Source organism: Pantoea sp. 1.19 (assembly GCF_001922585.1).
In the GTDB taxonomy this organism is placed as follows: domain Bacteria; phylum Pseudomonadota; class Gammaproteobacteria; order Enterobacterales; family Enterobacteriaceae; genus 1-19.
Genome location: NZ_MRBS01000001.1, coordinates 509,857 through 567,527 on the forward strand (window position 1 = coordinate 509,857; position 57,671 = coordinate 567,527).

Annotated in this window: 45 protein-coding genes and 1 riboswitch (2 of these 46 only partly in view); of the genes, 31 read left to right on the forward strand and 14 right to left on the reverse strand. The window is 60.3% G+C overall.

Going from position 1 to position 57,671, the window contains the following annotated elements; translation table 11 throughout:
* The 7 genes in view from BS626_RS18975 to BS626_RS02725 are tightly spaced (at most 53 nt apart) and all read left to right on the forward strand, a layout consistent with a single transcriptional unit that may run on beyond the window.
* Positions 1–498, forward strand: the 3' portion of a protein-coding gene (locus tag BS626_RS18975; protein ID WP_170870423.1) for a non-ribosomal peptide synthetase. 150 nt of this gene lie to the left of the window's left edge; 498 of the gene's 648 nt are visible here — the last part of the coding sequence; the start codon falls outside the window, past its left edge; the stop codon is at positions 496–498.
* Positions 498–2,114, forward strand: coding sequence for a GMC family oxidoreductase (locus tag BS626_RS02700; RefSeq protein WP_075180847.1), 1,617 nt, complete (start codon positions 498–500; stop codon positions 2,112–2,114). The genes BS626_RS18975 and BS626_RS02700 overlap by 1 nt, the downstream gene beginning before the upstream one ends.
* Entirely contained in the window at positions 2,111–2,887 is a 777-nt protein-coding gene (locus tag BS626_RS02705) for a thioesterase II family protein (protein WP_075180848.1), read from the forward strand. Before BS626_RS02700 ends, BS626_RS02705 begins: the two co-directional genes overlap by 4 nt.
* Positions 2,880–4,007, forward strand: coding sequence for an acyl-CoA dehydrogenase family protein (locus BS626_RS02710; protein ID WP_075180849.1), 1,128 nt, complete (start codon positions 2,880–2,882; stop codon positions 4,005–4,007). The genes BS626_RS02705 and BS626_RS02710 overlap by 8 nt, the downstream gene beginning before the upstream one ends.
* Positions 4,007–4,888, forward strand: a complete 882-nt coding sequence (locus BS626_RS02715; protein ID WP_083615873.1) for a GNAT family N-acetyltransferase — start codon at positions 4,007–4,009, stop codon at positions 4,886–4,888. Before BS626_RS02710 ends, BS626_RS02715 begins: the two co-directional genes overlap by 1 nt.
* A gap of 18 nt (positions 4,889–4,906) precedes the next feature.
* A complete protein-coding gene (locus BS626_RS02720; protein WP_075180850.1) occupies positions 4,907–5,368 on the forward strand; it encodes a group II truncated hemoglobin in 462 nt (153 codons plus the stop codon).
* Positions 5,369–5,421: 53 nt separating this feature from the next.
* Positions 5,422–5,985: a flavoprotein gene (locus tag BS626_RS02725; RefSeq protein ID WP_075180851.1), complete on the forward strand. Its 564-nt coding sequence runs from the start codon at positions 5,422–5,424 to the stop codon at positions 5,983–5,985.
* Between the two features lie 226 nt (positions 5,986–6,211).
* Here the strand turns inward: BS626_RS02725 and BS626_RS02730 are convergent, their stop codons facing one another.
* Entirely contained in the window at positions 6,212–7,303 is a 1,092-nt protein-coding gene (locus BS626_RS02730; protein ID WP_083615874.1) for a succinylglutamate desuccinylase/aspartoacylase family protein, read from the reverse strand.
* Between the two features lie 54 nt (positions 7,304–7,357).
* On the opposite strand from BS626_RS02730, the gene BS626_RS18545 reads away from it, so the two are divergent.
* The 11 genes from BS626_RS18545 to BS626_RS02785 all read left to right on the forward strand — a co-directional run bounded on the left by BS626_RS18545 (position 7,358) and on the right by BS626_RS02785 (position 19,025).
* Positions 7,358–7,573: a hypothetical protein gene (locus BS626_RS18545; protein WP_170870424.1), complete on the forward strand. Its 216-nt coding sequence runs from the start codon at positions 7,358–7,360 to the stop codon at positions 7,571–7,573.
* A 419-nt stretch (positions 7,574–7,992) separates the two neighbouring features.
* Positions 7,993–8,622 carry a common pilus major fimbrillin subunit EcpA gene (locus tag BS626_RS02740; RefSeq protein ID WP_075180853.1) on the forward strand — a complete coding sequence of 210 codons (630 nt, stop codon included), beginning with the start codon at positions 7,993–7,995 and terminating at the stop codon, positions 8,620–8,622.
* A gap of 54 nt (positions 8,623–8,676) precedes the next feature.
* Positions 8,677–9,342 (forward strand): hypothetical protein, encoded by a 666-nt coding sequence (locus BS626_RS02745; RefSeq protein ID WP_075180854.1) that lies wholly within the window; start codon positions 8,677–8,679, stop codon positions 9,340–9,342.
* A 22-nt stretch (positions 9,343–9,364) separates the two neighbouring features.
* Positions 9,365–11,971: a CS1-pili formation C-terminal domain-containing protein gene (locus BS626_RS02750; protein ID WP_139308743.1), complete on the forward strand. Its 2,607-nt coding sequence runs from the start codon at positions 9,365–9,367 to the stop codon at positions 11,969–11,971.
* The gene (locus BS626_RS02755; protein WP_075180855.1) at positions 11,940–13,577 is read left to right on the forward strand and encodes a hypothetical protein; all 1,638 of its coding nucleotides are present in this window, start codon (positions 11,940–11,942) and stop codon (positions 13,575–13,577) included. Before BS626_RS02750 ends, BS626_RS02755 begins: the two co-directional genes overlap by 32 nt.
* Entirely contained in the window at positions 13,568–14,236 is a 669-nt protein-coding gene (locus tag BS626_RS02760) for a hypothetical protein (protein ID WP_083615876.1), read from the forward strand. The genes BS626_RS02755 and BS626_RS02760 overlap by 10 nt, the downstream gene beginning before the upstream one ends.
* 42 nt (positions 14,237–14,278) lie before the next feature.
* Complete coding sequence (locus BS626_RS02765) at positions 14,279–14,479, forward strand: hypothetical protein (protein ID WP_075180856.1); 201 nt, start codon at positions 14,279–14,281, stop codon at positions 14,477–14,479.
* A gap of 195 nt (positions 14,480–14,674) precedes the next feature.
* On the forward strand, positions 14,675–14,860 hold the full coding sequence (locus BS626_RS02770) for a hypothetical protein (protein WP_075180857.1): 186 nt from the start codon (positions 14,675–14,677) through the stop codon (positions 14,858–14,860).
* Positions 14,861–14,966: 106 nt separating this feature from the next.
* Entirely contained in the window at positions 14,967–17,033 is a 2,067-nt protein-coding gene (locus BS626_RS02775; RefSeq protein ID WP_256374840.1) for a peptidase domain-containing ABC transporter, read from the forward strand.
* Entirely contained in the window at positions 17,033–17,767 is a 735-nt protein-coding gene (locus tag BS626_RS02780; protein WP_075180859.1) for a hypothetical protein, read from the forward strand. The genes BS626_RS02775 and BS626_RS02780 overlap by 1 nt, the downstream gene beginning before the upstream one ends.
* A gap of 4 nt (positions 17,768–17,771) precedes the next feature.
* Positions 17,772–19,025: an HlyD family secretion protein gene (locus tag BS626_RS02785; protein ID WP_139308744.1), complete on the forward strand. Its 1,254-nt coding sequence runs from the start codon at positions 17,772–17,774 to the stop codon at positions 19,023–19,025.
* Between the two features lie 151 nt (positions 19,026–19,176).
* Here BS626_RS02785 and BS626_RS02790 read toward each other — a convergent pair whose 3' ends face one another.
* Both BS626_RS02790 and BS626_RS02795 read right to left on the reverse strand, forming a co-directional pair.
* Positions 19,177–19,641 carry a hypothetical protein gene (locus BS626_RS02790; protein WP_075180860.1) on the reverse strand — a complete coding sequence of 155 codons (465 nt, stop codon included), beginning with the start codon at positions 19,639–19,641 and terminating at the stop codon, positions 19,177–19,179.
* 1 nt (position 19,642) lies between these two features.
* Positions 19,643–20,482 (reverse strand): transcriptional regulator, encoded by an 840-nt coding sequence (locus BS626_RS02795; protein WP_075180861.1) that lies wholly within the window; start codon positions 20,480–20,482, stop codon positions 19,643–19,645.
* Positions 20,483–21,360: 878 nt separating this feature from the next.
* Positions 21,361–21,457: riboswitch (TPP riboswitch) on the forward strand.
* Between the two features lie 33 nt (positions 21,458–21,490).
* Here BS626_RS02795 and thiM point away from each other — a divergent pair.
* Positions 21,491–22,282, forward strand: a complete 792-nt coding sequence (thiM, locus tag BS626_RS02800; protein ID WP_075180862.1) for a hydroxyethylthiazole kinase — start codon at positions 21,491–21,493, stop codon at positions 22,280–22,282.
* Positions 22,279–23,079 (forward strand): bifunctional hydroxymethylpyrimidine kinase/phosphomethylpyrimidine kinase, encoded by an 801-nt coding sequence (thiD, locus tag BS626_RS02805; protein ID WP_075180863.1) that lies wholly within the window; start codon positions 22,279–22,281, stop codon positions 23,077–23,079. The genes thiM and thiD overlap by 4 nt, the downstream gene beginning before the upstream one ends.
* Before the next feature lie 78 nt (positions 23,080–23,157).
* Here thiD and yegS read toward each other — a convergent pair whose 3' ends face one another.
* From yegS to BS626_RS02840, 7 genes are all read right to left on the reverse strand, one after another.
* Positions 23,158–24,060 (reverse strand): lipid kinase YegS, encoded by a 903-nt coding sequence (gene yegS, locus BS626_RS02810; RefSeq protein WP_075180864.1) that lies wholly within the window; start codon positions 24,058–24,060, stop codon positions 23,158–23,160.
* Positions 24,061–24,345: 285 nt separating this feature from the next.
* On the reverse strand, positions 24,346–25,647 hold the full coding sequence (gene yegQ, locus BS626_RS02815) for a tRNA 5-hydroxyuridine modification protein YegQ (RefSeq protein WP_075180865.1): 1,302 nt from the start codon (positions 25,645–25,647) through the stop codon (positions 24,346–24,348).
* A 111-nt stretch (positions 25,648–25,758) separates the two neighbouring features.
* Positions 25,759–26,463 carry a two-component system response regulator BaeR gene (gene baeR, locus BS626_RS02820; protein ID WP_075180866.1) on the reverse strand — a complete coding sequence of 235 codons (705 nt, stop codon included), beginning with the start codon at positions 26,461–26,463 and terminating at the stop codon, positions 25,759–25,761.
* A 15-nt stretch (positions 26,464–26,478) separates the two neighbouring features.
* Complete coding sequence (baeS, locus tag BS626_RS02825) at positions 26,479–27,867, reverse strand: two-component system sensor histidine kinase BaeS (protein ID WP_075180867.1); 1,389 nt, start codon at positions 27,865–27,867, stop codon at positions 26,479–26,481.
* A gap of 175 nt (positions 27,868–28,042) precedes the next feature.
* On the reverse strand, positions 28,043–31,117 hold the full coding sequence (gene mdtC / locus BS626_RS02830) for a multidrug efflux RND transporter permease subunit MdtC (RefSeq protein ID WP_075180868.1): 3,075 nt from the start codon (positions 31,115–31,117) through the stop codon (positions 28,043–28,045).
* Positions 31,114–34,230 (reverse strand): MdtB/MuxB family multidrug efflux RND transporter permease subunit, encoded by a 3,117-nt coding sequence (locus BS626_RS02835; RefSeq protein WP_075180869.1) that lies wholly within the window; start codon positions 34,228–34,230, stop codon positions 31,114–31,116. The genes mdtC and BS626_RS02835 overlap by 4 nt, the downstream gene beginning before the upstream one ends.
* Positions 34,230–35,441 carry an MdtA/MuxA family multidrug efflux RND transporter periplasmic adaptor subunit gene (locus BS626_RS02840; RefSeq protein ID WP_075180870.1) on the reverse strand — a complete coding sequence of 404 codons (1,212 nt, stop codon included), beginning with the start codon at positions 35,439–35,441 and terminating at the stop codon, positions 34,230–34,232. Before BS626_RS02840 ends, BS626_RS02835 begins: the two co-directional genes overlap by 1 nt.
* Before the next feature lie 230 nt (positions 35,442–35,671).
* Here BS626_RS02840 and BS626_RS02845 point away from each other — a divergent pair, with 230 nt between their 5' ends.
* Positions 35,672–36,634, forward strand: a complete 963-nt coding sequence (locus BS626_RS02845) for an aldo/keto reductase (RefSeq protein WP_075180871.1) — start codon at positions 35,672–35,674, stop codon at positions 36,632–36,634.
* 509 nt (positions 36,635–37,143) lie between these two features.
* Here the strand turns inward: BS626_RS02845 and yegD are convergent.
* The 3 genes from yegD to BS626_RS02860 form a co-directional block, all read right to left on the reverse strand.
* A complete protein-coding gene (gene yegD / locus BS626_RS02850; RefSeq protein ID WP_075180872.1) occupies positions 37,144–38,496 on the reverse strand; it encodes a molecular chaperone in 1,353 nt (450 codons plus the stop codon).
* 511 nt (positions 38,497–39,007) lie between these two features.
* Positions 39,008–42,349, reverse strand: a complete 3,342-nt coding sequence (locus BS626_RS02855) for a diguanylate cyclase (RefSeq protein WP_075180873.1) — start codon at positions 42,347–42,349, stop codon at positions 39,008–39,010.
* 146 nt (positions 42,350–42,495) lie between these two features.
* Positions 42,496–43,146 carry a phosphatase PAP2 family protein gene (locus tag BS626_RS02860; protein WP_075180874.1) on the reverse strand — a complete coding sequence of 217 codons (651 nt, stop codon included), beginning with the start codon at positions 43,144–43,146 and terminating at the stop codon, positions 42,496–42,498.
* Between the two features lie 340 nt (positions 43,147–43,486).
* Between BS626_RS02860 and udk the strand changes: the two genes are divergently transcribed.
* From udk to asmA, 3 genes are all read left to right on the forward strand, one after another.
* The gene (gene udk / locus BS626_RS02865) at positions 43,487–44,125 is read left to right on the forward strand and encodes a uridine kinase (RefSeq protein WP_075180875.1); all 639 of its coding nucleotides are present in this window, start codon (positions 43,487–43,489) and stop codon (positions 44,123–44,125) included.
* A gap of 122 nt (positions 44,126–44,247) precedes the next feature.
* Entirely contained in the window at positions 44,248–44,829 is a 582-nt protein-coding gene (dcd, locus tag BS626_RS02870) for a dCTP deaminase (protein WP_075180876.1), read from the forward strand.
* A gap of 30 nt (positions 44,830–44,859) precedes the next feature.
* Positions 44,860–46,707, forward strand: coding sequence for an outer membrane assembly protein AsmA (gene asmA, locus BS626_RS02875; protein ID WP_075180877.1), 1,848 nt, complete (start codon positions 44,860–44,862; stop codon positions 46,705–46,707).
* Between the two features lie 1,301 nt (positions 46,708–48,008).
* Here asmA and BS626_RS18260 read toward each other — a convergent pair.
* A complete protein-coding gene (locus BS626_RS18260; RefSeq protein WP_139308745.1) occupies positions 48,009–48,191 on the reverse strand; it encodes a hypothetical protein in 183 nt (60 codons plus the stop codon).
* Between the two features lie 977 nt (positions 48,192–49,168).
* Between BS626_RS18260 and BS626_RS02880 the strand changes: the two genes are divergently transcribed.
* The 7 genes from BS626_RS02880 to wcaJ all read left to right on the forward strand — a co-directional run.
* The gene (locus BS626_RS02880) at positions 49,169–50,302 is read left to right on the forward strand and encodes a polysaccharide export protein (protein WP_075180878.1); all 1,134 of its coding nucleotides are present in this window, start codon (positions 49,169–49,171) and stop codon (positions 50,300–50,302) included.
* A gap of 2 nt (positions 50,303–50,304) precedes the next feature.
* Positions 50,305–50,739: a protein tyrosine phosphatase gene (locus BS626_RS02885; RefSeq protein WP_075180879.1), complete on the forward strand. Its 435-nt coding sequence runs from the start codon at positions 50,305–50,307 to the stop codon at positions 50,737–50,739.
* A 12-nt stretch (positions 50,740–50,751) separates the two neighbouring features.
* Positions 50,752–52,929, forward strand: coding sequence for a tyrosine-protein kinase Wzc (wzc, locus tag BS626_RS02890; protein ID WP_075180880.1), 2,178 nt, complete (start codon positions 50,752–50,754; stop codon positions 52,927–52,929).
* A 100-nt stretch (positions 52,930–53,029) separates the two neighbouring features.
* Entirely contained in the window at positions 53,030–53,938 is a 909-nt protein-coding gene (locus BS626_RS02895) for a glycosyltransferase family 2 protein (RefSeq protein ID WP_075180881.1), read from the forward strand.
* Positions 53,939–54,016: 78 nt separating this feature from the next.
* Positions 54,017–55,114, forward strand: coding sequence for a hypothetical protein (locus BS626_RS02900; RefSeq protein ID WP_075180882.1), 1,098 nt, complete (start codon positions 54,017–54,019; stop codon positions 55,112–55,114).
* A complete protein-coding gene (locus BS626_RS02905) occupies positions 55,115–56,206 on the forward strand; it encodes a glycosyltransferase (protein ID WP_075180883.1) in 1,092 nt (363 codons plus the stop codon).
* A 65-nt stretch (positions 56,207–56,271) separates the two neighbouring features.
* Positions 56,272–57,671 carry the 5' portion of an undecaprenyl-phosphate glucose phosphotransferase gene (wcaJ, locus tag BS626_RS02910; protein ID WP_075180884.1) on the forward strand. Its footprint extends 7 nt past the window's final position, so the window shows 1,400 of its 1,407 coding nt (coding positions 1–1,400); the start codon lies at positions 56,272–56,274; the stop codon falls past the right edge of the window.

The following is a 57,671-nucleotide window of genomic DNA, read 5'->3' on the forward strand; positions in this document are numbered from 1 at the left end:
ACCCATCCGAAAACCGGCCACAAGCAATTGGCAGCATGGATTGTGGATTCCGGAGAGGCCGGTCGGGATCGTGAAACTGAATACCGGCAGCTGGCGCAGCAATTATTGCCCGCTTATATGCTGCCCAACTGGTACACCTTTGTGGAACGTATTCCACTGACAGCCAATGGCAAAGTGGACAGAAATGCCTTGCCATCGGTCTGGAGCGCCTGCGGCGATGAGACTGCCCAGCCAGGCAGTGAACGTGAGGCCTTTTTGCTGACCCTCTGGCAGGAAGAGATGGAGCACAGTGAGTTCAGCATCACCGACGGCTTTTTTGACATCGGCGGCGACTCCCTGCATGCGGTCAGCCTGCTCGCCACGCTGCGGGCGGCGTTCCAGGTCGATCCCTCCCGCGAGCAGGAGATGATAGAAAGCCTGTTTATGAATGCCTCCGTCCGGGATTTTGCCCGCATTCTGGCTGACACGCCGCGCGTTTGCGCATCGGGAGTGGCCTGATGACCGCTTATCGTGAGCACTATGATTTTATTGTGGTTGGCGGCGGAACCGCGGGCTGCGTCATGGCCTCGCGCCTGTCAGCGAACGAACATGCCACGGTCCTGTTAATTGAATCCGGTGAAGACTCGCAGGCGCGTGAGGCCCAAAGCCCGCTGAACGATGCCTCACGCCTGGTTCTGGAACACTACAACTGGTCATACGAAGCGAACGTCCACGGCGGCGATCGCTTCGCCCCGGCCATTGGGGAACAGGAAGCCCCCCTGATACCGGGAAGCCGCCGCAAGCCGTTTGCTTACCGACTCGGGAAGGTGTTGGGAGGATCCTCAGCCATTAATGGCGCGGTGGCACTGCGCGGTTTTCCCGGCGACTTTGCCTGCTGGGCGGCGGCAGGTGCTCCGCGCTGGGACTGGCCTGCGGTACTTCCCTGGTACAAAATGCTGGAAAATGACCGCGATTGCGGTGACAGCGCGCTGCACGGCGGGAGTGGACCGCTGACGATACGCCGCCCCGCTGACGCGGACATTTTGCCGGTAGAGCGGGCGTTCGCCACCGCCTGCCAGGCGCAGGGCACGCCCTGGGTGACGGATTTTAATGCGGGTGAACAGCCGGCAGTAGGAGCGGTTCCGGCCAATGTATTAGGCGGTAGCGAACGCTACGATTTCTGCCGTGCCTATCTGATGCCAACCCGTGGGCGGAAGAACTTAGATGTCATCACCCGGGCTACCGCGGAGCGCGTGCTGTTCCATGGGCAGCGCGCCAGCGGCATCGAAATACGCTGTGCAGGGAAACATCACCTTTTCCGCGGGACCCAGCTGGTGCTCTGTGCTGGAGCGGTCGGTTCGCCGGCGCTGCTGCAGCGCTCCGGCGTAGGCGATGCGCGCCTGCTGCAGCGGCATGCCATTCCGGTGCAGGCGGATAATCCTGCTATTGGCAATCATCTCTCCGATCATGCGTCAGTGGTGCTGTGGGCGCTACCGCGTGCTGAAAATAGTCGGGTCAAGACGCCCTGGCGGCAAACGGCCGCCCGACTGGCCAGCGGCGTGGACCACCAGGTCGATGTACAGCTGGGATTAATGAATAACATCGCCAGTGACACCGTACCGGGATTCCTTAACCGGACCGCCTATCCTTCGCTGGTGGGCGCCTCGGTGATGCTTATGCGACCGCAGGCGCGCGGGCGGGTCTTTATCCGCTCTCGTCACAGTAGCGATCTGCCAGCGATTGATTTGCCTCTGACCCGCCATCCGGAAGATATCCGGCGGCTGGCGGGCGGCGTGCGTAAAATGTGGCAGCTGCTACAGCATCCCGAACTCCACGCCTGTCTGGATGGCATCCAGTTTTGGAACGCCGGCATGATCGACAATGACGACGTGTTGCACAACGCGGTGAAAAATCTGGTCAGTCCCGGCTGGCACGCGTGCGGCACGGTGAGAATGGGCTCGGCGGGCACCGCGGATATTGCAGCGGATGAGCACGGGCGCGTGCTCGGTGTCTCGCACCTCACCGTGGCCGATGCCTCACTGTTTCCCTGCATTCCTTCTATGCCCACCAATCTGACTACGGCGATGGTCGCCGAGCGGCTGGCCGCCGATCTGCTCAAGGAGTATCGATTGTGAAATCGCAACCATTACGTACTGTCTTTGCCTTCCCGCACGCCGGTGCGGGGGAAGGCGTCTACCGCCCCTGGGCGCGGCAGTTAGCTGGCGATCCCGGCCTGCGCTTCTGTCCCCTGGCTATTCCCGGGCGCGATTCGCTATCGCAGGAGAAGCCGCCAACGGATCTGATGACGCTGGTGTGGCGGCTGGCTGAACAAATAGACGGCCTGCTGACGTCGTCTGAACAGTCCGGCGGCGATTTTATTACGTTCGGCCACAGCTTTGGCGGTGTGATCAGTCTGCTGGTGACCGACGTGCTGGCCACGACGTTTCAGCGCCAGCCCAGCTTTTCAATTCTCTCGGGATCGGTTGCTCCGTCAATACAGACGGAAGACGATCGCCATCAGTGGTCCGATGCGCAAATCCTGGCGCGGATTCGGGAAGATAAAGGCACGCCGGAAGCCATTTTAAATGAAGCGGCGATGGCCCGCCGGCTGGTGACCGCGATGCGGACAGATTACCTGCTGCGGCAGCAGTTTTTACGCTATCGCCATCTGCAGGTCGCGCAACCGCTGGTGCTTATCTCGGCCCGTGAAGATGTGCACGTCCCACTCGCTGCCCAGTCTGCCTGGCAGCAGCACACCCGCGCGCTAACGGAGATAACTGAGATTCCCGGCGGCCACTTTGCCGTCTATCAACATCTCAATACCGTCAACGCGCTGTTCCACCGTGCCGGTCTGCGTAGCGGCCTCCCCCGAGCAGCAGAGACCGGGGAGGCGTGCCGCTATGTTTGATTCACTGGAGGCATTTCGCCAGCACTGCCGGGCGTTTCTGGCCCGGGAAGCGGTCCCTTTTATTGCCGACTGGGAGCGTGATGGATGCGTCAGCCGCACGTTCTGGCTGCGGGCTGGGGAGGCAGGTTTGCTGGGACTGGGGGAAGACCCCCGCTGGGGCGGCGGGCAGCAGCCTGATTTTCACTACGCCGCCGTGCTGACTGACGAGCTGATCCGAGCGGACATGACCGCGCCCGTTGTGATTGCCCACAACGACGTGATTGCCAGCTATATCAGCCAGCTCGGCAGCGAAGAGCAAAAGCAGCGCTGGCTGCCGGGGCTGCTGCGCGGTGAGCTGATCGCCGCCATTGCCGTGACGGAACCGCAGGGCGGCTCGGATGCGGCAGCGCTGACAACCGCGGCGGTCAGAGAAGGCGATCACTATGTGGTCAACGGACAGAAAGCCTTTATCACTAATGGAGTACAGGCGGATCTGGTGCTGACCGCGGTGCGGACCTCCGCCGCGGATCGCGGACAGGGCATCAGTCTGCTGGTGATAGAACGCCATCATGATGGATTTAGCCGCAGTGCGCCGCTGGAAAAACTGGGCTGGCATGCCAGCGATACCGCAAACCTGACGTTTCAACAGTGTCGCGTTCCCTGCGGTAATCTGCTGGGCAAAGAAAATCTGGGCAATCTCTATTTCATGGGGGGGATGCCGCGCGAGCGCCTGAGCATCGCGACGGTGGCGGTATCCACGGCAGAGCGTCTGCTGGCGCACACGCTGGAATACGTGAAACAGCGCCGCGCGTTTGGTCAGTCAGTGGGGTCCTTCCAGAGTAACCGTTTCCGCCTGGCCGAGTTGGATACCGAAGTCAAAATAGCCCGCATTTATCTCAATGACGCGATCGCGTCATTTAACGCGCGCGCGCTGAGCGTGACCGATGCGGCACGGGTCAAGCTGTGGACCACCGAGCTGCAGTGGAAAGTCGCCGATGCCTGTTTACAGCTTCACGGCGGCAGCGGCTATTTACGCCACGGCCTGGTCGGTAAGACTTGGGTAAACAGCCGGGTACAAACCCTGTACGGCGGAACCAGCGAAGTCATGAAAGAATTGATCAGCAAATCCATGGGGCTTTAATGATGAAAGATACCGTGATTGACCATCCGGGCGAACAACGGATGTCGTGTCAGATTACCGTTGCCAGCCAGGACGACTGGCGGGAAGTGGAAGCGATGGCGCGATCGGAGCGCTGGAATTTGGGCCAGGGCGATAGCCAGCGCTTTCAACAAACGGACAGTGAGGGCTTTTTTGTCCATCGCTGTAACGATCGCGTGGTGGCCTCCGTCTCCGTTGCCAATCTCGCCGACGACTACGCGCATTTAGGGCACTACATCGTGCATCCCGCTTTTCGCGGCCGCGGATGGGGACTGAAATTGTGGAGCCATGCGATCGATCATGCGGGAGCGCGCTGCATCGGACTGGATGGCATGCCAGAGCAGGAAAAAAACTATGCCCGATGGGGGTTCAAAACCCATTACCACACCTGGCGCCTCTGTGGTAAGGCTTTTGCTTCCCCCCACAGCCCGCAGATTGCCCCCGTTGCGCCGTCAGACGATGCGGCCGTGGCCCGACTCGATGCCGAAAAAGTGGGCTATCGCCGTTCGGCGCTGCTTCGCGACTGGTTCAGCGGTGACGGGCGACTGGCGTTTTGCGTAAGGATCGCGGGGCAGGTGGTTGGGCTGGTGGCGCTGCGTCCCGCCGATGAGGGATATCGTCTGGGGCCACTTTACGCCGACGATCCGGCCATGGCAGAGGCACTGTTTACCGCTGCGCTTAACGCGCTGCCGGCCGGGACGGCGGTAACGCTCGACGTGCCTGAACAACAAACCGCTTTTTTACAGCGCCTGCAGCAGTGGGGGTTTACCTCGCTGTTTCACACCTGCCGAATGTATCGGGGCACACCGCCGGTCAGCGCACCGCAGGGAATTTGTGCCATCGCCTCGCTCGAACTGGGTTAACCATGAGGAATCAAGCCTGTGACCGAACACACACCGACGCTTTTTGAATGGATGGGGGGCAGGGAAGTGCTGCTTAAACTGATGCAAACCTTTTATCGCAAAGTGGAACAGGACCCGCTGCTGGCGCCAATGTTTCAGCATATGCATGCCGATCATCCGGAGCACGTGGCAATCTGGCTGGAAGAAGTCCTGGGCGGGGAGGCAAATTACACGGCCCACCGCGGCGGTTTTAAGGGGATGGTTGCGAAACATCGCGGGCGGGCGATTCAACCGGCGCAGCGTCAGCGCTGGGTAGCATTGATGATGGAGAGTGCGGATGAAGTCAATCTGCCCGAAGACCCCGAGTTTCGCTCCGCGTTTGCAGGCTACATTGAGTTTGGTTCGCGTCGCGCGCAGGCCAACTCGCAGCCCGGTGCGCGCTCAAAACGGGAAAGTGTGAAGCTGTGGGGCTGGGGAGAGGCGCCACCGGGAACGCTCTGATCCCGCCGTGCGGGCCTGCGGGCCCGCTTTTGTTACCTGACTGGAATGACACCATGCTACGCATCCTGATTGGCGCCACCGGCTCGGTGGATGTCACTGCGCTACCCGGCTATCTTCGGGCAATAAAAGCCGCGTTCCCCTGTACGATTACGCTGCTGATGACGCACACTGCCGGGCAATTTTTGCCTGCAGAAACGCTGAACATTTGGGCCGATCGGGTGATCGCCGGAGAATCTCCGACCGACTGGCCGACGGATAAACCGTCAAAAATCGTGGCTGACCACGACCTGCTGTTGGTGCTGCCCGCCACGGCGAATATCCTAGCCCAGGTGGCCCAGGGGGCCGCGCCCAATCGTCTGGCCGTGGTTATCATGGCGGCGACGTTCCCGGTGATTTTCTTTCCGGCGATGGGCGGCGTGATGTGGCAGCGGCCAGCGGTTCAGCGTAATGTCGCCCAGCTTCGTGAAGACGGCTATGAAGTCTGTGAGCCTACGTGGGTGGAACATCACGATACGGCACTCAACAAACGGGTGCGCCATCCGTCGCTCCCGCCGGAGGAGAGGCTGGTGGTGTGGCTGCAGCGGCGGCTGTCGGCCAGGGCGTCCGCCACTGTCTGAGCGCGCGGGCCCGTCTGCGCGTGAGTGGACCGCCCATCATGCCAGCGCGCCGCGGCATTCACGGCGGCTGACGGCGGAGGACGACGGCGTCCTCCGCCGGAAGGGGGGCTGGTGGCGTGATTGCAGCCGTGGCTGTCGGCCAGGGTGGCGTTCGCCACTGTCTGAGCCCGGGGCCTGCCTTCGCGTGAATGGGCCGCCTATCGGGCCAGCGCCGCCGGCATCCGCCTCAGCAGCCGTTGCGGCAGCGGTCTGCGGGATTTTTGGCCAGGATTCTCACCAGCAGCGCCCGGGGTTCACGCACCACATCGGTCCCCACGGCCAGCACTTTGCCCGAGCGGTCGGCGGTGTAGTGTGCTACGACATCGCCAAACGCATTGCGCTGCAGCGCCACGCGCTGTCCCTGTTTTACCGTGTCACCCACGCGAACCAGGATCTCCGCAAATCCGCCGGTGGTGGCGCGGATGGAACTGATTTCATTCCCGATCCAGCTCGCGTGACTCTGCGCCGTGGCGCCCAGCTGCCCGTCGATCACCTTGTAATGAATCAGAACGTTTAGCGCACCCTGGAGGCCGCGATCGATCATATCCTGCTGATACACGCGCGGCTCCCCCACCTCAGCGGTGATCGCTGGAATGCCCTGACTGACAAAGGTGGTTTCCACCGAGCCGGCCTCGCCGGGATCTTTCTTAATCTGATCGGCCGGGAACAGCTCGGCCAGGGTCTGCACCTCCGGCTGACGGTAATCGGCGTAGATGAAGAGCGGATAGGCGGTCCCGGTGGACTGGGTGTGATAATCAATCGCCACGTCTACGTTGTTGCGGTAGACCTTATTCCACATCAGCCACGCCTGGCGCTCGGGCGCGTTGCCGTGCTCTTTGCCCGGATGAACGCGGTTGTAATCGACGCTATCACCGCCGTCGGTGGCCATCGCCCAGGTACGCGAGACGCGTTCAAGGCCCGAGCGATTCGGACCGATCACCCCGATGACCGTCCCCCGCATAGTGGCCGGATCCAGCTGGTCCAGCGCTTTTTGCACGATCCGCACGCCGTTCAACTCATCGCCATGCACGCCGGCCTGCAGCAGCACCTTTTTCCCCGCGGACGCCCCCCTGGCCACCATGATCGGCACATACCAGCGCTGGCCGGTCCCCGTTTCCACCCCCTCAAACATGAAACGATGTTTGCCGGCGGCAAGATCGGAGACGTCCAGCGCGGTGATCACCGGCACGCCCTGTACTTTATCGCCGTTGTATTGCGTCGCTGCGTGGGCCACGGAACCCATCAGCGTCAAACCGATCGTACATGCCAATAAACGCATTTAACTCATCCTGTTAGTAAAACAGTGGAACACATCTCTTTACACCAGGAGTGTGTGCTTATCAAGGCCGGAGGTACCGCGTATGCCAACGGCAGTTGGATAAGCTGGCGGCAGAGCGGCAAGAGCGGCAAGAGCGGCAAGAGCGGCAAGAGCGGCAAGAGCGGCAAGAGCGGCAAGAGCGGCAAGAGCGATAAGAGCGATAAGAGCGGCAAGAGCGATAAGAGCGATAAGAGCGATAAGAGCGGTGCGCCGATAACGGGGCCGCGGTGAGACCAGGAAAAGGGCCCGGCAGGCGCTGTTACCGTGAGCACGTAGCAGAGAAAAAACCACCGACAAAGCGCGCTACCGCGGCTGGCGACCCCGCAACGCAAACCGGCTCAGCCCGGCCTTCACGGCGCATACCGCGCGTATTGTTGTGTTTTCACCTTGATAATTGGAAACCCGACTACGGTATGACTATTGGGTTAATTAAAAAACGACATTTAATTCATCCAGTTGAGATAACGAAGATTCCTTGTTTGTCTGATTTTCGCGCAAAATGAGTATCCTGAAAATAGGGTGCTGATTATATTGGCGGGGTTTCATTCGGACCGGGCTGTTCGGATAAACAGACGAGCGGCTGAAAGTGAAGGTGCAGGCCTGAAAGCCGCTGCAATGCAATAACTCGCATTATTAAAGGGAAATAATAAATGAAAAAGCTGGTAATTACCGCGATAGGTTTAGGCAGTCTGGCGACAGTGAGCGGCGCAATGGCGGCATCAACCGCGATGTCAACGGCCATCTGGCAGGCAGAAGCGAAAAAAAATACCACCAATGAACTGGTGGTGACGCCCACGCGGGCGCTGCAGTTTAATTACGCTGCTTCCACTAAATCCTTCAATCAGGACACCGGTACCTTTGATGTCGCAATTCGCGGCGATCATTCGGCGGCAACGGGATTCAAGCTGGAAGCGCGCGTAGACGACAGCAACAATACGCTGCGTTCACTGGGTGATACCTCGACCGTGGCCGTCGGCGCCTACTGGGGCGGTACGGAACTGGGCTCCTCCAAAGGCGGTAACGGCGGCGTAGGTAAAGATGCCAACTGGACAACGTTAGTGGATTCCGCGCAGGAAATCGGCAGCGGTAGCGGCCTCTGGGCGTTGACCACGTCAGCCGGATCGCCGGCGGATACCGAACTGACCGCCCGCGATAACTTCAAGTTTCAAATCGTGAGTGCAACCAGCGACGGCAGCACGGCGACCACCTTTGACAAGCTGCCGGACGGAATGTGGCAGGGTGAAGTCGCCGTGGCGTTCCGCGCGACCTGGAGCAAGTAATCGTAATGCAGCCAGAGTCTCTTCTCTGGCTGTCTATGATGATAAGGAAATCACATGTTTATCAGGCCTGTTATTGCGCTGCTGGTGATCTTTATTTTTCCCACCGTGGCTAACGCTATCAATGTCGGAAGCGTTACGACGTTTATCCCTTCAGATAAAGATCTGGTCGGCAAAGAGATAAAAAATGAATCCCCTATGGGCCGCATGATCGGTGTCAAAGTTGAACGCATCGACACGCCGCTAAGCAGCGGTGTGGTTATTCCGTTTGGAAAAGAAGATGAGCTGCTGCTTTCCCCCTCACAGTTAATGATGCCAGGCAACACAAAAAACATCATTAAGTTCTGGTATCAGGGTAAACGTGATGCCAAAGAGCGCTATTATCGAATCACCTTTACCGACGAGCCGATCAGCGACGCGCAAACAAAAAACGAAAAAAAATATGCGGAAGCCCAGGCCAGAGCAATCATTAGTACCATTTTAGTCGTTCAGCCCAGAGAAAAGAGTATCGATTTCGGCGTTGTGTCAGATGGTGTAATAAATAAAGGCAATGCCTCACTGCGGGGAACGGCCATCGGCGAATGCCTGCATGATAAAAAAGAGTGTCGGGAAATATTCTATGTTCTACCGGGGCGAACATATCATCTCAAACAGGTAAATTTACGCAGCAAAGGGGCTCACCTTAGTCTGTGGGATAACGAAAGGTTTATTCCTGTAAATTAATATCCGACAAAAAGGTGATGCAGTGAATAAAAACATTACGCTTACCATGCTCACCGCTGTAGTCGCACCGGTGGCTATGGCAGGCAGCGCTGATGTTCATACACCCTCTTATATCATCGATGGCTATCGTTTTCCCCGGGCACTTTATGAGATGTTGCAAAGCGGTATCGCCCTGCCGGTGCTGATAAATAATAAGCCGGTGACTGCCGAACACCCGCAGGAACATACCTTTGTACAAATAGGTACGGCCACATTATTTATAACAGATGGAAAGCTGGCTTTAAAGAACGTTAAAATTGCAAATGACGATGATAACAAAATTCATCTCAAGGACGCGCTCATTGAGAAAATCAGTGAAAATAAAAATGAAGTATTTGATGAGCAGATGAAACTGCCTATCTCTAAAGATGCCTGGTTTACGCTGGACGGGAAAAAAATGCAATTGATCCTGAACATTAGTCGGGATAATTTTGCAGCATTAATTACACCGCGGGAATATGATATCGATGAGCCAGCCACGCGTTCGCCAAGTGGCACACTGGCATATGATTTTGGCGGGTACACGACTCACGCATCCCATGGTGAGACGCGAAACTCGGCCTATGTCAATTTCAACTCGACCAGTTCAGTTGGGGTCGATCACCTGATCCTGAACGGTTCACTCTATACCGGCAACAGTTTCTCCTCCGATCGGGATGGACGCATTAATGCTGCACTGATGGAACGGGATTATAAAGGCTTTCGCCTTGCTGGCGGTATGCTGGATAACTGGGGGATGCAGTCGGTGGCCTCCGTCAGTGCGCTGACCGGCGGTGAAATCTACGGCTTTTCACTCGGTAACGCAGCAAACTCCCGTAAGCGAAACGCGGCGCTCTCACTCTCCCCGGTCGTGGTCTTTTTCCCCACGGCCGGCGAGGCAAGGATACGCCGCGATGGCAATCTGCTCAGCATCCAGCGCTTTACCGTCGGTAGCCATGAAATCGACACCTCGGTATTGCCGTACGGTATCTATTCCGTGGAGGTAGAAGTGGTGAGCGGCGCGCGCACGGTGTCGCGTGAAATATTCCAAATCAATAAGCCTTTTTCTGCCGATATGCCCGATTCACTGAAGTGGCAGCTGTGGGGAGGCGCGTATAATCGCGATAGGGTGTACGACTATCGCCATCAAGAGGAGAATAACGCGGACCATCGGCAGGTCAACAGCGCGACGGATAAAGCGATGATGTCGCTTATTGGAATGTCCGTCGGAAAAAGTCTCGGCGTCGTTGACTGGAGCCTGTCCGGTTACATGCTCAAAAATCGCATCATCTCTGAGCTCTGGGCATCAACGAACCTCAGCCGCTGGCTATCGATCAATACCCAGGCGATGAGCGCCTCTGACGGCTCATGGCGCGGTAACTACGGCGGCACACTGCGGCTGCCTTTTAATATTGGCAACATCTGGTACAACCGCAGCCAGTTGCACAGCGGTCGTTTCCTCTCGTTATATGAAAATAAAGGCAGCAACTGGGGGATCTCCATTAATCTGCCCTCCATGGGTGCCGCCTCCGGCGGTGTCATTAGCTGGAGTGAGGATCGCGACAGCGTATACGGTTACAAAAGACGCCGTTTGAGCTATTCGCAGGGATTGTACGCCGGCCGCTATGGATCCGTGCGCCTGCGTACCGGGATCAGTTACAACAGCAACAGCTATGGCGGGTATGGCCGCAACAATCATTTTAACGAACGTGAGCGCTATGTGATGCTCGACTATTCCGTGCCGCTCGGTAATACCGTTTCAATGGGGGTATCCCACTCGAAGGAGAGCGGGACGGCGCTGAATGTTAATGCCAGCCATGATTTTCAGGGCGATTATTTAAAAAATGCCTCGGCTAATATCTCTAAATCATTCAGCGGCGATACCGAGCGTTCGGTGACCGGTGGCGCTACGGTAGGATTCGATACGCCGTATAACAGCAACGCGCTGAGTTATCAGACCGATAATGCCGCCGGCTGGAACAGCACCTTAACCAGCCAGGGCTCCGTCGCCTGGGCGGGCACGCACGTCGGTGCCGGGAAAGGTCGTGAGAGTGCCGGGGTGTTAATTGATACCGGGCTGGGCCATGGGGAAAGATTAACGCTGGATATTGATGGCAGTAAAAAGCTTCTGACGGGCAACCGAAACTACGTCTCTCTGCCCCCTTACGCAAAATATAAAATGGAGATCCTCAATAACGAGGATACGCTGGAAAGTTATGACATTAATGAAGGCTCGCGTAAAACGATTACCGTCTATCCGGGTAACGTAGTGTATATGCAGCCGGAAGTGAAGAAAATCATCACCGTCTTCGGCAGGCTGATGAACAATGACGGTTCTGTGGCGGCCAACCGTGAGATAAAAAATAAAATCGGCCTGGCGAAAACGGATGCGAACGGTCGCTTCGTCATCGATATCGATCGCGATGCGCCGCAGCTGAGTTTTGCTAATAACGATGAAGGAGTGTGCAGCGTTGATATTAATGTCAATACGCAGAATAAAGAAGGGGCCCTGTGGCTGGGTGATGTGGCCTGTGGCCAGCAAAATTATGTCAAACAATCTCCGCACGGCGTGAGGGAAAATGAAAGTGGAACTGAGAAAAAAGGCTCTTAACATTCTGTTGATGACCCTTGCCATCAGCGCGAAGGCGGATGAAACGCTGCCGTTTGTGGCGTTTCACAACAGCGGTGCCACCCTCGGGGCAAACAGCGCGGCTATCTTCAGCCTGAACGAAGTCTATCTAGACAGCGCCCAGCTGGTGGGATCGCTGGAGTATCCGATACTGAGCAGCAACACGTCGCTCACCGTAGCCACTTATGTTCCAACCTCTGTTAACAATTCTGGCGTTGGCCGGCTCACGGACCCCTTCGTATGGCGCTACGCTATCTCAAATTTTTCTGACATCCCTTTTACCGGCAGCTACTGCTCATCGTGCAGCGGCGGATATAAACCCGCGCTGAAAACCTCCTCCTCGCAGATGACGATACCCTATAACCCGATTGGCGGACTGTACGGTAAGGTTGGACTGACCCTGAGCAGCCCTTTCTTTAATAAACTGCTGTCGCTGGGCAGCGGTGCCATCGTCAACATCAGCACCAGTCCCTATGAAAATGAGCAAAGCGACATCCCGCTCTCTACCCAAAATAATAGCCTGATGAAAGTGGGGGATTTCTATCTCGATAACTCCGCAAAGTTGGCGTTTCTGATCGATCCGATCACCGGGGAAATTTCTTTAAAAAACAGTACCACGGGGCAGCGCTGTACTGACTATCAATATATCGCGCTGAAAGGACAGCTGTGTGAGGTAATGAAGTACCGCTATCAGGGGAATTCGGTGACGCCTTACGCCGGCATGCTGTCGATGACGGTGTCTGACGTCAATGACGCGCTGAATCGTTTTCAGTCTTCCGGGCTCACCATCGCGCTAACGTTTGATGAAAAAAATTGGTATAGCTTATCCAACGCCAGCGTGGGAAACGGCATGATATTTGCCGACAGCTTTATGCAACAGGCGGCAAAAGCTGGCGGAACCGCCAGTTTGAAGATGTTTTTCCCTAACGACTTTATTAAGCAGGTCGCGCTAAGCGGCCAGGAGTCGGACCTGACGGACATTGCCACCCTCTGCATTAGCAAACCAATGATGACGATCGGGGCGGATTTTTGTTTTCACCCCGGTAACGGGATGAACATTGACCCGATGGAGCCCAATATTGAGATAAAACCCGATAATCCCGACTACACGCTCGATCCGAAAGGCTACGGCGCCAGCGGTCAGGGGACGGTGGGCAGTGCGAGCCCCATTACGATCCCTTATACGATCTATACGATTTCTGAAGACCCGGCGGTTGCCGTCAGCGTCCGCGTGACCGGTCCGTCGCGCGCCTTAAAGGGTAAAAACTATTGTCTGTTTTCCGGTTCGGGGGCGGCAGCCGGTATTGCTGTGCCTGTGCCTGGCGATGTGCTGATTGGCGCTTCGCGGCAAAAGTACGCGCACAACTGCGCGGGAGAATCTTTTCCCGTCGCGGCTCCGGCCACCGCACCGGGGGAGTGGTTAAAAAAGGACAATTTTAATGTAGGGGCCCTGAACGTTTGGCAAACTCCGCTGATACTCGAGTTTCCGATGAACGATCCTGTGACGACAAAAACGTACTCCGGCACGTTGTGGGATGGCATCGTCAGCGCGCAGGGGACGGTGGAGGTCTCCGCCACATGGAATTAAGGCTGCCGGGATTACTGCTTACGTTCAGTCTGCTGCTAACCAGTGGAACCTGTAATGCGTTATTTATTGAAAATCTCAATATCGATCTGCTTCCCAAAAAAGGCGTAAAGTTCGTCAGCATTGCCAATCGCACTACCGGTGCCAAAGCCTACACCGTCAATGTGGTTCAAATCAGCACGCCGCGTGCAGAAGGAACTGAAACCGTCATCAATGATGGTTCGCTACTCTACTCACCGCAAAAACTGATTCTGAAATCAGAACAAAGAAGTGGTTTTAAGTTTTATTATAACGGCAAAAATGATAACAAAGAGAGATACTTCAGGATCACTTTTATTGAAACTCCGCTGCAAACTGATAAAGTAACATTGTCTCACAAGGAGCTGTATTACGATTATCGGATTATTGTTAAGGCGATCATGATTGTCAGGCCGAAATCTGAGCGGTTCGCGTATCGCTATCAAAATCGAACGATTACAAATACGGGTAATACCTATTTTAAATACATGTCGTCTAAGCACTGTCAGTCGGGATATAGCCACTCTACATTTTTACCACCCGGTGCCTCACTGTCGCTCAGCGATGAGGAGACGAAAGAAAATCGGGTGATTATTTATAAAAACAGTATATTAACTTTGTCAACGTGCCTGGCAAAGTCGTAAGGGTAATGAAATAAGGCACTTTAATTTATAAGGAAATTGACTATGAAATACGTAGATATGGCAGTAGCTGATAAACTCGTTGGCGGCGCGCTTAACCCCATCTCTGGCCTGGTGAGTGGCATCACTTCCGGTTACCAAACCGGCGCCGGCATCATGGGAATGCTTGGCGGGCTGGTTGGCGGCATTGTCGGCGGCGTCCTTGGCTTTGTGGGCGGGTTTGTCGGCATGCCGGCAGACAAATAACACCGGCAGTTTTGCTATCAGTCGGTCATGCTAATCGCAGACGGCTGAGTTTCGTAGCCCGATGATTTAATGTCGGATAAAGTAAGATATACCCCTGAAACGTTGCAAGGGGGCCTACGCTTTTTAGGGCATCATGGGGCTATGATACGTTAATTATACACACCTGAAAGGTGTACTCGAATATAAGGACATATCATGAACGTTGTAAAAATGAAAGTCGCAGAAAAAGTCATTGGCGGTTGGGATCCCTTTGGCCAGGCTATCGCCGGTGCACAAAAGGCCTATGAAACCGGCAATAAACTGTTAGGCCCACTGGGCGGTACCATTGGTGGGATCTTCGGACTGGTCGGCGGTTTTATCAACGGCTTCCTCTCAGCCTGAATGAAATAATAAATTAATTCAATGACCCGATTTCGGGTCATTGTTTCAACATCGCCAGGATAACATGTTTTCTATATTTCAATCGCGTTCTTCATCGCCAACCCCCATGATTCGGCAGTACGAGCACACAGAATGTGGCCTGGCGTGTCTGGCCATGATTTTGGGTCACTATGGTCACGATACGTCTATCAGTCAGCTACGCCGCGAATACGAGGTGTCCGAAGACGCCGGTACGTCGATGGCGACGTTATCCAACTGGGCGGCCGAAAAGGGCCTGGAGGGGCGGATCCTTCAGGGCGAAGTGACAGAAATAAAAAAAACGCATTTACCGGTCATCGCTTTCTGGCGTAATAACCATTTCGTGGTGATCGTGCGGGCCGATGAGCGCGGGATGGTGATTCACGATCCGGCCAGCGGTATCCGACGCTACAAATATCGCGAGGCAAAAGGGCTTTTTTCGGGATATATCCTCGAACTTCGACCGCAAGCGACGTTTACCAAGCGAGAAGCTGATGCGGTATTTACGCTCGGGCAGCTGGCAAACAACATTTCAAAATTAGCTCAGCGTCAGGTGGTGTTATTAACCTTTTCGATTTTTACGCTGCTGATCATGCTTATTTCTCCCTCATATATCCAGCTGGTGTTGGATGAGGCTATTGCCAGAAATGATTTTGATCTGGTAGTGTTGTTAACCTGCGCGTTTGCCATTGTCTTCATCTTTGATGTGGTGAACCGTTTTCTGAAGCAAATTCTCGAAATCTGTATGCGGAACTTTGCCTACGATGAGCTCAGTCAGTCGATTCGGCGCTACTTACTGCGCGCCCAGAACAGCTGGTTTCGTACCCGCCCGGTGGGCATCATTTTGGCGATTGAAAAATCGCTACACAGCTGCGCAGAGTTCATCAGTAATGGCTACGTCGCGATGTTATTCTCTCTGCTAATCAGCTTTTTTAGTTTGATATTTATGCTGTTTTACAGCGTACACATCGCCGTCGTCACTCTGTTACTGATGTCCATTTTTTTTATTATTCGTTTTTCTCTGATTGTCCCCTACCAGCGCGCAGTCGATAACTCAATCAATAAAACGGCTGAGTATGAGTCTCTGCTGGTAGAAACGCAAAAAGGGATCGTAACCTTAAAAGCGAATAATATGCTGCACAATATCAACGGCGTGATTGATAAGGCGATGAGGAAACACATCGGCGCGCTAATGAAAAAAGAGCGCCTGCTGGCGAGATTCGATGCGGCCTCGGTGGTGGTCATTAATCTTGAACAGCTTGCCGTGGTCTGTATGGGGGCGTGGGCGATCCTGCACGGCGAAATGACCATTGGTATGCTGATCGCTTATATCAGTTACAAGCGATATTTCTCTGATGCGATGATCGACTTTGCACATAAATATCTGGAAAAGAATGCACTCAAAGGCCCACTGGATCGTATTGGTGATCTGGTAAGCTATCCTGCAGACGAAGACGTTTTTGGCGAGCGCAGTGCGGAACCGCCCAGCTCGCTGCTGTTTGATAACGTCACGTTTGCCTGGCCGGGTAAGCAGCCGGTGTTGAAAAACATCTCGCTGACGTTTTCTCCGGAACAAGAAACGGTGATCATAGGGCAAAGTGGATCCGGTAAGACCACGCTACTGCGGTTAGTGAGTGGCATTTTGCAGCCGGTCAGCGGGGCGATTATTTTTAATGGATTTCCCCTTGCCTCCTACCGACTCAGAGAATTAAGGACCATCATCCGCATTGTGCACGCCGACGATCAGCTTTTTAGCGGCACCCTGCTGGAAAACATCTCCGGTTTCTCGCCGGAACCGTCGCTGGAAGAGGCGATTGCGGCGTGCCGGGTTGCCGAAATCCATGAGGTGATTCGCGCGTTGCCCCACGGCTACGACACGCCGTTTATCCCCGGTAATCCACTCTTTTCAGCGGGGGAGGTGCAGCGGTTGGTCCTGGCGAGAGCGCTCTATGCCAGACCCGGCTGGTTACTGTGTGACGAAGTGACGGCAAACCTGGATAAAACAACCGCCGCCGCGCTGTTGTCGAATCTTCGGCAGCTCAATATTGGGCTGATCTTTGTGACCCACTCTCCGGAAATGGTTTACCAGTCAGGACAGCTTATCACGCTGGAAAACGGCGTCGCGACGCGGCACGCTGCCGGGGAGCAGCCGTGATGCGCGACCGGTTCTTCCACTGGTTAGCCGCTCGATCGCAGCACAGTTTTGCCGCCGAGCGTTTCCACCACAATTATCTGCAGCTGACGCACGCCAGCGGGGAGTCCACTCCCGGGGAGCTGTTCGTACAGAATATGGCGCAGCGATTATGCCTGTCGTTCCGCGTGCATCCGCTGCCGGCGCAGCGCTGGCCGCAATTTCTCAGCGCGGACAACCGACAGACGGTCCAACGCTGGGCCGACGAGCACGCGCTGTTTCGTCACCGAACCCTGATGCCGCTGCTGCGCTGGAACGGCCTCGAAACCGTTCTGGCCACGCTTTTCCAGCTGGCTCCCGCCTGCTGTGACATTGTTCTGCTGACGGAAGATCCCCTCTACCAGCGGCTCTTTGCCCTGAAACCGCCGGCCGGACGCTCCTTTTTTTTGCATCGTCCGCTGCTGGTGATCCTTTTTCTTGACGAGCGGCTGCCGCAGTCGCCCCTATTTCCTCTCAACATCAATGGTAACCGCTGCATGCTGACGCAGGTCTCTGACCGGGTGATACAGCGGCTCGGGCTGCAGGTGCAGACGCTGATACCGCATCATCTCTTTTCACCGCACGCCTTCCGCATTACCGGGCTATCGCAGACCCCGGCCAGCTGGCGAGAGGCGGCGGTAGAAAATTTTCACGCTCTGCTTCAGTCACCGGCGTCATGGGGATGCTGGGATGACCTTGCGGTACTTTTTCATGGATGAAAAAATGATAACGATCAGAGATAAAAAAAGACATTCGCCAGGGGTGGGCAAACGCGCCTATGCCAAAATATACGATATCAATTTACCCGGCCTGCGCGCCTCGCTGCTCCTGTTTTCAGCCTTCTTTCTGTGCCTTTTTATTTACAGTTGTATTGTCCCCTATTCTGAAACCACCCTGGCGCAGGGCATGGTGATCACCGCCAAAGGCGATATCCAGGTTCGCGCGAAGGTCTCCGGCACCATAGTGGCGCTGCCGATAAGAGAAGGGGAGTACGTGAAGGCCAACCAGATACTCTTCACGCTCTCCCAGGACTACGGCGGGAAAGAGGGGTCGGTGATGGAGTATGAGTCCCAGCACTATGTTGATGAGGCAAAACGCAATACGGCCAGGGTAAACAGCATGACGACCTCGATTGCCAACCTGAAAAGCAATCAGGTCAGCCAGCTGGCGGCGATCGACGCGCAAATAGCGGCGGCTAAAGTGAAGGTGATCAAAGCCAGGGAGTTGGTCAACAACAGCGAGGAGACCTTCCGCTCTTTCAAAAAAATGGTCTCGCAGGGCTATGTATCAAAGCTGGAGATTACGCAAAGAGAAAATGAAGTGTTGAATGCGCAGCTAAACCTGAAGTTGGAAGAGTCGGCCATTTTACAACTGCAAAGTAACCGAACCGCCATGATGGATAATACCCAGTATCAAATTGACGACCTGTCGACGCAAATGCTGTACCTGAAGAACCGCAACAGCGAAATTGAACGAATCATGGCGACGCAGGGAAATAAATCGTTGTCGATGCTGGCCCCCACCGATGGCTACGTTGTCGCGATTAATTTCCCACCGGGTAAGGCGGTCAGGCAGGATGATGAAGTGGTGGTGGTCATCCGGCACGATACCCGCAGCCCTCTGGAAGGGTATCTCTACATTCCCTCTACCGGGGCGGGGCGGATCAAGCCGGGCGATAAAGTCAATGTCCGCTTTGACGCCTGGCCGGTGGATAAGTACGGCAGTCTGACCTCCACGCTGGAGGCGTTTTACCCCGTGAACATCGATCCGCGCTCCGCCCTGATTCCGCTTGAACAAGGGCAAACCTACTACCTGGCGCGCGTCAAGCTGCCCGCGTCCTTCACCGACCCGACGCACCGGCGGCGGCTGATTTTGGGCGGGATGAAGATCTATGCGGACATACACGTTGACTCGCGCCCGCTGATTATCTTACTGATCGCGCCGCTGGAGCGCGCCCGACAGCGCTTCCTTACCTGACCGGCAGAGGCGGGAACCCCGGTGGCCACCACGCGTCTGTCCGCCGCGCGCTTCCCGGCCGCGGCGATAGCCATCGGGTGCAGCCTCGCGGAGGTGGCCGGCCGGCTCGCCAAGGGCGCGCGCCGCGCAAGCGTTCCCGCCCCGGCGTGGATTAATTTTTCTTACAGCTGTAGGCAATCACCGGATCGTTATAGAAAAAGTATTGCCCGCTTCGCTGATAGACGATACGCATAAACATACTTTTCCCACTCTCAACATAAAAGTCCGACAGGTTTTTTTTTATCGTCGGATTATCCACCGTATCCGACGAGGTTCGGATACTGCTTTCCGACGTTAGCATATAGTACTGATTTTCTCTTTTATAATTGAACAACACCCTGCGGGAGATGTTTTTAGTTTCACCATCCGCAAGGTGCATTTTGCCATTGATACATAAAAGGCCGCGTCGCTTGCCAAAGGAGTAGCTGAGAAATAAATCCATTTTTGCGTCCTGACTATGCTGTACATAATAGGCGGTGCAGCTAAACTTTTCCCCTTGGCTGAGCGAGTAGAGGTATCCTGCAGCGATAAGCAGTAACAGGATAAGCATGACCAGGGTGGCCCTTATTTTAAACACGTTATTCTTCCTCCTTGAAATAATCTGTGATGCATATGCCTTTTATGCCCGCCTGCGTGCTGCACCTTAATACGGAAACCTCAGCCAGCTGTGGAAAGGCATCCACATAGATCCACGGATACTCATGACATGCCTGAGTGAAATTGTTTGCAAAATCCAGCGATCGGCTCTGTAGCGTCTTATCTGTCTGGTTAGGCGAGAGAAATATTTTACAGGTCTTTTCCTGACTAAAGGGAATGTACTGTTGCAAATCGTTAGGCGTGGTGTAGTACTGTACGGAAACCACCGCGATAAGGAGAATTGCCATCAGCAGGCTGAAGCAAACGATGCGGGTAACCTTGCGTTTTTTTTGGGCAGTCTGCGGCTGGCTATCGGTGAATGCATCGGATGGATGCAGCCGGCTTGCCGCTCTTTTGGCCCGGCTGTCCGCGGGATCATCAACACGCGGTGCGGTGTCACTTGTCGCTGTCGGCCCGGGGTTGGGAGCGTTACTTTCATCATTGACCTGCTGAATGCTACAGGACTCTGACAGCGTAAGCCCGATTCTGGGGATGGTCATGATGATCTCTTCTTCCAGTCCCGCCTCCTTCAATCCTTTTCTTAAAATAGAAATATTTTGATAAAAGGTGTTTGGTGAAACCATCACGCCATTTTTTTTCCACACTTCTTCCATAAAATCGTGTTGGCTAACCACCGTACCGTGACGTTGAATTAGCAGGAGAAAACAGCGGCTGGCTGGCGAATTGAGAATGATTTTATCATCGGGGTGAGCATGAGGATTTAACATATTAGCAACCGGATAAAACTCAATCTTACCATTTATCAGATAGTGCTCTTGCATAGATATCCCTATTACTTCTCAGCAATGTTAATCATCTTTTATTGATGAGTGCAGAGTTCAGATTCCTTTTCTCACTCTGTTGATCAAGGAGGTGATGTTACTGCCAGGTTTTTTAATTTGCAAACGATTAAGTGTGAAGTCTCCGGGGGTATTAGTTAGTTTTCCTTAAGCTCCATACTCTCTTTTCTTATTTTTTTCTTATCTATGGCTATTATTTAAAGATAAAGTTTTTGTTTAAGTGCTTTCCGTGCCTGGCGCATTTTTTTCTTGTATTGCTCTCCATTGTTTTACTGTTGTTTTTTTTGTTATTTGTGGCGGGTAACCTGTTTTTTTAACATTTATCCATGAGCCGACTATTTTCATTTATTTAACATTCCATTCACTGTCGATTATGCGTCCCGTGCCGTATTTTTCCGTATCCGGACTGATCAAATTTAATATGATAAAATATTATTTTTATCCTCTGCCTGTCCGTATAAATGCCTGTAGCTACCGGATTTCCTTCTGCCGGCGACGTTGTTGGCTACCACGCGCAGCAGCGGAGCTGAAGGATCCCATCGCGCTTCATCCCGCAACCCCGATCGGCCCGAAGGCGTGCAGTCTCTCCAGCTGGCGCCACTCGCAACGCGCCGATCGCCGGCGGCGGCATGACGAATGTCCGGTATGCGCCAGCGCCACTCCCGCTGTCGGGGATGATCGCTGCGCCGCTCGCGCAGGCGTCGGCCAGCGGAGCGCGGTGCATTACGCCAGCGCTCAGCGCGCTTCTCCGTCCTGGTGCATCGGGCGCTCGAGTCCGCCGGGCTGAAGATCGCGGCGAGCGAGCGGGCTTGCATCAGCAGACGACTTTCCCTAAGCTTGCAAAAAGCATGCTACTGCTTGCCAATGACTCGGGGTGCCCTTCTTTGTGAAGGCTGAGAAAGACCCGTATTACCTGATCTGGATAATGCCAGCGTAGGGAAGTCAGATGCCGTCTCGCATCGCCTTCTTGATCGCCGGTGAGGAGAGACGATGACCCCTTCTGACCCGCTTGCCGACGGCGATGCTGCCGCCGCGCTCACGCTGTTTACCCAACGCGCGCCGCTGATCCACTGCCTGACTAACGAGGTGGTGCAGGCCTTGACGGCTAACGTGCTGCTGGCGCTCGGCGCATCGCCGGCAATGGTGGTGGCGCCGCAGGAGGTCGCCCAGTTCAGCGCGGTGGCTGACGCGCTGCTGATTAACGTCGGCACGCTGACCGCCGACCGCCGTGACAGTATGGCCGCCGCGGTGCGCGCCGCCCGCGCGCAGGGCACCCCGTGGGTGCTCGATCCGGTAGCGGCAGGCGCCCTGACGTTTCGCACCGATTTTTGTCGACAGCTGCTGCGCGAGGCGCCGGCGGCGATCCGCGGCAACGCGTCGGAAATACTGGCGCTGGCCGGAGAGGGCGCTGGCGGTCGCGGCGTTGACAGTCGGCATGATGCCGCCGACGCGCTGGCGGCGGCTCGCGACCTGGCGCGCCGCGTCAACACGGTGGTGGCGGTGACCGGTGAGGTGGATTATGTCACCGACGGCGAACGGCTGCTGCGCGTGCCGGGCGGATCGCCCCTGATGGCCCGGGTCACCGGCACCGGCTGCGCGCTGTCAGCGGTGGTCGCCGGTTTTTGCGCGCTGCCGGGCGACCGACTGATCCTCGTGGCCAGCGCCTGCCGGGTGATGGCCGGAGCCGGTCAGCGCGCCGCCGCCGCCGCGCGCGGGCCGGGCAGCTTTCTGCCCGGGTTGGTGGATGCGCTGTGGCAGGCGGCGCAGGCGGCCCAGGCATGAGCCCGGTGAACGCGTTGACCATCGCCGGCACCGATCCCAGCGGCGGGGCCGGTATTCAGGCCGACTTAAAGACGTTTTCCGCGCTGGGCGTTTACGCTACCAGCGTGGTCACCGCGCTGGTGGCGCAAAATACCCGCGGCGTGCAGTCGGTTTGTCGCGTAGCCCCGGCGTTCGTGCTCGCCCAGCTCGATTCGGTGCTAAGCGACGTGCGTATTGACAGCGTAAAAATCGGCATGCTGGCCGAGGCGGATATTGCGCTGGCGGTGGCGGAGCGGCTGCAGCAGGCGGCGCCGCGCTGGCGGGTGCTTGATACGGTAATGCTGGCGAAGAGCGGCGATGCGCTGTTGTCGCCATCGGCGGTGGCGGTGCTGCGCGATCGCCTGCTGCCGCTGGCCTCGATGGTGACGCCAAACTTGCCGGAAGCGGCGGCGCTGCTGGGCTGCGCACCGGCGGTCAATGAGCGGGAGATGCGCGCCCAGGGGCGCGCGCTGCTGGCGATGGGGGCGCAGGCGGTACTGATGAAAGGCGGCCACCTGCGTGACGATGAGAGCCCGGACTGGCTGCTGACCGCGGACGACGAGCGGCGTTTTACCGCCCCGCGGGTGGCCACGCGCCATACGCACGGCACGGGCTGTTCGCTGTCCTCGGCGCTGGCGGCGCTGCGCCCGCAGCGTGCGGACTGGGCGGAGACGGTGCGCGATGCCAAAGCCTGGCTGCAGGGGGCGCTGATACACGCCGATTCGCTGCGGGTTGGTAGCGGACAGGGCCCGGTACACCACTTCTGGCGCTGGTGGTAACCCGCCGCCGGTGCCGTCAGGCCAGCAGACCGGCGCCGCGCCGCGCGGGCCGCGCCAGACGGCGCCCGGCGCGGCACATCAGGCAATCAGCGGGCAGTCCGGCGGCAGCCGGCAGCGCAGGGCGTCCGGCAGAATCTCCATGCGAAAGTGGGTGCCACTCAGCGGCTCGCCGTCGAGGTTAAAGGTCATCTCGTGCGGGGCGGTGATCTCCAGCCACGGCAGCGAGGCGCGGACGATATTGGGGTTGTCATCATCGCCGCCAAACAGCGAGTTGAGCAGCGTGGGCAGCAGCTCCTGCGCGGTAACGATACTCACCTCCAGCTGGCCATCATCGATCAGCGCATACGGACACAGACGCTGGCCGCCGCCCGCCTGGCGACCATTCCCAATCCCGATCACCAGCGCGTCGCCCTGCCAGTGAAAGCCGGGGCCGCGCAGCTCACAGCTGTCAGCCTTGAGCTGATCCATCCGCAGCAGGCCGTGCACGAAATAGGAGACACCGCCGAGCGCGGACTTCAGTTTTGCCGGCGTTTCGGTAGTAATGCGCGTACCGAAGCCGCCGGTCGCCATGTTGATGAAGTAGTGGTGATCATTCACCTTCGCCAGGTCCACCGGATACGCTTTGCCCTGAATGGCCAGCCGCAGGGCGTTCCCCATTTCCTGCGGGATGCCGACGCTGGTGGCGAAATCGTTGGCGGTCCCCAGCGGCAGAATGCCCAGCACCGGGCGTCGGGCGCTGTCGACACCGGCCAGCGCGCTGGCCAGCTCGTTGATGGTGCCGTCGCCGCCGCCGGCCACGACGGTACTGGCGCCGAGGGCGATCGCTTCCCCAAGGTAGCGGCCGGCATCGCCGTGCTCCCAGGTGACCCGCACCTCAATGGGGAATCCCTCCTCGCGCAGGGCGTGTACGGCTTCGCGCAGCGCTTCGTGACCCGCACCTTTACCGTTAAGGATCAGCATGGTAATTGCCTGATTGTCCATATCAACTCTCTGTAGCTTCGGTGACCAGAATTGCCTGCCTGCGGCGCGCGGCCGTCAGGTTCAATCGGCAGGGATACAGGATTTTATAGCACATAAGCGGGACCAGCAGGACGGCGGCGACAAAACTCGGACAAAGAAACGCCCGCGCGGGGGAGCCGGGCGGGCTAATGAGGTGGTTCCTGTCGCAGATGCTGTTGATTATTGCTGATTGGAAGCCCGCGTATCATAACCAGATTGCTGCGGGCAGACCGTGATCCGATGCTAAAAAACGTTAACCTGTACAGGTTACGATGTTGCGGGCGCGCCGGGCAGATCGCGAATCAGCAGCGCGTACTCCAGGCTGACCTCCGCCGGCAGCGGGATCCATACCCGGTGGCCATCCCCGGGAGCAACGGCGGTCGCGGCCCCGCGCTCGCTGCACATAGACGCCAGCGTGAAGCGGAGGTTGCCGGCCGGCGTCATCAGCTCCAGCGTATCGCCAACGCTAAAGCGGTTCTTCACCGCCACCCGCGCGAGTCCGTCGCGCCGCTCGCCGGTCAGTTCGCCGACAAACTGCTGTCGCTCGGACTGTGAGTGGCCGGTGGCGTAATTTTGCAGGCTGTCATGCGTATGGCGGCGTAAAAATCCCTCGGTATAGCCCCGGTGCGCCAGCCCCTCCAGCGTGGTCAGCAGGGTGGGGTCGAACGGCTTACCGGCGGCGGCATCGTCAATTGCCCGGCGATACACCTGTGCGGTGCGGGCACAGTAATAAAACGATTTGGTTCGCCCTTCAATTTTCAGCGAGCGTACGCCCATCTGGCTGAGTCGTTCTACGTGCGCCACGGCCCGCAGATCCTTTGAATTCATGATGTAGGTGCCGTGCTCATCTTCCAGTGCCGGCATCGCTTCGCCCGGCCGCTGCGCCTCTTCCAGCATAAAGATTCGGTCGGTTGGCTCATGTTGCTGCACGATGTTGCCGTTCTCATCCTGCTGACCGGGAGTGACGCTGTACTGCCAGCGGCAGGCGTTGGTGCAGGTACCCTGATTGGGATCGCGTTTGTTCAGGTAACCGGAGAGCAGGCAGCGGCCGGAGTAGGCCATGCACAGCGCACCGTGCACAAACACCTCCAGCTCCATCTCCGGCACCCGCTGGGCAATTTCGGCGATCTCCTCCAGCGACAGCTCGCGCGATAAAATCACCCGCGACAGTCCCTGCTGCTGCCAGAATTTAACCGTGGCCCAGTTGACCGCATTGGCCTGCACCGAGAGGTGCACCGGCATCCGGGGGAAAGCCTCGCGTACCAGCATGATCAGGCCGGGATCGGACAGGATCAGCGCATCCGGCGCCAGGTCTATCACCGGCTGCAGATCGCGAATCACGGTGTTAAGCTTGGCGTTGTGCGGCGCGATATTCACCACCACGTAAAACCGTTTGCCCAGCGCGTGGGCCTCGTTGATGCCGATCGCCAGCGTTTCGAGGGTAAATTCGTTGTTACGCACGCGCAGGCTGTAGCGCGGCTGGCCGGCATAGACCGCGTCAGCACCGTAGGCAAAGGCGTAACGCATATTCTTCAGGGTGCCGGCGGGGGAGAGCAGTTCAGGCTTCATGGGATCTCATGCAGGTAGCGGGTGACTATGCGCGGCGCACGGCGCGCAGCGCAAAAACGCCCGGCAGGATAGCGCAGCACCCCGGTGTGCACTTTGCGTCAGATCAATCCGCTACCGTTTTTGGCAGGCGTCGGCCTCCCAGCGGTAGCCCATGCCGTACACCGCGCGAATAAACGGCTGGTCGGCATCCAGCGCCTCCAGTTTGCGGCGCAGATTTTTGATGTGGCTGTCGATGGTGCGGTCGGTGACCACCCGATAGTCATCGTACAGATGGTTCAGCAGCATCTCGCGCGAGAATACCTTCCCCGGCTCCTGCGACAGCGTGCGCAGCAGGCGGAACTCCGCCGGGGTCAGATCCAGCGGCCGGTCGGCCCAGCTGGCGTGGAAGCGGCTTTCATCAATGACCAGCAGGGATGCGGGAGCCGGCGCCCCGGTCGCGCGCTGCACGCGCTTCAAAATGGTTTTCACCCGGGCGACCACCTCGCGCGGGCTGAAGGGTTTACAGATGTAATCATCGGCCCCCAGTTCCAGTCCCAGCAGGCGATCGATCTCTTCGCTTTTGGCGGTGACCATGATCACCGGCAGTTCGGAGAAGCGGCGCAGTTCGCGGCATACCGTCAGCCCGTCCATGCCGGGCAGCATCAAATCGAGGATCAGCAGATCCGGCGGCGCGGCGCGCACGGCCTCGATAACCTCATCGCCGCGCAGCAGATGCCGGGTGCGGTAGTTGGCCGCCTGCAGATAATCAATCAGGAGCTGACCGAGTTTGGGCTCATCCTCAACAATCAGGATCAGCGGAGCAGTTGCGTCGTTCATGCGGTTTCACTGGCTTCAGAGCGGAATGTCTGTCGGCAAGTGTAACACAATCAGCAGCCCGCCCCGCTCGGAGTGCTCTGCTTTGATGCTGCCGCTGTGCGCCTCAACAATGTTCTGGCAGATAGCCAGCCCGAGTCCGGAGCCGCCGCTGGCGCGGCTGCGCGAACCCTCCGCGCGGTAAAAGCGCTCGAAGATGTGCTGCCGCTGCGCGTCGTCAACCCCGGGCGCGGTGTCGTCAAACAGCAGCGTGATGCCCTGCGGGTCTGGTCGCAGACGGATAGTTAACCCACCGCCGGCGTCGGTATAACGCAGGCTGTTCTCCAGCAGGTTGCTAAACAGCTGCATCAGCCGATCGGCATCGCCAAACAGCGGCGCCCGCGGCGGCAGATCCAGCGTCAGACTCAGCCCGCGGTCGGCAAAGCGGCTGCGGAAGCTGCCGGCAACCAGTTCAAGCAGCGCCACCGCGTCAATCGGCGCTTTACGGTAGGCCAGCGCGCCCTCATCGGAGAGCGACAGCTGATGGAGATCGTCCACCAGCTTACTAAGAAGCCCGACCTCGGCCTGCAGCGAGCCGATCGCCTCGGGGCTCAGCTGACGGACGCCGTCCTGCATCGCCTCCAGTTCGCCGCGCAGAATGGCCAGCGGCGTGCGCAGCTCGTGGGAGATATCGGCCATGAAGGCGCGGCGCATGCGTTCGTTTTTTTCCAGCGTCCCGGCGAGGCGATTAAAGTCCTGTGCCAGCCGCCCCAGCTCATCACGGCTGCTGACCGCCACCCGGCTGGCGTAGTCGCCCGCCGCCAGCCGCCGCGTGCCCTCCACCAGCCGCTTCACCGGGGCCAGCAGGCCGCGCGACAGCAGCCAGGTGACCGCCGCCGCCAGCAGCGTCGATAAGCCCACGATCAGCCAGCTGGTCCGGCGCTGCTGCTGGTCAAAATGGATATCGGTGCTGCGGGTCAGCCGCTCCGGCGGCGCGCTGACGATCCAGCCGACCACCCGGCCATCGTCAAGGGCAATATCGTGGCGGATACCGTCCGGCGGCAGCGGCCCGCGCGGTCCGACCATCACCCGAAAGCGATCATCGAGCACCCAAAACTGCGTACGCCAGCCGTGCGGCGGCAGCGGTTTGTTGCCGTCGGGGTTCTGATCAAACGAGCGCATCATCTGCCATACCAGCCGCTCGTTACGGCGTAAAAAGTCCCAGCTGCCGTGATCCTGGTACTGATCGGCCAGCGCGTCGCTGAGCATGGCCACCCGCTGCTCATTGCCGAGCCGGATATAGTCGATAAAGCCGCGCTCGAAGCTGAGGCGGACGCCCCAGTGCATGATCGCCAGCAGCAGCAGGCAGGTGGTAAAAATGGCCAGAAACAGCTTGGCACTGATGCCGGGGCGCAGTTTTTGTATCAAGGACGTTCACTCCTGCGGCTAAAGAGGGATTCAGGGCGGCGCGCACGGGGTAGCCGTAACCCCTTACGCGGGCCGCGCCAGCGGTCAGTGCGGCCACGCACCGCGACCGCTGGCCGCCCGCATCGGCGCGGGCGACGTCCCGCGCGGCGGGGCGGTTTATTCACCGTCGCGCCGGTTATCCGCTGACGCTCGCCGGACGGCGCCGCGGGCGTCGACGCAGCTTATCCATATACAGATACACCACCGGCGTGGTGTAGAGCGTCAACAGCTGACTCATCACCAGCCCGCCGGCAATGGTTATCCCCAGCGGCTGGCGGATCTCGGCGCCGTCGCCGCTGGCCAGTACCAGCGGCAGTGCGCCCAGCAGCGCCGCGAGGGTGGTCATCATAATTGGCCGGAAACGCAGCAGGCAGGCCTGGAAGATCGCCTCGTGCGGCGTCAAATGGCCGTGGCGCTCGGCATCCAGCGCAAAATCAACCATCATAATGGCGTTTTTCTTCACGATACCAATCAGCAGTAAAATACCGATGAGCGCAATCAGGCTGAAGGGCGCAGAAAACATCTCCAGCGCCAGCAGCGCCCCGACGCCCGCCGAGGGCAGGGTGGACAAAATGGTCAGCGGATGGACGTAGCTCTCATACAGGATGCCCAGCACGATATACACGGTGGCGATCGCGGCAAGGATCAGCCACAGCTGGCTGCTCTGGGTTTGCTGGAACAGCTGGGCGGTGCCGGCAAAGCTGCCGCGCACGCTGGCGGGCACGCCCAGCCCGACCATCGCCCGATCAATCGCCGCGGAAGCCTGCGACAGCGAAACCCCTTCCGGCAGGTTAAAGGAGAGGGTCGAGGCGGCGTCCAGCCCCTCATGGTTGACCGACAGCGGCGCGTTGGCCGGCTGCCAGCGGGCAAAGTAAGCGAGCGGAATCGCCTTGCCGTCGCGGTTAACCACAAACATCTGATCGAGGGCGCTGGCATCCCGGGCGTAGCGCGGATCGACCTCCATGACCACCTTATACTGATTAAGCGGTTGATAGATGGTGGAGATTTGCCGCTGGCCGAAGGCGTTGTTCAACAGCGTATTCGCCGCCGATACGTCGATACCCAGTCGCGCCATGCTGTCGCGATCGTAAGTCAGCGCCAGCTCGGCGCCATTATCCTGCTGATCGGAGTTGACGTCCGCCAGCTCCGGCAGGGCCGCCAGCGCGGTGCGGATTATCGGCTCCCAGCGGCGCAGGGCATCCAGATCGTCCGACAGCAGGCTGTACTGGTAGCCGGCGTTAGACTGGCGGCCACCAAAGCGTAAATCCTGCACGGCCATGAGAAACAGGCTGGCGCCCGGCTCCTTCGCCAGCTTGCCGCGCAGCCGGCCGATGACCTGCTGGGCGGTTTCGCTGCGCTGGCCGAGCGGCTTTAAGGCGATAAACATCGACCCGCTATTGGTACGCGATCCGCCGGTAAAGCCCACTACGCTCTCCACCGCCGGATCGTCACGCACGATGGTCATAAAATCCTGCAGTTTGCCGCGCATCGCCTGAAACGAGATGCTCTGATCGGCCTGGATAAAGCCCATCAGCCGTCCGGTATCCTGTTCGGGGAAAAAGGTCTTCGGGATGGTCATGTACAGGTGGACGCTCAGGCCGACGGTGGCCAGCAGCAGCAGCAGCGTCCAGCGGCGGTGGTTCAGCACGACGCGCAGCGTACGCGCATAGCCCTGCTCGAGGTAGGTAAGCAGCCGGCCGACACCGCGGTTGCGCGGTTGCGCACGCGGTGGCTGCGGCTTCAAGAGGCGGGCGCACATCATCGGCGTCAGGGTGACCGAGATCAACAGCGAGATAGCAATCGCCACCGACAGCGTCACGGCAAATTCGCGAAACAGCCGGCCGACCAGTCCGCCCATAAACAGCAGCGGGATAAACACCGCAATCAGCGATATGCTCATCGACAGGACGGTAAAGCCCACCTCACGCACCCCCTGCAGAGCGGCCTGCAGCGGCTTCATGCCGGCTTCAACATGGCGGGCGATATTCTCCAGCACCACGATGGCATCGTCGACCACGAAACCGGTGGCAATGGTCAGCGCCATCAGCGACAGGGTATTCAGGCTGAAGCCGCACAGGTACATGGCGGCAAAGGTGCCCAGCAGCGACACCGGTACGGCGATGGCCGGGATCAGCGTCGCGCGGCCGGAGCGCAAAAAGACAAACACGACCAGGATAACCAGCACCACGGCGATCGCCAGCGACTGTTCTACTTCCGCCAGCGAGGCGCGAATGGTCGGCGAGCGATCCTGGGCAATCGCCAAATCAATCGCCGCCGGAATGGTCTCGCGCAGCGCCGGCATCCGCGCGCGGATGCGATCCACGGTATCAATGATGTTGGCTTCCGGGGTTTTACGCACCAGCAGCAAGATGGCCGGTTTCCCGCTGGCCATCCCGGCGTTGCGCACGTCTTGCACGGAATCGGTGACGGTAGCGACGTCGCGCAGCCGTACGGCGGCGCCGTCGCGGTAGTGCACCACCAGCGGCTGATACGCGCTGGCGGTCTTCAGTTCGTCGTTGGTTTTGAGCTGCCAGCGCTGCTGCCCATCCTCTACCGCCCCCTGCGGCTTACGCACGTTGGCGGCGGCGATCGCCTGGCGGATCGCATCCAGCGACACCCCCTGATTAAACAGCGCCTGCGGATTGAGATCGACCCGCACCGCCGGCAGCGAGCTGCCGCCGACCGACACGTCGCCCACGCCGTCGGTCTGCGCCAGCGTCTGCGCCAGCTGGGTGGAGGCAAAGTCATACAGCTGGCCGGGGGAGTAGGTATCCGAGGTCAGCGTCAGGATCATGATCGGCGCGTCGGAGGGGTTGGCCTTACGGTAGGTTGGACGGCTGGGCATGCCGCTCGGCAGCAGACTCTGCGCCGCATTGATCGCCGCCTGCACGTCGCGCGCCGCGCCGTTGATGTCGCGGTCAAAATCAAACACCAAAATAATGCGCGTGCTGCCAAGCGAGCTGGTGGAGGTCATTTCGCTGACGCCGGCGATGCGCCCCAGCGAACGCTCCAGCGGCGTCGCCACCGACGAAGCCATGGTTTCCGGCGAGGCCCCGGGCAGCGAGGCGCTGACCATGATCACCGGAAAATCGACCTGCGGCAGCGGCGCGACCGGCAGCAGGCGGAACCCCAGCGCGCCGGCCAGCGCGATGGCCAGCGTCAGCAGAAGGGTTGCCACCGGGCGGTGAATAAACAGCGCAAAAAATCTCACTCCGCCTCCTTCTGCCGCAGGCGGCCGCGGGTGGCGCGCGCCAGGCGATCAAACAGCAGGTAGATCACCGGGGTTGTAAACAGCGTCAGCACCTGGCTTAGGATCAGTCCCCCGACCATGGCGATGCCCAACGGCTGGCGCAGTTCGGCGCCCACGCCCTGGCTCAGCATCAGCGGCAGCGCGCCCAGCAGCGCCGCCAGCGTGGTCATCAGGATGGGACGAAAGCGCAGCAGGCAGGCCTGCCGGATCGCTTCGTCGGGCGTCATGCCCTGCTCGCGCTCGGCCGCCAGCGCAAAGTCGATCATCATGATGGCATTTTTTTTCACGATCCCGATCAGCAGGATAATGCCGATGATGGCGATCACGTCCAGCTCGCTGCCGCTCAGCATCAGCGCCAGCAGTGCGCCGACGCCGGCGGTCGGCAGGGTCGAGAGGATAGTGATCGGGTGAATAAAGCTCTCATACAGTATCCCGAGCACGATATACATCGTCACGATCGCCGCGACGATCAGCCAGACCGTGTTGCCCAGCGCCGCCTGGAAGGCGAGGGTGCTCCCCTGGAAGGCGGTCAGGATATCCGCGGGCATTGCCAGCCGCTGCTCGGCCGCGGTAATGGCATTCACCGCGTCTTCCAGCGCGTAGCCCGGCGCCACGTTAAAGGAGAAGGTCGTCGACGGAAACTGGTCGAGATGGTTAATGGTCAGCGCCCCGTGGCGCTGCTCCACCTGCGCCAGCGTGCTGAGCGGCACCATCGCCCCGTCACTGCCGGTCAGGCGGATGCTGTCCAGCGCCGCCAGCCCCGGGGTTTCGCGGCTGTCCTGCTCCAGCACCACCCGGTACTGGCTGGACTGGGTGTAAATCGTGGAGATCAGCCGCTGGCCAAAGGCGTTGTACAGCGCGTTGTCGATGTCGGCCAGGCTGATGCCGAGGCGCGCCGCGTTATCGCGGTCGACGCGAATAAAGGCCTCCAGCCCCTGATCCTGCCAGTCACTGCTCACCTCTTGTAGTTGCGGCAGGGCACGCAGCTCGCTCAGCAGGGCCGGCACCCAGTGCCCAAGGGCATCGAGCGATCCGGCCTGCAGGGTAAACTGATAAGGGGTGCGGCTGACGCTGGTATCGATGGTCAGGTCCTGCACCGGCTGCAGCCACAGTTCAATGCCCGGCAGCGCGTCGCTCTGCCGCTGCAGGCGGGCGATCACCGCGGGGATACGATCCTCGCGCTGGTCCAGCGGCTTCAGATTAATTTGCAGCCGTCCGCTGTTCAACGCCGGGTTGGTGCCGTCAACGCCGACGTACGAGGTGACGCTCTCCACCGCCGGATCGCGCATGATAACCGAGACCACCTGGCGCTGCCGGTCGGCCATGCTGGCGAATGACACGCTCTGCGGCGCCTGTACGGTGCCCTGAATAATGCCGTTATCCTGCTGCGGGAAAAAGCCTTTCGGGATCCACAGCCACAGCAGCACGGTCAGCGCCAGCGTGCCGAGCGCGACGCCGAGCGTCAGCCACGGGTGCCGTAATACGCGGTTCAGCAGCTGACCGTAGCGGGCAATCACCCGGGCGAAAAACGCCTCGCTGGCGCGCGAGAAGCGGTTCTGCCGGCGCAGAGCGTCGTGGCTCAGCATCCGCGCGCACATCATCGGCGTCAGCGTGAGCGAAACGATAGCGGAGATAAGGATCGCCACCGCCAGGGTCACGGCGAATTCGCGGAACAGCCGGCCCACCACATCGCCCATAAACAGCAGCGGGATCAGCACCGCAATCAGTGAAAAGGTCAGGGAGATGATGGTAAAGCCGATTTCGCCGGCGCCCTTCAGCGCGGCGGCCAGCGGCTTTTCCCCTTTTTCGATATAGCGCGAGATGTTTTCGATCACCACAATCGCGTCATCGACCACAAAACCGGTGGCGATGGTCAGCGCCATCAGGGTCAGGTTATTGATCGAGAAATCCAGGAACACCATCACCGCAAAGGTGCCTACCAGCGACAGCGGCACCGCCACCGCCGGAATGATGGTGGCCGGCACGTTGCGTAAAAACAGATAGATAATCATCACCACCAGCGCCATCGCCAGCATCAGCTCATGCTGAGTGTCGCTGACCGACGCGCGAATGTTGGTGGTGCGATCGGAGAGAACCTTCACGGTAACCGATTTCGGCAGCGACGCGGTCAGCGACGGCAGCAGCTGACGAAGGGTGTCGGCGGTGCTGATGATGTTGGCTCCCGGCTGGCGCTGCACGGTGATCACAATCGCCTGCTGGCGATTGGCCCAGGCGCCCAGCCAGCTGTTTTCCGCCCCCGGCTCCACGCTGGCCACGTCGCGCAGCCGTACCGGTGCGCCGTTCTGGTAGGCCACAATCAGCTGGCGATAGCCCTCGGCGGACTTCAGCTGATCGTTCGCCGACAGGGTAATGGCGCGCTCCGGGCCATCCAGGCTGCCCTTGGCCGAGTTGACGTTGGCCTCGCTGATGGCGGTCCGTACCGCCTCGCTGTCCAGCCCGCGCGCCGCCAGCGCCTGGGCATTCATTTTCACCCGTACCGCCGGGCGCTGCCCGCCGGCCAGCGTCACCAGGCCCACGCCGGAGACCTGAGAAAGCTTCTGCGCCACCCGCGTCTCGACCATGTCCTGCACCTGCGTCATCGGCACGGCATCGGAGGTGACCGCCAGGGTCATGATCGGCGGATCGGCCGGGTTCACTTTATTGTATACCGGCGGATTGGGCAGATCGTTCGGTAGCAGGTTGGTGGCGGCATTGATCGCCGCCTGCACTTCCTGTTCCGCGACGTCGAGCGGCAGGGTCAGCTGAAACTGCAGGGTCACCACCGAGGCGCCGCCCGAGCTCTGCGACGCCATCTGCTTCAGCCCGGACATCTGGCCAAACTGGCGCTCCAGCGGCGCGGTGATGGCTGAGGTGATCACATCCGGGCTGGCGCCAGGATAGAGGGTCACAACCTGAATCGTCGGGTAATCCACTTCCGGTAGCGCTGAGACGGGCAGGGCGCGATAGCCGATAATCCCGGCGATCAGCAGGGCGATCATCAGCAGGGTGGTGGCCACTGGCCGCAGAATAAACAGGCGGGACGGGCCGCCCTGGGAAGGAGGAAGCGCCTGCATCAGCCGCGCTCTCCCTTCGCCGACTGCGCGTGACCGGCCGGCAGGGGGCTGCTTTGCGGCGCCACCACCTCGACGGTTGCGCCCTCGGTCAGGCGATCCACGCCGTCAGTGACAACCCGCTGCCCGGCGGCCAGGCCGCTCTGAATCACCACAATCTCGCTGGTCTGAATACCGGTGGTCACCGCTTTTTTACTGACCCGGTTGTCGTCGTTGACCACCCAGACAAAGCTGCCCTCATTGCCCATTTGCAGCGCGGCGCCCGGAATAACTACCGCATCTTGCAGGGTCTCAATCTTCAGGCGGGTGTTGACGAACTGATTCGGAAACAGGCGGTCATCGCGGTTATCGAAGCGCGCTTTCAGCTTAATGGTGCCGGTGGCGGTATCAATCTGGTTATCCAGACTCAGCAGGCTGCCGCTGGCCAGCTGGGTGGTATTGGTACGATCCCACGCTTCCACCGGCAGCGCCGCGCCGCGGTGACGCGCCTGCAGCAGCTGTGGGATCACGTTTTCCGGCAGGGTGAAGAGCACATCGACCGGATGGGTTTGGGTGATCACGACCAGCCCGGCCGTGTCGCCGCTGCTGATGTAGTTTCCCACGTCCACCACCTTCAGGCCAACGCGACCGTCAATCGGCGCGGTTACCCGGCTGTAGGTCAGATTAAGGCGGGCACTCGCCACGCTGGCGCGATCGGCCTGAATCGTCCCTTCGGTTTCGCTGACCAGCGCCCGCTGGGTATCGAGTTCCTGACGGGAGATAACGTTGGTCTTCATCAGCTGCTGATAGCGCGCCAGATCGCGGCGGGCGTTGGCCAGCGTGGCTTCATCTTTTGCCAGCTGTCCCTCCGCCTGCGCCAGCGCCACCTCGAATGGCCGCGGATCGATTTCCGCCAGCAGGTCGCCGGCTTTCACCTGCTGCCCCTCGGTAAAGTGCAGCCGCATCAGCTGACCGTCGACGCGGCTGCGCACGGTCACCGTGTTGGCGGCGGTCACCGTCCCCAGCCCGGTCAGGTATTGCGGCACGCTCTGGCTGCGGGCGGTGGCGGCCTGCACCGGTGCCTGGCCGCCGCCGCGCCGTCCCGCGCCGCGCCCGCCCGCCGCGCCCTCGCTGTTTTTTGCCTGCGGTGTGGCGTCATGGGTCAGCCGCCAGCCGCCATAGCCTGCGGCAGCAATCAGAATCACTAAGAGGGCAATCAGGGGTTTACGGCGCATAGCAGGACTCGCTCTCCGGCAAAAAAAGGGCAGTTTCATCATGAAAATATCAGCGACCAGTTTACTCAGTATAAACCGGGTAAAAATGGAGGAAATAAGGATATCATCGCCGGCCCGGGTAAGGCGCGCTCTCCGTCGGGGGCGCGGCGCAATCGCCCACTTTGTGCGCAGCCGCTCGCGAGGCTTTGCTACACTTGGTCACTTGCGCTAACCCATAACAGGAGCCTTCCATGAGCACATTCTCTCTGCGTCCGCTGGGCCGCAGCCCGCTGCAGGTCCCGCCGCTCACTTTTGGCGGTAACGTCTTTGGCTGGACGGTGGATGAAGCCACCTCGTTCTCCCTGCTGGACGCGCTGGTCGACAACGGGCTGTTTTTTATCGACACCGCCGACGTCTACTCCCGCTGGGTGCCGGGCAATCAGGGCGGCGAGTCCGAAACCCTGATTGGCAAATGGCTGAAAAAGAGCGGGAAGCGCGATCGCATCGTGCTGGCCACCAAGGTGGGCATGGACCTCGGCGAGGGGAAAACCGGCCTGTCGGCCAGGTGGATCCGCGCGGCGGTAGAGGCGTCGCTCACCCGGCTGCAAACCGATCGTATCGATCTTTATCAGGCGCACCGCGATGATGCCGACACGCCGCTGGAGGAGACCCTGCAGGCCTTTGACGATCTGATCCGGGCCGGCAAGGTTCGGGTCATCGGCGCCTCCAATTACAGCGGCGCGCGGCTGGAGGCGGCGCTGCAGGTCAGTGAGCAGCACGGGCTGGCGCGCTATGAGACGCTGCAGCCGGAGTACAACCTGTACGATCGCCGCGACTACGAGCAGGATCTGGCGCCGGTGGTCAGTCGCCACGGCCTCGGGGTGATCAACTATTATGCGCTGGCCAGCGGTTTCCTCAGCGGCAAATACCGCACGCCGGCCGATGCGGCGAAAAGCGCGCGCGGACAGGGGGTGGTGGATAAGTACCTCAACGATCGCGGCCGGGGCATTTTGCAGGCGCTGGATGCGGTGGCCGCTGAGCAGAACGCCAGCGTGACTCAGGTGGCGCTGGCGTGGCAAATCGCCCGGCCGGGCATCACCGCGCCCATCGTCAGCGCCACCTCGCTGTCGCAGCTGCATGAGCTGGTGCGCGCGGCCACGCTGACGCTGACGCCAGCGCAGCGAGATGCCATCGACCGCGCCTCCGCCGGCTGAGCGGCCGCGGTTCAGCCCGGCGTCCGCTGCGCCCGGCGCGCCGGCCGGGCATCACCGCGCCCATCGTCAGCGCCACCTCGCTGTCGCAGCTGGATGAGCTGGTGCGCGCGGCCACGCTGACGCTGACGCCAGCGCAGCGAGATGCCATCGACCGCGCCTCCGCCGGCTAAGCGGCCGCGGTTCAGCCCGGCGTCCGCTGCGCCCGGCGCGCCGGCCGGGCATCAGCGCGGCTATCGTCAGCGCCACCCCGCTGTCGCAGCGGGATAAGCTGGTGCGCGCGGCCGCGCCGAGGCCAGCGCAGCGCGACGCCATCGACCGCGCCTGCGCCGGCTAAGCGGCCGCGGTTCAGCCCGGCGTCCGCTGCGCCCGGCGCGCCGGCCGGGCATCACCGCGCCCATTGTCAGCACCACCCGGCTGTTGCAGCGGGATAAGCTGGTGCGCGCGGCCGCGCTGACGCCAGCGCAGCGCGACGCCATCGACCGCGCCTGCGCCGGCTGCGCGGCCGCGGTTTAGCCCAGCGTCAGCTGCGCCCAGCGCGCCAGCCCGGCGGTCACCGAGCCAAAATCGTCCCCGCTGGCCAGCGGAATCTCCGGCCAGCGCTGCTGCAGCGCCGCGCGGATCAGCGGCGAGCGTGCGCTGCCGCCGGTCAGGTAAATCACGTCCGGTCGGGTCTCGCTCAGCGCCATGGCCAGGGAGACCTGTTCGAGGATCCGCTCCAGCGGCTGGGCAATCGCTTCCGGCAGCGCGGATTGCTGCAGGGTGGTCTCCAGGCCGTCGGCGATAAACGCCAGCGATGTCAGCGACGAGGCCGTCGCCGATAAGGCAATTTTGCTCTCTTCCGCGGCGCGGACCAGCCGGTACCCCAATCGCTGCTGCCACACCTTCAGCAGTCGGGCAACCGCATCGGGATCGGCCGCATCGCGCACCATCTCCTGCAGCTGTTTGCGGGTGGCGGCGGCATAAAAGTCGCTTTGTGCCGGCACGTCGTTAATGGCCACCGCGTTCCACCACGGCAGCGCCGGCAGGGCGATGCCGCGCTGGGTGGTGGTGCCGAGTCCCAGCTGGGGCATCAGCGTCTTAAAGGCCAGCATAATATCCAGATCGTTACCGCCGACGCGGCAGCCGCTGTGGCCCAGCAGGCTGGCGCTGCGGTCGACCTGCTGCTGCCACGCCGGGCCCATCAGCAGCAGCGAGCAGTCGGTGGTGCCGCCGCCGATATCCACGACCAGCACGCGGGTCTCCTCGCTGAGCGTCGCTTCAAAATCCAGCCCCGCCGCGACCGGCTCAAACTGAAACGCCACCTGGCGGAAGCCGGCGCGCGCCGCGGCGCGCGCCAGAATGCCCTGCGCCTGGGCGTTTGCCTCATCGCCGCCCAGCCCCTGAAAGTTCACCGGACGGCCAATCACCGCGCCGCTGATCGCGTGGTTCAGCGCCGCCTCTGCGCGCTGGCGGATGTTCAGCATCATCGCGCACACCAGATCTTCAAACAGCGCCAGCTGTTGCGGTTTCAGCCCGCTGGCGCCGAGGAACGATTTGGGGGACTTCACAAACCAGGTCTCATCGGGATCGGTCATGTAGCTGGCCAGCGCATCCAGGCCGAACTGCACCGCCTCCGGGCCAATCTCCAGGTCCTCTTCGCGGTTGGCGCGCAGGGCGCGCTGCAGCATGGCGCGGTTCTCTTCGTGGGGCGTGGGGACCCGGTGGTGACGGAACAGCCACTCGGAGATTGCTTCGCGACTGGTGCCGGAAATCATGGAAGGCAGCCACGGCGAACCGTTATGCAGCGGCAGCAGTTCGGCCACGCTGTTGCGCATCACCGCCACTGAACAGTTCGCCGTACCATAGTCAAAACCAATAAACATCACTCCCTCCGGGGTCGCGGCCAGAAAAAAGGGAGCGACTGTAGCCTGTCTTGCCGCCGCGGGCAAGGCCAAACTCAGCGCGGGCGTTGCCTGCCGCCTGGGGGCCACGTCGGGTGAAGTGACCGGCAATTCAGGGTGATGCCAGCGCGGGAGGGGCGAGGCCCGGACTTCGCCCGGCGTGGAGAGTCTGACGCGGATGCCGCTATCCCCTTGTCCCGCCCACGTGGGTCAGGGGAGGCGCCGGCGGCGGGAAGCGGGCGGTGGAGGTAAAACGCGTCGGCAGCCGTCCTGCCGCGATCGGCGGGCCTGACGGACGGCGGCGGCGATCGCGGCGATGTTGCCGAGCGGGTCGCGCACCGGTCGGCGCCGGACAGACCGCCGGCGTTCAGGGGCGGAGCGTCGGGCCTACCGCGGAACGGCCCGGCGCCATCAGATAAGCGGGATTCGCGCGCCTGGCTAACGGCGGGAGCGCGTCTCCCCGCGGTGAGGTTGGGGGGCAAAACCCGCGCGCTCAGCGGATAGCAAAATAGCCTTCGGCAAGCAGCTCATGCAGCGCGCGGCGTTCGCCAATCGCGCTGCCCCAGGCGCCTTCCACGCCAATATGACTCAGCGTTGTCAGCGTCGCCGGCAGATCTACCGGGCCGGCAAGGGTAGTCATATTCAGCCGCTGGGCATGGCCGTGAATGATCGAGGCCATCATTTCATCCATCAGATTACAGTGGATATTGGCGACCAGCTCCGGATTCAGGCTCAGGTAATCAATCTGATCGCTGCGCAGCTGGCTGAAGGCCTCCAGATTGCGGCCAAACGCGGTGACAAGGATCCGACAACCCAGCGCTTTCAGCTGCTGCAGGTGGTAGTGAATCAGCGGATTCTCCTCCAGCACCGCATCCAGCTGCACGGCAATCAACAGCAGCGTGGGGCAGAGCGTACTGTGCCGCAGCGCCTCGAGAAAATCCTGGCACACGCTCTTATCCCGCAGCCCGGCCGCCGAAAGCGGCAGCGAAAGGGTGATCCCTTTTTTGGCCACGCCGTCGGCAAACTGACTGAAGAAGGTGTGGATCACTTTTCGGTCCAGTTCGACCTGCAGTGCGCAGCTTTGCAGCCCGCGGCGGAAGCTGGCCTCGTCTATTTCCCTTTCGTCGGGCGCAATCAGGCGCAGCTCGGTGAGCCACAGGCTGGTGGTGTCGGTCAGGCGCGGCGGACTGACCGGCCAGGCGCAAAAGCGGAGCGGGCGCTCGCGCAGCACCCATGCGTTCTGCTCCTGGCTGAGCGACAGCGTGCGCGTGGCCTGCTGCTGCTGTTCATACTGGGCTATCTGTCCGCGGCCGCGGTGTTTGGCGTTGTAGCAGGCAATGTCGGCCTGCGTCAGCACCTCGCTGGCCTGGTGGTTACCGGCGTTAATCAGCGTCAGTCCGGCGCTGGCCCCCACCCGGTACAGGCGACCTTCCCAAATAAAGCGGTGATGGTTGATCGCGCTGACGATCCGCTGCACCCCCTCGCGCGCCTGCTCCAGCGTGCAGTCGGGCAGCAGAATGCCGAACTCATCGCCGCCGAGGCGGGCGAGGAAATCGCTGGTGCGCAGCGTGCGCAGCATCAGCGCCGCCAGTTCGCACAGCAGCGCATCGCCGGCGGCGTGGCCGGCGGTATCATTCACCGATTTAAAACGGTCGAGATCGACAAACGCCAGCACGTGCTGCTGACCAAATTCGCTGGCCCCAAGCAGCAGGCGCTTCAGCTGCAGCTCAAAGTTCATGCGGTTTGGCAGACGGGTCAGCATGTCATGGGACGCGCTGTAGCTGAGGCGCTTCATCATCTCGCGCGATGCGCTGACATCATTGATCACCATCACGCTGCCTATCTGATTGCCGTCGAGGGTTTTCAGCGGCGTGATGCTGTAGTGAATATCATATTGCGAGCCGCTCTTGCTGTGCAGCACCAGCTCCTCTTCCAGATTCGGGCTGGATTTGGCGCCCGGCAGATCGCACAGCAGCAGGTTGTCAATGACCGGTCCGCTGCGGCCGCGGGTAACGTGCAGAACGGTGGCGAGATTTTTGCCGGCGGCGTCGGCCTGCGTCCAGCCGCTCATCTTCTCCGCTACCGGGTTCATGAAGGTGACGCTCATCTCCTCATCGGTGCTGATCACCGCTTCACCGATCGAGTCGAGGGTAATTTGCATCCGCTCCTTCTCCTGGAACAGCGCTTCGTTCAGTTCGCTAAGCTGGCTGATATCCTGCACGATGCCGAGCATGCGCGTTACCTGGCCCTCCGGACCGGACTGCGCCTGCGCCTGCGTGCGCAGGTAGCGCACGCCGGAGAAGGTTTCGATGCGGTGCTCTACGTTCAGCGGATGACGGTCGGTGAGCGCCGACTCAATGGCGCCGCGCACCCGGGCTTTATCATCAGGAAGAATCCGCGACATGATCAGCGCGTAGTTTGGCTCGGTGCTGGGGTTGACCTCGTAGATCTCAAACATCCGCTTGTCCCAGTTCATCTCGCCGGTTTGCACGTTCCACTCCCAGACGCCGATGCCGCCGGCTTCGTTGGCCAGCGTAATCCGCTCCATCAGCCGCTGATTGATCTGCTCCGAGCGCTTCAGCTCGGTAATGTCTTCAATCTGGGCAATCAGGTAGAGCGGTTGCCAGGCGTCATCGCGCACCAGCGAGACCGCCAGCAGCACCCAAACGATATGCCCATCACGGTGCAGGTAGCGTTTCTCGAGGGTGTAGTTGTCAATGTCGCCCTGCAGCAGGGCGTCAAACTGGCGCAGATCGGCGTGCAGATCGTCGGGGTGCGTCACCTGCTGAAAATCGAGCCTGAGCAGCTGCTCGGGGGGATAGCCCAGCAGGCGGCAGAGGGATTTGTTGACCTGCAGCCATTTACCGGAGGGCGCCACCAGCGCCATGCCGATGGTGGAGTACTCCATCGCGTGACGAAAACGGGTCTCGCTTTCGCTGATGTGCTTTTTTTCTTCGCGGAACGAGGACATCACCAGCGTCATTACCTGACAGGGGATCAGCGCCAGCATAAACGGCAGCCACGGGGCGCTGAGCATCAGCGACGAGGAGGCCGGAGAGAGCGTGTGGTCATACTGGGTGGAGAGCTGCAGCGACAGCATCACCAGGTTGATCAAAAAGATGGTGAAGGCTTCAAAGCGCGGCAGGCGTACCGCACACCAGAACAGGATAACCACAATAAAGGTAAACGGTGAGGGCAGGTAGTGCAGCGCCACGTAGCTGAGGATCAGCGTGGCGGCCAGCGTCAGCAGGGTTTCCAGCAGCTGCGCACGCCGGAGCTGCTTAACATAGTCCCGGCGCCACAGCAGCGCCACCGGCGCCAGCGCCATGGTACCGATGATTTCCGACAGCACCCAGACACCGATAAAGCTGCTGGCCGCCTCCCCGGTATAGCGAAAGATAACCAGCGCCAGAGCGCCGGTTAACAGCGGGGCGAAGAGGCCCGAGATGAGGATAAGCTTACCCCAGCAGGTCAGGCTGTGCAGCGGGGCCCGCGGATTCAGCAGGCGCCGCAGCAGCAGGCCGGCCAGCAGCGCATGCAGCAGGTTCAGCAGCGGAAAAATCACGCTACTGATGCTGATGCCAAACAGGCTGAAGTTGGCGGTGACCACCCCGCACAGGCTGCCGGTCAGGGCCAGCGCCAGCTGCGCAGCGCGCAGGCGGAAGACCAGCACGGTCATCAAGGCGGAGGGGAACCACAGCGGTGAAATGTCACTGTTCAGCAGAATCAGCTGCAGGCAGAGCAGCGTCAGCAGGAAGGCGATGAGGCCGGGCAGGGCGGCGTAGCGCCAGCTTACGGACTGTTTAGTAACCGGTTGGAGTGTGTCTGATGTCATTCAGTGTTCCAGCGAATGGCTGCAGGACGCCGCCGTAAAGCAGACGTCACCCTGATAACGATGCTAACACATGTGCGATATTCTGCCCGGTCTAAAACGCAGGAATGTTGGCTTTCTTCTGCTTTCTGCGGGTTTTGCGGCATCGGTTACTGACGCGCCGGTGCGGCATCGGCTTCGGGTCTGGCCGCCTGGCCCATGTCGGTGCGTTTCCAGGGGCGATCCCGTCCGCTGACCTGCAGCGACAGCTGCTGCAGCAGATACTGCGTTTTGGCGGTTTTTCCCTGGCTCACCAACAGCAGCGGCAGCAGCATCGCCGCCGCCAGCTGTACCAGGGTGAAGCTCCGCAGGCGGGTATGCCGCTGGCTGAGCAGAAACGCACTGCTCAGCACCAGCCCCAGCAGCAGGCCGGCAAGCACTTCGCTGTCGGAGTGGGCGTTCAGAGTGAGTCGCGAGACGCCCACCAGCACCGCCAGGGCGTAGCCCAGCGCAATCAGGCTGCCGCGCACCGCGGCGGAAAAACCGCCGCCCACCAGCCAGAACATCACCGGCCACAGGGTTGCCGCCATCGCGGTGTGGCCGCTGAAGCCGGTAAAGTCGAGGCGCTGATTGCCGATGCCCCAGCCCATAAAGGCCAGCTTTGACAGGCTGACGATCAGGCCGGTCAGGCCAAACACCGCCACCCAGTACCCGGCGGCCCGGCGGTTATCGCTTTTCCACAGCAGCAGCAGGGCGATGATCGCCGCGGTGGGGATCAGCAGCATGCTGTCGCCAAAATAGGTCAGGGTTCTCCAGCTCACGCGGCCTCCTTCGGTTACCGACGCCTCCACGGGCGTCACGGGCAGGCAGTGTAGCGGGGATGCGGGCCGTTGCCTAAGCGTAAAGTCTGAATGTGGCGCACTCCGGTGGCCGCTGGCAGCGGCGGGCGATGCTTTTTTCTGGCATCGCCTGGCGCGAATCCCTATAATTGCCGCACCCTTACCGCCGCCGGTGGCCGGCCTCGGATCCGGCGGCGGTGAGGTGAGCTGCATCATTCCGCGACTATCCGGACCAGCGTCCGTCGGCTGAGGCGTTATCGCCGGTTAGCGGGCGCCCCCGGTGACCGTCGCGCTTCTTTGAAAATACCAGGTTCAACTATTTATGACTGATTCTCACCCGTGCGTCATTGTCGGCATTGCCGGCGCCTCTGCATCCGGAAAAAGCCTTATTGCCAGTACGCTGTATCGTGAAATTCGCGCGCAGGTGGGCGATGAAAACATTGGCGTAATCCCGGAGGACGCGTACTACAAGGATCAGAGTCACCTCACCATGGAAGAGCGGATAAAAACCAACTATGACCATCCCAGCGCCATGGATCACGACCTGCTGCTGAGCCACCTGCAGGCGCTGAAAGCGGGGCAGGGGATTGAGCTGCCGGTGTACAGCTACGTGGAGCACACCCGCACCGCCGAAACGGTGCAGCTGAAACCGAAAAAAGTGATTATCCTTGAGGGCATTTTGCTGCTCACCGACGCGCGACTGCGCGACGAGTTGAACTTCTCCATTTTTGTCGACACGCCGCTGGATATCTGTCTGATGCGCCGGATGAAGCGCGACGTCAATGAGCGCGGACGCTCGATGGATTCGGTGATGGCACAATATCAGAAAACGGTGCGGCCGATGTTTTTGCAGTTTATCGAGCCCTCCAAGCAGTATGCCGATATCATCGTGCCACGCGGAGGGAAAAACCGCATCGCTATCGACATCCTGAAGGCGAAAATTACCCAGTTTTTTGCCTGATACCGCCGGCGGCGAGCCGGGATCGCGGCCCGCCGCCTGAACCCGAGTCATTTCTCTGTTACCCTGAGTAGCGGAGCCGCTCGCCGCCCCCGCGCGGCGCGCAACCAAGGGAGTGAAGCACCATGAGATTATGCGACCGCGACATCGAGGCCTGGCTGGACAGCGGTAAGCTGGCCATTGACCCGCGCCCGCCGGTAGAGCGCATCAACGGCGCGACGGTAGATGTGCGTCTCGGTAACCAGTTCCGCACCTTTCGCGGCCATACCGCCGCCTTTATCGACCTGAGCGGGCCAAAGCAGGAGGTCAGCGCGGCGCTGGATCGCGTGATGAGCGACGAGATCGTGCTGCCGGAAGGAGAGGCGTTTTTCCTCCATCCGGGCGAGCTGGCGCTGGCGGTGACGCTGGAATCCGTCACCCTGCCGGACGATTTGGTCGGCTGGCTGGATGGCCGCTCATCGCTGGCGCGGCTCGGGCTGATGGTTCACGTCACCGCTCACCGCATCGATCCGGGCTGGCAGGGGCGCATCGTGCTGGAGTTTTACAATTCCGGCAAGCTACCGCTGGCGCTGCGCCCGGGCATGCTGATTGGCGCGCTGAGCTTTGAGCCGCTGTCAGGACCGGCCGCGCGTCCTTACAACCGTCGGGAAGATGCCAAATACCGCGACCAACAGGGTGCCGTCGCCAGCCGGATTGACAAAGATTAACGGCGGGTGCGGTCAGACTGAGAGGGTGTGATGAGAAGAGTGATTACCACGCTGGCGATCCTGCTGGTGGTTATTGTCGCCGGGATGACGGCGTTAGTGTTATTGGTAAACCCGAACGATTTTCGCTCTTACATGGTCAGGCAGGTCGAACAGCGCAGCGGCTATCAGCTGAAGCTGGAGGGGGACCTGCGCTGGCACGTCTGGCCGCAGCTGAGTATCCTCGCCGGGCGGATGAGCCTGACCGCCCCGGGCGCGACGCAGCCGCTGGTGAGCGCGGAAAATATGCGGCTCGATGTGCACCTGCTGCCGCTGCTGTCGCATCAGCTGGCCGTGCGGCAGGTGATGCTGAAAGGGGCGGTGATCCGCGTCACGCCGGAGAGCGCCGCCCGTCGTCCGGACAGCGCACCGCACGCGCCGGATAATGACCGCGACGCGCTCCCGATCGATCGCGGCTGGAGCTTTGATATTGGCCGGCTGGAGGTGGCGGACAGCCTGCTGGTGTGGCAGCCGTCCGGCGGTGAAGCCATTACCTTCCGCGATATTGATCTGCTGATGAAGCAGGACAACCGCCAGCAGGCGCAGATCGCCCTCTCCAGCCGGGTCAGCCGCGATCAGCGCACGCTGCAGTTCTCGCTGGCGGCGGAGATGAACGTGTCCGGCTGGCCGCGCCAAATCGACGGCACCCTCCACCAGTTTGATTACCGCCTCAGCGGCGCCGATTTGCCGAAGCAGGGGATCGCGGGTCAGGCGAGCCTGCAGGCGCGCTGGCGTGACGATCAACACTTTGCGCTGGATAAGCTGGCGTTCAGCGCGAACGACTCGGCGTTTACCGGCCGCCTGAGCGGCTCGCTGGCCAGCGCCAGTACCCTGCAAATGGATCTGCATGCCAGCAACCTGAATCTCGATTCGCTGCTCGGCATCAGCGAGGCCGCGGGCAGCGGCAGCGCCGGTGCCGCCAGCGGTAACGGGGTGAGCGGGGCGCGGCCGGTGATTGCCACGGCGGCCGACTCATCGTCGCCGCCGACGCTGATTCGCGATTTTACCAGCCGCCTGAAGCTCAGTGCCGACGCGCTGCACTGGCGCGGCCTCAATCTGCAGCAGGTGGTGCTGGACGCGGAGAATCAGCGCGGCATCATTACCCTGAATACCTTTCGCGGCCGCAGCGGCGCGGGGCACTTCTCGCTGCCCGGCACGCTGGATTTGCGCAGCGCACCAAGCCAGGTGGCGCTGGCGCCGGACGTGACGGATCTGGCGCTGACGCCGCTGCTCACCGCGTTCAATCTGCCCACCTCGGTCAGCGGCAATCTGACCCTTAACGGGCAGTTCAGCGGCCGCGGCATGAGCGTGGAGGACGTCAAACGGCACTGGACAGGGCGGGCAGACGTCCGCCTCAACGCGGCGCGACTGCACGGCCTCAACTTCCAGCAGATGATTCAGCGCGCGGTGGCCAGCAGCAGCGATAAGGTGCAGGGCGAACAGAGCGACGTGGACTACACCGAGCTTAAGCAGCTGCAGGCCAATGCCGTGCTGGACAGCGGATCGCTGGCGCTGGATCAGCTGCGCGGCGACGCGGCGCTGCTCACGCTAACCGGCGAGGGCAGCGTCAGTCTGGCGCGCCGCCAGTGTGACATTCAGTTTGCCATCACCGTCACCGGCGGCTGGCGCGGTGAAAGCCAGCTTACCCAGCTGCTGAGCACCACGCCGATCCCGCTGCGCCTGTATGGCAACTGGGATGCGCTTAACTACAGCCTGAAGGTGGATGACGTCCTGCGCGGTCAGCTGGAGTCCGAAGCGAAAAAGCGCCTCAATCAGTGGGCGGATAAAAATCAGCACAAGCAAAGCGGTAAAGACCTGAAGCAGTTCCTCGATCATCTGTGAGTCAGCGCGGGCGGATCGGCGCCCCGCGCACGCCATCCCCGCATCGCGGCCGTCGCCGCGTGCCGCCCCTTCTCTGCGCCGGGGCACGCGCCGCACCCAGCTTAGCGGCGGCCCGGCCTGCCGTCCGGCAGGCGGATGGCGCGGCAGGCCGTCCAGCGGCCACCCGCCGCCGACCCGCTGCGGCCATCCTCCCGCCGCTCACCCTCGCGGCAGCGCCCCGCACCGGGCGCCTCAATCTCACCCGGCAGTGCGCCGGCGCGGGGGCAGCACGTCAGCCAGCGTCACCCTCTCGACGCCGTCAGGATCACCCACCACCGCGGCGACGCGCGGGGCGAAACGGGGCGGCCGCCGGCCGCCTACCCGCCTGCGGCCATCCTCCCGCCGCTCACCCTCGCGGCAGCGCCCCGCACCGGGCGCCTCAATCTCACCCGGCAGTGCGCCGGCGCGGGGTCAGCACGTCACTCAGCGTCACCCTCTCGACGCCGTCAGGATCACCCACCACCGCGGCGACGCGCGGGGCGAAACGGGGCGGCCGCCCTCCGCGGCAAACGCCGGCAGAAGGGCGCCTCGCGCCGTTGCAGATGCCGCCAATCCCGTCCGGGCACCACGCGTCACCGCGGCGCGCCGCCTGACGGGGAGGCGGGCTGGCAGCCGCACGGCGCGTCGGGAGCGAGCGGCAGCAGGTCATGGCGCGGGGCATGAGCGGACTGACGGTGCGGTTATTCAGGCCCGTACCCGGCCAGCATTCGACGCTTCAGGCAGTGAAACCGCGCCGGATCCTGCGGCGCGCCGGTGCCCGTTCCCCGGGCTGCCGCGCCGACAGAAAGCGGCGGCGGGTCAAGAAAGGCAGCTGACGGCCTCCCTGTCGGCTCCGGTAAGCCGTCAGCTGCCCTGAGCTGGCCTGGCGGGTTAGCGCAGGCTCTCCGCCACCCGGCTAACGCCGAAAATCAGCCACACGCTCAGGCCAAAAATGATGCGCCCGGGAGGGCGGTGGCTAAAGGGCGTCCGTGGCCTGCGGGCAAAGATAGTCAGGCAATGGCACCGGCACCGCGGCAATCATTACCGGCAGGGTCTCCACCCTGCCCACGGCGGCGCCCGCCGCGGCGGGTGAAAACAGCGCGCCGACACCTCGATCTGCCCCACCGCCGGCCGCGCGCCCGGTGACCGTCTGGCCCGCGGCCCGGGCTCGCCGGGCGTGCGTTCAGCCGCGGGGCGTTAATCAGCATAACCAGCCCGGCATCCCGATTGGATGCGGGCGCTGAGCGGATGAGGAGCCCGCGTGAACCGCGGCCGGGTCAGGGTTACCGGGCGATCGGCGCCAGCCGCACTCCCCGCGCCAGCGTCAGTCGGGTCAGCCGGGCGCAAGCGCGCAGTGTCGGCGGCAGCGTCCCTGCCGGAGTGATGCTAAACAGCGGCTTATCGCTACCCCATACCGGAGCCCCCGCGTCAGCCAACCGGCCCGGATGGTCAGATCGGCGATCCACGCCAGGGCGGTATGGTCCGGGCAGTCAGAAAAGTTGTGAAGACGCTGTTGGCGAGAATGCCGGGCTTGACCACAACAGATAAACGGCGAGCGGCCCCGAACCTCAGCGGCGGTACGCCGCGTTTCCTTCTTTCCTCACGCGAGAGAGGCCGGTAACCGGCACGATTATGTTGCCGTTTGCCCCGACGATATTTCCTGGCAGCGGATGACTTACTATTAGCAACAGGGATTAATCTGGAAATAACGTTGTCACATCCTTTTTGTAACTCACTGAAAATAATCAGCTAAATTTAAAAATTCTTAGTCTTATTCCGAAAGTGACACCGGAAGCCTGTCCCGCACTTGTCACAAACATGCATTAGTATAAAAATCTAGCCAACAACTTTGCAGATCGTGACAAATCTTTATCATTACGTCCTGCTACTGAATGAGACGTTAATGAGAGTATTTACCTCTGTAATGCCCTGAGTTGGCGAATCATTAATTTATTAATATAAGAACTATCTTATAAAACAGCATTGGTAGCTGTAAGCCAGGGGCGGTAGCGTGTCTGAATAATCGTGTTCAGACGATATTTAAATCAGGTCAATAAAAATTATCCTAATTCCGTTCTTTGATTTCATTTTTAGGAAATTACGGAATAAACATTATCAGGCTATTCCGAAGCGTCATTCCCGGCGGTGAGTCCGGCAGTGCCGTTCGGAATATTGTTGATAAGCCACGGTCCGGCTTTTCCGTTGACGCTGAGTGCGGGGCGCGTCGGGGGTTGGACGACAATACACCCCTGCCGAAGAGGGCCCTATGACAGATGACGGAACAGTCTCCCCCTCCGGGTGAGCAGGCGCGGCCGGGCAACACGCCAGATGGCTTATTCCTCGCGCTGCCGCACCAGCCGGGTGGCCGGCTTGATACGCGATATAACACTTTTACGGTTAACACCGTACAAGATCATAAATCAGCAATAGCGATGATACATCAATGACGACATTAAACTTTAAGCTGGCACCGTTGCTGGTGGCTATCTCTCTGATTAGCGGCTGTACCGTTATTCCGGGGCAGAATCTTTCAACCAGTGGAAAAAATGTCATTAAACAGCAGGACGCTGATTATGACATTAATAAAATGGTCAATGTTTATCCGTTGACGCCTTCGCTGATCGAACGCCTGCGCACTAAGCCGGTGGTGGCTCAGCCCAATCCGGCGCTCGACAGCGAGCTGGCGAACTATGAATACCGCGTCGGTCCCGGCGATGTGCTCAACGTCACCGTCTGGGATCATCCGGAACTGACCACCCCGGCCGGCCAGTACCGCAGCGCCAGCGACACCGGTAACTGGGTGCACGCCGATGGCACCATCTTTTATCCCTACATCGGTAAAGTGAAAGTGGCCGGCCGTACGCTGAGCCAGATTCGCGGCGAGATCCAGCGCCGCCTGGCGGAATTTATCGAGAGCCCGCAGGTCGACGTTAATGTGGCGGCGTTCCGTTCGCAGAAAGTGTACGTCACCGGTGAAGTGGGCACCTCCGGCAAGCAGGAGATAACTAACGTCCCGCTGACGATCCTCGACGCCATCAACAACGCCGGCGGCCTCGCCGCCGCCGCCGACTGGCGTAACGTCATTCTGACCCATAACGGCCGCGAAGAGCGTATTTCGCTGCAGTCGCTGATGCAAAACGGCGATCTGATGCAAAACCGCCTGCTTTATCCGGGTGACATCCTCTACGTGCCGCGCAACGACGATTTGAAAGTGTTTGTGATGGGGGAAGTGACCAAACAGCAGACGCTGAAGATGGACCGCAGCGGCATGACCCTGACCGAAGCGCTGGGTAACGCCGAGGGCCTGAATCAGGAAGTCTCCGACGCCACCGGCGTGTTCGTGATCCGGCCGAGCCGGACGCCGGGCGGTAAAATCGCCAATATCTATCAGCTGAATACGGCCGATGCCACGGCGATGGTGATGGGCACCGAATTCCGCCTTGAGCCGTATGACATCGTCTACGTCACCGCGACGCCGCTGACCCGTTGGAACCGCGTTATCAGCCAGCTGGTGCCGACCATTAACAGCGTGCGCTACAGCGTGGATGTCACCCGCAACATTAAGAACTGGCCGTAATCATGTTTAAGTCAATTTTGGTGGTATGCGTGGGGAACATTTGCCGTTCCCCCACCGGTGAGCGACTTCTTCATCGCTACTGTCCGCAGCTGGAGGTGCAGTCGGCAGGGCTGGGTGCGCTGGTCGGCCGCGAGGCCGACGCGCAGGCGCGGCAGGTAGCGGGACAACGCGATCTGTCACTGGCCGGCCACCGCGCCCGCCAGCTCACACCGGACCTGTGTCGCCGGCACGACCTGATCCTGGTGATGGAGAAGCAACACATCAATGAGGTGAGCCAGCTTGCTCCGGAGGTGCGGGGTAAAACCATGCTGTTTGGTCACTGGGCCGGACAGCGTGACATTCCCGATCCCTACCGTAAAAGCCTGGAAGCTTTTGACTCCGTCTATGCGCTGCTGGACGACGCCGCCCAAAAATGGGCCCACGCACTCAACCGATAATCAGGTCTGACAATGGATAAAAAAGCGATCAGCACCCCTAAGAATGCGGATGCCAAAGACGAAATCGATCTCGGGCGGCTATACGGCTCCCTGCTCGACCATCGCTGGCTGATTGCCGGCGTTACCGCGCTGTTTACCCTGATTGGCGTGCTGTATGCCATGTTCGCCACCCCGGTCTATCAGGCAACCGCCCTGGTGCAGGTGGAAAAAACCCAGGGCAATATCGTGATGAACAATTTGAGCGGACTGCTGCCCGATGCCAAACCGAACTCCAACGCCGAGATAGAGCTGCTGACCTCGCGCATGGTGTTGGGGAAAACCATTGAGGATCTCGGTCTGGATACCGGCGTGGAGCCGCACTACTTTCCGCTGATCGGTAAAGGCTGGGCGCGGCTGATCGGCGAGGCGGAGCCAACGCTGGCGGTCTCGCGCTTTCGCGTTCCGACCCCGCTGCTCAACCAGCCGCTGAACCTGACGCTGGGCGCCGACAAACGGTGGACGCTCAGCGACGATAACGATCGGACACTGCTGAGCGGCCGCGTCGGCCAGCTGGCGACCCGCGGCGATTTCTCGCTGCTGATAAGCGGCAGCCATGCCGCGGCCGGGCAGAGCTTTAGTCTGACCAAGCGGGCGTTTTTGCCGACCTACAACGCGCTGTTTGGCAACCTGGTGGTGGAAGACCGCGGGAAAGACTCCGGCGTGCTGAACATGACGCTGACCGGTACCGATCCGGAACTGACCCAGCGGGTACTGAACTCGATTGCCGATAACTATCTGCTGCAAAACGTGGCGCGCAAGTCCGCCGAAGCGGAGAAGAGCCTGAGCTTCGTGCAGAAGCAGCTGCCGGAGGTGCGGGCCCGACTGGATGAAGCCGAAAACAAGCTCAACGCCTTTCGCCAGAGTAACGACTCGGTCGATCTGTCGCTGGAAGCAAAATCGATGCTTGACACCATGGTCAACGTCGATAATCAGCTGAACGAGCTGACCTTCCGCGAAGCGGAGATCTCCAAGCTCTACACCCGCGAGCACCCGGCTTACCGCACCCTGCTGGAGAAACGTCAGACGCTTATCGATGAGAAAAAGCGCCTCGAGAGCAAAGTGGGCAACCTGCCGCGTACCCAGCAGGAGATCATTCGCCTGACCCGCGATGTCGATGCCGGGCAGGCGGTCTACATGCAGCTGCTGAATAAGCAGCAGGAGCTGAGCATCAACAAGGCCAGCACCGTCGGTAACGTGCGGATCATCGACCGGGCACTGGTGCAGTATAAGCCGATTGCGCCGCGTACCCCGCTGATCGTCGGCATTGCGCTGGTACTGGGGCTTATCTTCTCTACCCTGTATGTGCTGATCAAAACCATCATGGTGCGCGGGGTGGAAAGCCCGGAGCAGCTGGAAAACAACGGGATCAACGTGTACGCCAGCATCCCGCTTTCCGAGTGGCAGCAGCAAAAAGATCGCCAGCTGTATAAGCTGGCGAAAACCGGCGTCTCGAAGCCGCTGCGCTCGGCGGAGCTGCTGGCGCTGGCCAACCCGGCTGACCTGGCGGTGGAGGCGATCCGCAGCCTGCGCACCACGATGCACTTTGCCATGCTGGACGCCAAAAACAACGTGGTGATGATTTCCGGCACCAGCCCGGGCATCGGGAAAACCTTCGTCAGCTCGAACCTGGCGACGGTGGTGGCCCAGTCCGGCCAGCGGGTGGTGTTTGTCGATGCCGATATGCGCAAAGGCTATGCCCACGATCTGTTCCACAAGGAGGGTAAAAAAGGCCTCTCCGACCTGCTCTCTCACCAGCTGACTCTGGAGCAGGCGATCCAGCCGACCGACATTCCCAACCTCGACTTCGTCGCGCGCGGGCAGATGCCACCGAATCCGTCCGAACTGCTGATGAGCCAGACGTTCACCCAGATGCTGGACGCGCTGCAGAAGCAGTATGACATCGTGATTGTCGATACGCCGCCGATTCTGGCGGTGACCGATGCGGCGGTGATTGGGATGCAGGCCGGCACCAGTCTGCTGGTGGCCGGCTTCGAGAAAACCACCGTCAAAGAGGTGGAGGTCAGTATCCGACGCTTCGAGCAGAACGGCATCGAAATCAAAGGGGCAATCCTCAACCTGGTGATGAAGAAAGCGGCGGGGTATTACGGCTACGGCTATTACCACTACCGCTACGAATCTCAACACTCCTGAGGCCCGGGCGCCCTGGTGCGGATCCCGCTCCGGGCCAGGGCGCTGTGTTTAACCGGACCGCGGGGGAGCGCCGCCGCTGTCCGCCACCGTGAGAGGTGTTATGACCGCTTCTGCTACGCCACTGGTCAGTGTGGTGATCCCGACCTTTAACCGCGCCGCGGTGATTCTGTCCACGCTGAACAGCGTCCTGAATCAAACCTGGCCCCATCTGGAAGTCTGGGTGGTGGATGATGCCTCCACGGACGACACCGCGGCGATCATGGCCACCGTGACCGATCCGCGGGTGCACTTTGTTGCGCTGCCGGCCAATACCGGCGGCACCCGTCCGCGCAACGAGGGCATCGCCCGCGCGCGCGGTGAGTACATTGCCCTGCTGGACTCCGATGACAGCTGGCTGCCGGAAAAGCTCGAGAAGCAGCTGGCGTTTATGCAGCGTCAGGGGGGCGAACGCCGCGTCTGCATGACGGCGAAAATTAACCTCCGCCCTGAGGGGCAGCATGTCCGCCGCAACAAGCCGCTGAAGGGCTACCGCTCGATCATGGAGTACCTGCTGCTGGGCAACGATTTCCAGACCAGTACCCTGCTGCTGGATGCGGATATGGCCAAACGGGCCGGTTTTGATCCCGGGCTGCGCAAGCATCAGGACTGGGATTTTGCGCTGCGGCTGGAAGAGCAGGGCGCGCAGTTTCTCTATTTGGATGAGCCGCTGACCTATTACGATGACGCCGACGGTGCCGGACGCATCTCTTCCGACGGCAAGCGGGAAAAGTCGCTGGCGTGGCTGGAGGGCATCAAGTCACGCGTACCGAGCGATATCTGGTATGGCTTTTACGCCAAGATCATCGCCGACAGCTACCTGCTCTCCGCCGGAGAGAAGGGTAAAGGAGTGAAGATCTATCTGCGCCTGCTGCTGGCGGGAAAAATCAAACCGGGCCACTTCTGCCAGATGATGGGCGAGCGGGTGCAGAAGCTGGCGCTGATCCTGTTTAAAAAAATGCGTCGCACGTAATGCGGGCCCCGTCGCGCCGGTGGGGCAGGGGAACCGAGGCTGCTGGCCGCCGGGCGCGATGGTGACAAGGGTGCAAACATGAAATTTATCTCGCTAAAAATTGGCGTCAGAAAGGATCGTTACGTCTATTTTGATGCCCATGTGACGCTGATGCTGTTCCTGGTACTGCTGATGCTGATGATTGTGCTGGCGATGGCAAAAGAGTCGGTCATGCCGAAGTACTTCTTTTCCGACCAGATTACCATCTTCAATATCATGAAGTTTGCCTATGATTTTCAGCCGGGAAGCTCCTACACCAGTACCGCTTATTTTTATAAGTTATTAGGCTTCGAGCAGAGTTCCGTGGTGTTTGCCATGCTCTCGTCCCTGCTGATCATGACCACCTATGTTTTTATTTTGATTAAGGTAAAGGGCGGTGAGCTGAATCTGCTCGATCTCGGCGTTTTCCTGTTTTTTGTGTTTCTGTCCGTGGTTAACCTGACCTGGCAGAGTAAAGATTTTATTGTTTTTCTGGTGATGCTGCCGTCACTGTTGATGTTTGCCAGTCCGCGCATCGGCCTGGCGGTGTGGACGCTCGGCGCGCTGCTGTTCGCTTACTACTTTCGCACCTACTGGTTTTTATTTGTGCTGGAATTTTACGGACTGCTGATAGCCAGCCGCTTTATCTCGTCGGCGAAGACGCTGGTGGTGCTCTGCCTGCTGTCGATGCTGGTACTGGCGGTGGCCGTTCAGGTGGCGCTGGGCGTGGACGTCGACGCGTTTCGCACCTCGGTCAATGAAATCCGTCTGGATCGCGAAGGGGACGGATCCAATACCCTGATCACCCCGTGGGTGCCCGGCGGTAATCCGCTGCTGGGCTGGATTAACATCTCAATCACCTGGTTTACGTTCTTTTTTCCCTTTCCGCTGATTGTGATGTTATCGCCATATTACCTGATCATCTCGCTGTTTATCATCATGATGTTCACCCGCATCTGGACGATTTTGCATCGCGTATTACGCTCGCGAGGAGCATATCCGCTGCTGCGGATCTTCTCGCTCATGGTGATTGCTTTTACCGTTATTCAAAGCATGTTTGAACCGGACTACGGCAGCTATCTCCGTCATTTAGGGCCGCTGTATCCGTTTATGTTTTATGTCTATTTATCTTTTGGGAAAGTGAACAAGGAAAACTAAATGAAAGTACTGCATGCCGCAGAAACAATAAAAGGCGGCGTCGCAACGGTATTAAAACAACTCGTTGCCGCGCAGCAGGCAGACCCTGCAGTGTTTACCATTCAGTGTTTAATTCCTGCCGATCAGTCCGGGGAGCTGGATACGGCAGCGGAAGCCAATCTGGTGCGCTGGCCGCGTACCGGGCGCGGCCCCGGCGCGCTGCTCGCCTTTGCCCGCGCATTTTGCCGAACGGTACTGCGCTTTAAGCCGGACGTGGTGCACCTGCACAGCTCGTTCGCCGGCGTGATTGGCCGGCTCTGCCTGCTGCTGCTCTGGCCGGTGGCCCGCCCGAAGGTGGTCTACTGCCCGCACGCCTTCAGCTTTTTAATGGAGACCAGCGGCGGCAAGAAGCGGCTGTACGGCCTGATAGAAAGAGTGCTGCTGCCGATGACCGACGCGGTTATCTGCGTCAGCGACTACGAGGCCCGCCAGGCGAGGGCCAGCGGCCTGCGCGGCGACAAGCTGGTGGTGGTGCACAACGGCGTAGCGGAAAAACCGGCCCGCCCGGCGGGCAGCGGCGGCGACCCGCAGACCATCAACCTGCTGTTTGTTGGCCGCTTCGATTATCAGAAAGGCTATGACCTGCTGGTGCGCGCCATGCAGCGCCTGACGCCCGGCCCGCTGCGTCTGACCGTGGTGGGGGAGGCGGTGCACGGCACCGAGGCGGTGGAGAAACTGCCCGATGCTCACTACACCGGCTGGCTGAAGGCGAGCGAGATGGAGCACTATTTTCAGACCGCGGATGTGCTGGTGATCCCCAGCCGCTGGGAGGGGTTTGCCATGGTGCCGCTGGAAGCCATGAGTTACTCGCTGCCGATCGTCGCCAGCGACGCCACGTCGCTGCCTGAAGTGGTGACCGAGAAAGAGACCGGGCTGCTGTTTCGCCAGGGCGACGTCGATTCGCTGGTATCGGTGCTGTCGGACCTCGGGCAGTACGATTTACCGCAGATGGGGAAAAAAGGTAACGCGCTATTTAAGCAGCACTTTACCTCACAGGCGATGATCAGCAAGACCCATCGGCTGTACGCGGACATTACCCGGCAGGGATCATGAGGTTACACAGAGAGGTCTGAAGGGTGTCTTCAATCATGTATGAGCCAGGCGGGAAGAAAACGACAATGCATGCCGTAAACGGACAACGTCCACGAAGCAACGCTTCAATCATCTCCATGATGCAGCGATTCTCCGACATTTTCGTGATGTTTGTCGGGCTGTGGCTGCTGAGCTGGATCAATGGCCAGCCGCTGACGCTGCCGTGGTGGCTGCTGTTTCTCACCGGGCTGGTGCTGTTTCAAATGATCGGCGGCATGACCGATTTTTATCGCTCCTGGCGCGGCGTCAGCTTCGCGACCGAGCTGCAGGTCATTGTGCAAAACTGGAGCCTGAGCATGCTGATCGCGGCGGGCCTGATGGCGTTTGTCCAGCTGTTAAGCATCCCGTTTAACAGCTACGTCATTTGGTGGGGCACGGTGGCGATCGGCTTTATTATCAGCCGCGCGCTGATCCGCTGGCTGGCCAGACTGATCAGGAAGCTGGGCTATAACACCCGCAACGTGGCAATCGTCGGCACCTTGCCGATTGGCGTTTCGCTGGCCAGCAGCTTTATCGATGCGCCGTGGATAGGGCTGAACGTGGTGGGCTTCTACGCCGACGATCGGCCCGAACACCGCGACGACGCCGACCCCAAACTGGCCTACTGCGGCAACGTCAGCCAGCTGGTGAGCGACGCGCGCGAAGGCCGGCTGGATAAGATCTATATCGCCATGGCGATGGCGGAAGAGCAGACGATCCGCTCGCTGGTGGCGCAGCTCACCGACACCACCTGCTCGGTGATGCTGATCCCCGATATCTTCACGTTTAACATTTTGCAGTCGCGTACTGAAGAGGTGAACGGCGTGCCGGTGGTGCCGCTGTTTGAAACGCCGATGAACGGCGTCAACCGGGTGCTGAAGCGTCTGGAGGATATCATCGTCTCGTCGCTGATCCTGCTGCTGATTTCGCCCGCGCTGCTGACCATTGCCGTGCTGGTCAAAGTGAGCTCGCCGGGGCCGGTGATTTTCCGTCAGGTGCGCTACGGCATGGACGGCAAACCGATCCGCGTGTGGAAGTTTCGCTCAATGAAGGTGATGGAGAATGGCGCGAAGGTGGTACAGGCGACGAAGGGCGATGCCCGAATCACGCCCATCGGCCGCATTCTGCGATCCACCTCGCTGGATGAGCTGCCGCAGTTTTTCAACGTGCTGAAAGGCGATATGTCGATTGTCGGCCCGCGCCCGCACGCGGTGGCGCACAACGAGCAGTACCGCGCGCTGATTCAGGGCTATATGCTGCGCCACAAAGTGAAGCCGGGCATCACCGGCTGGGCGCAAATCAACGGCTGGCGCGGCGAGACCGACACGCTGGAAAAAATGGAAAAACGCGTCGAATACGACCTGCAATATATCCGCGACTGGAGTATCGCCTTTGATCTGCGCATCATTTTTCTGACCATTTTCAAAGGCTTTATCAGTAAAACTGC

What these genes read in the sequence shown, in the direction of transcription:
- yegD (WP_075180872.1), bottom strand. Translation starts at nt 38,496, where the DNA reads ATGTTTATTGGTTTTGACTATGGTACGGCGAACTGTTCAGTGGCGGTG.
- BS626_RS02895 (WP_075180881.1), top strand. Translation starts at nt 53,030, where the DNA reads ATGACCGCTTCTGCTACGCCACTGGTCAGTGTGGTGATCCCGACCTTT.
- BS626_RS02835 (WP_075180869.1), bottom strand. Translation starts at nt 34,230, where the DNA reads ATGCAGGCGCTTCCTCCTTCCCAGGGCGGCCCGTCCCGCCTGTTTATT.
- BS626_RS02740 (WP_075180853.1), top strand. Translation starts at nt 7,993, where the DNA reads ATGAAAAAGCTGGTAATTACCGCGATAGGTTTAGGCAGTCTGGCGACA.
- BS626_RS02755 (WP_075180855.1), top strand. Translation starts at nt 11,940, where the DNA reads ATGAAAGTGGAACTGAGAAAAAAGGCTCTTAACATTCTGTTGATGACC.
- BS626_RS02845 (WP_075180871.1), top strand. Translation starts at nt 35,672, where the DNA reads ATGAGCACATTCTCTCTGCGTCCGCTGGGCCGCAGCCCGCTGCAGGTC.
- BS626_RS02730 (WP_083615874.1), bottom strand. Translation starts at nt 7,303, where the DNA reads ATGCGTTTATTGGCATGTACGATCGGTTTGACGCTGATGGGTTCCGTG.
- BS626_RS02700 (WP_075180847.1), top strand. Translation starts at nt 498, where the DNA reads ATGACCGCTTATCGTGAGCACTATGATTTTATTGTGGTTGGCGGCGGA.
- BS626_RS02900 (WP_075180882.1), top strand. Translation starts at nt 54,017, where the DNA reads ATGAAATTTATCTCGCTAAAAATTGGCGTCAGAAAGGATCGTTACGTC.
- dcd (WP_075180876.1), top strand. Translation starts at nt 44,248, where the DNA reads ATGAGATTATGCGACCGCGACATCGAGGCCTGGCTGGACAGCGGTAAG.
- thiM (WP_075180862.1), top strand. Translation starts at nt 21,491, where the DNA reads ATGACCCCTTCTGACCCGCTTGCCGACGGCGATGCTGCCGCCGCGCTC.
- BS626_RS02725 (WP_075180851.1), top strand. Translation starts at nt 5,422, where the DNA reads ATGCTACGCATCCTGATTGGCGCCACCGGCTCGGTGGATGTCACTGCG.
- BS626_RS02775 (WP_256374840.1), top strand. Translation starts at nt 14,967, where the DNA reads ATGATTCGGCAGTACGAGCACACAGAATGTGGCCTGGCGTGTCTGGCC.
- BS626_RS02715 (WP_083615873.1), top strand. Translation starts at nt 4,007, where the DNA reads ATGATGAAAGATACCGTGATTGACCATCCGGGCGAACAACGGATGTCG.
- BS626_RS02840 (WP_075180870.1), bottom strand. Translation starts at nt 35,441, where the DNA reads ATGCGCCGTAAACCCCTGATTGCCCTCTTAGTGATTCTGATTGCTGCC.
- BS626_RS02880 (WP_075180878.1), top strand. Translation starts at nt 49,169, where the DNA reads ATGACGACATTAAACTTTAAGCTGGCACCGTTGCTGGTGGCTATCTCT.
- BS626_RS02765 (WP_075180856.1), top strand. Translation starts at nt 14,279, where the DNA reads ATGAAATACGTAGATATGGCAGTAGCTGATAAACTCGTTGGCGGCGCG.
- yegQ (WP_075180865.1), bottom strand. Translation starts at nt 25,647, where the DNA reads ATGAAGCCTGAACTGCTCTCCCCCGCCGGCACCCTGAAGAATATGCGT.
- baeR (WP_075180866.1), bottom strand. Translation starts at nt 26,463, where the DNA reads ATGAACGACGCAACTGCTCCGCTGATCCTGATTGTTGAGGATGAGCCC.
- BS626_RS02780 (WP_075180859.1), top strand. Translation starts at nt 17,033, where the DNA reads ATGCGCGACCGGTTCTTCCACTGGTTAGCCGCTCGATCGCAGCACAGT.
- BS626_RS02710 (WP_075180849.1), top strand. Translation starts at nt 2,880, where the DNA reads ATGTTTGATTCACTGGAGGCATTTCGCCAGCACTGCCGGGCGTTTCTG.
- BS626_RS02785 (WP_139308744.1), top strand. Translation starts at nt 17,772, where the DNA reads ATGATAACGATCAGAGATAAAAAAAGACATTCGCCAGGGGTGGGCAAA.
- BS626_RS02745 (WP_075180854.1), top strand. Translation starts at nt 8,677, where the DNA reads ATGTTTATCAGGCCTGTTATTGCGCTGCTGGTGATCTTTATTTTTCCC.
- wzc (WP_075180880.1), top strand. Translation starts at nt 50,752, where the DNA reads ATGGATAAAAAAGCGATCAGCACCCCTAAGAATGCGGATGCCAAAGAC.
- thiD (WP_075180863.1), top strand. Translation starts at nt 22,279, where the DNA reads ATGAGCCCGGTGAACGCGTTGACCATCGCCGGCACCGATCCCAGCGGC.
- yegS (WP_075180864.1), bottom strand. Translation starts at nt 24,060, where the DNA reads ATGGACAATCAGGCAATTACCATGCTGATCCTTAACGGTAAAGGTGCG.
- BS626_RS02795 (WP_075180861.1), bottom strand. Translation starts at nt 20,482, where the DNA reads ATGCAAGAGCACTATCTGATAAATGGTAAGATTGAGTTTTATCCGGTT.
- BS626_RS02770 (WP_075180857.1), top strand. Translation starts at nt 14,675, where the DNA reads ATGAACGTTGTAAAAATGAAAGTCGCAGAAAAAGTCATTGGCGGTTGG.
- BS626_RS02885 (WP_075180879.1), top strand. Translation starts at nt 50,305, where the DNA reads ATGTTTAAGTCAATTTTGGTGGTATGCGTGGGGAACATTTGCCGTTCC.
- udk (WP_075180875.1), top strand. Translation starts at nt 43,487, where the DNA reads ATGACTGATTCTCACCCGTGCGTCATTGTCGGCATTGCCGGCGCCTCT.
- BS626_RS02905 (WP_075180883.1), top strand. Translation starts at nt 55,115, where the DNA reads ATGAAAGTACTGCATGCCGCAGAAACAATAAAAGGCGGCGTCGCAACG.
- asmA (WP_075180877.1), top strand. Translation starts at nt 44,860, where the DNA reads ATGAGAAGAGTGATTACCACGCTGGCGATCCTGCTGGTGGTTATTGTC.
- BS626_RS02760 (WP_083615876.1), top strand. Translation starts at nt 13,568, where the DNA reads ATGGAATTAAGGCTGCCGGGATTACTGCTTACGTTCAGTCTGCTGCTA.
- BS626_RS02855 (WP_075180873.1), bottom strand. Translation starts at nt 42,349, where the DNA reads ATGACATCAGACACACTCCAACCGGTTACTAAACAGTCCGTAAGCTGG.